At 68.6% G+C, this 44878-nt stretch carries 43 protein-coding genes, 1 tRNA gene and 1 pseudogene; 13 read left to right on the forward strand and 32 right to left on the reverse strand.

The genetic code is table 11. The features are described 5' to 3' along the window. Positions 1-53: 53 nt before the first annotated feature. The 4 genes from ACFTZB_RS09660 to ACFTZB_RS09675 form a co-directional block, all read right to left on the reverse strand. Positions 54-815, reverse strand: a complete 762-nt coding sequence (locus tag ACFTZB_RS09660) for an amino acid ABC transporter ATP-binding protein (protein WP_378431303.1) — start codon at positions 813-815, stop codon at positions 54-56. After that, complete coding sequence (locus ACFTZB_RS09665; RefSeq protein ID WP_378431337.1) at positions 812-1795, reverse strand: amino acid ABC transporter permease; 984 nt, start codon at positions 1793-1795, stop codon at positions 812-814. The genes ACFTZB_RS09660 and ACFTZB_RS09665 overlap by 4 nt, the downstream gene beginning before the upstream one ends. Positions 1796-1815: 20 nt before the next feature. After that, positions 1816-2745 carry an ABC transporter substrate-binding protein gene (locus tag ACFTZB_RS09670; protein ID WP_378431304.1) on the reverse strand — a complete coding sequence of 310 codons (930 nt, stop codon included), beginning with the start codon at positions 2743-2745 and terminating at the stop codon, positions 1816-1818. Between the two features lie 146 nt (positions 2746-2891). Then, on the reverse strand, positions 2892-3989 hold the full coding sequence (locus tag ACFTZB_RS09675; RefSeq protein WP_378431305.1) for an isocitrate/isopropylmalate dehydrogenase family protein: 1098 nt from the start codon (positions 3987-3989) through the stop codon (positions 2892-2894). A gap of 19 nt (positions 3990-4008) precedes the next feature. On the opposite strand from ACFTZB_RS09675, the gene ACFTZB_RS09680 reads away from it, so the two are divergent. The 3 genes from ACFTZB_RS09680 to trxA all read left to right on the forward strand — a co-directional run bounded on the left by ACFTZB_RS09680 (position 4009) and on the right by trxA (position 6285). Continuing rightward, positions 4009-4530, forward strand: a complete 522-nt coding sequence (locus tag ACFTZB_RS09680) for a 2'-5' RNA ligase family protein (protein ID WP_095865283.1) — start codon at positions 4009-4011, stop codon at positions 4528-4530. Positions 4531-4847: 317 nt separating this feature from the next. Continuing rightward, a complete protein-coding gene (locus tag ACFTZB_RS09685; protein WP_378431306.1) occupies positions 4848-5846 on the forward strand; it encodes a helix-turn-helix domain-containing protein in 999 nt (332 codons plus the stop codon). Between the two features lie 70 nt (positions 5847-5916). Beyond that, the gene (gene trxA, locus ACFTZB_RS09690) at positions 5917-6285 is read left to right on the forward strand and encodes a thioredoxin (protein ID WP_005260388.1); all 369 of its coding nucleotides are present in this window, start codon (positions 5917-5919) and stop codon (positions 6283-6285) included. A 45-nt stretch (positions 6286-6330) separates the two neighbouring features. On the opposite strand, the gene polA is transcribed toward trxA, so the two are convergent. After that, entirely contained in the window at positions 6331-9075 is a 2745-nt protein-coding gene (polA, locus tag ACFTZB_RS09695; RefSeq protein ID WP_378431307.1) for a DNA polymerase I, read from the reverse strand. Positions 9076-9300: 225 nt separating this feature from the next. On the opposite strand from polA, the gene ACFTZB_RS09700 reads away from it, so the two are divergent. The 4 genes from ACFTZB_RS09700 to ACFTZB_RS09715 are packed head-to-tail and all read left to right on the forward strand — an operon-like array spanning position 9301 to position 13468. Then, positions 9301-10671 carry a branched-chain amino acid ABC transporter permease gene (locus tag ACFTZB_RS09700; protein WP_378431308.1) on the forward strand — a complete coding sequence of 457 codons (1371 nt, stop codon included), beginning with the start codon at positions 9301-9303 and terminating at the stop codon, positions 10669-10671. Between the two features lie 4 nt (positions 10672-10675). Further along, the gene (locus ACFTZB_RS09705; protein WP_012687967.1) at positions 10676-11665 is read left to right on the forward strand and encodes a branched-chain amino acid ABC transporter permease; all 990 of its coding nucleotides are present in this window, start codon (positions 10676-10678) and stop codon (positions 11663-11665) included. Then, positions 11658-12677 (forward strand): ABC transporter ATP-binding protein, encoded by a 1020-nt coding sequence (locus ACFTZB_RS09710; RefSeq protein ID WP_378431309.1) that lies wholly within the window; start codon positions 11658-11660, stop codon positions 12675-12677. The genes ACFTZB_RS09705 and ACFTZB_RS09710 overlap by 8 nt, the downstream gene beginning before the upstream one ends. Continuing rightward, on the forward strand, positions 12674-13468 hold the full coding sequence (locus ACFTZB_RS09715) for an ABC transporter ATP-binding protein (RefSeq protein WP_378431310.1): 795 nt from the start codon (positions 12674-12676) through the stop codon (positions 13466-13468). The genes ACFTZB_RS09710 and ACFTZB_RS09715 overlap by 4 nt, the downstream gene beginning before the upstream one ends. A gap of 69 nt (positions 13469-13537) precedes the next feature. On the opposite strand, the gene ACFTZB_RS09720 is transcribed toward ACFTZB_RS09715, so the two are convergent. Together ACFTZB_RS09720 and ACFTZB_RS09725 are read right to left on the reverse strand one after the other, a co-directional pair. After that, positions 13538-14860: an ABC transporter substrate-binding protein gene (locus ACFTZB_RS09720; protein WP_378431311.1), complete on the reverse strand. Its 1323-nt coding sequence runs from the start codon at positions 14858-14860 to the stop codon at positions 13538-13540. Positions 14861-15166: 306 nt separating this feature from the next. Beyond that, positions 15167-15796 carry an ANTAR domain-containing response regulator gene (locus ACFTZB_RS09725; RefSeq protein ID WP_378431312.1) on the reverse strand — a complete coding sequence of 210 codons (630 nt, stop codon included), beginning with the start codon at positions 15794-15796 and terminating at the stop codon, positions 15167-15169. A gap of 100 nt (positions 15797-15896) precedes the next feature. On the opposite strand from ACFTZB_RS09725, the gene ACFTZB_RS09730 reads away from it, so the two are divergent. Then, positions 15897-15970, forward strand: a tRNA-Leu gene (locus tag ACFTZB_RS09730). Between the two features lie 83 nt (positions 15971-16053). Here the strand turns inward: ACFTZB_RS09730 and ACFTZB_RS09735 are convergent. Next, positions 16054-16509, reverse strand: a complete 456-nt coding sequence (locus ACFTZB_RS09735) for a carboxymuconolactone decarboxylase family protein (RefSeq protein WP_378431313.1) — start codon at positions 16507-16509, stop codon at positions 16054-16056. Positions 16510-16607: 98 nt separating this feature from the next. Between ACFTZB_RS09735 and ACFTZB_RS09740 the strand changes: the two genes are divergently transcribed. From ACFTZB_RS09740 to ACFTZB_RS09750, 3 genes are all read left to right on the forward strand, one after another. Then, on the forward strand, positions 16608-17483 hold the full coding sequence (locus ACFTZB_RS09740; RefSeq protein WP_378431314.1) for a sigma-70 family RNA polymerase sigma factor: 876 nt from the start codon (positions 16608-16610) through the stop codon (positions 17481-17483). Between the two features lie 104 nt (positions 17484-17587). Continuing rightward, the gene (locus ACFTZB_RS09745; RefSeq protein ID WP_378431315.1) at positions 17588-18091 is read left to right on the forward strand and encodes an SRPBCC family protein; all 504 of its coding nucleotides are present in this window, start codon (positions 17588-17590) and stop codon (positions 18089-18091) included. 43 nt (positions 18092-18134) lie between these two features. Next, positions 18135-19232, forward strand: coding sequence for a DUF4185 domain-containing protein (locus tag ACFTZB_RS09750; protein ID WP_378431316.1), 1098 nt, complete (start codon positions 18135-18137; stop codon positions 19230-19232). Here the strand turns inward: ACFTZB_RS09750 and ACFTZB_RS09755 are convergent. The 13 genes from ACFTZB_RS09755 to ACFTZB_RS09815 form a co-directional block, all read right to left on the reverse strand. Next, positions 19159-20946 (reverse strand): ABC transporter ATP-binding protein/permease, encoded by a 1788-nt coding sequence (locus ACFTZB_RS09755; protein WP_378431317.1) that lies wholly within the window; start codon positions 20944-20946, stop codon positions 19159-19161. The genes ACFTZB_RS09750 and ACFTZB_RS09755 overlap by 74 nt on opposite strands. A gap of 139 nt (positions 20947-21085) precedes the next feature. Next, positions 21086-21334, reverse strand: a complete 249-nt coding sequence (locus ACFTZB_RS09760; RefSeq protein ID WP_378431318.1) for a hypothetical protein — start codon at positions 21332-21334, stop codon at positions 21086-21088. Between the two features lie 105 nt (positions 21335-21439). Beyond that, a complete protein-coding gene (locus ACFTZB_RS09765; RefSeq protein WP_378431319.1) occupies positions 21440-22318 on the reverse strand; it encodes an acyl-CoA thioesterase in 879 nt (292 codons plus the stop codon). Next, positions 22319-23737: a pyruvate kinase gene (gene pyk, locus ACFTZB_RS09770; protein ID WP_074933926.1), complete on the reverse strand. Its 1419-nt coding sequence runs from the start codon at positions 23735-23737 to the stop codon at positions 22319-22321. A 37-nt stretch (positions 23738-23774) separates the two neighbouring features. Further along, positions 23775-25277, reverse strand: a complete 1503-nt coding sequence (locus tag ACFTZB_RS09775; RefSeq protein WP_378431320.1) for a glutamate synthase subunit beta — start codon at positions 25275-25277, stop codon at positions 23775-23777. Beyond that, on the reverse strand, positions 25270-29853 hold the full coding sequence (gltB, locus tag ACFTZB_RS09780; RefSeq protein WP_378431321.1) for a glutamate synthase large subunit: 4584 nt from the start codon (positions 29851-29853) through the stop codon (positions 25270-25272). Before gltB ends, ACFTZB_RS09775 begins: the two co-directional genes overlap by 8 nt. 274 nt (positions 29854-30127) lie before the next feature. Beyond that, entirely contained in the window at positions 30128-30967 is an 840-nt protein-coding gene (locus tag ACFTZB_RS09785) for an NINE protein (RefSeq protein WP_378431322.1), read from the reverse strand. Further along, positions 30960-32015 carry a prolipoprotein diacylglyceryl transferase gene (gene lgt, locus ACFTZB_RS09790; RefSeq protein ID WP_378431323.1) on the reverse strand — a complete coding sequence of 352 codons (1056 nt, stop codon included), beginning with the start codon at positions 32013-32015 and terminating at the stop codon, positions 30960-30962. Before lgt ends, ACFTZB_RS09785 begins: the two co-directional genes overlap by 8 nt. Beyond that, the gene (trpA, locus tag ACFTZB_RS09795) at positions 32012-32815 is read right to left on the reverse strand and encodes a tryptophan synthase subunit alpha (RefSeq protein ID WP_378431324.1); all 804 of its coding nucleotides are present in this window, start codon (positions 32813-32815) and stop codon (positions 32012-32014) included. Before trpA ends, lgt begins: the two co-directional genes overlap by 4 nt. Beyond that, positions 32812-34131, reverse strand: coding sequence for a tryptophan synthase subunit beta (gene trpB / locus ACFTZB_RS09800; protein WP_087556303.1), 1320 nt, complete (start codon positions 34129-34131; stop codon positions 32812-32814). The genes trpA and trpB overlap by 4 nt, the downstream gene beginning before the upstream one ends. A 62-nt stretch (positions 34132-34193) precedes the next feature. Continuing rightward, positions 34194-35003 carry an indole-3-glycerol phosphate synthase TrpC gene (gene trpC, locus ACFTZB_RS09805; protein ID WP_012687986.1) on the reverse strand — a complete coding sequence of 270 codons (810 nt, stop codon included), beginning with the start codon at positions 35001-35003 and terminating at the stop codon, positions 34194-34196. Between the two features lie 86 nt (positions 35004-35089). Beyond that, positions 35090-35794 carry a TIGR02234 family membrane protein gene (locus ACFTZB_RS09810; RefSeq protein ID WP_378431326.1) on the reverse strand — a complete coding sequence of 235 codons (705 nt, stop codon included), beginning with the start codon at positions 35792-35794 and terminating at the stop codon, positions 35090-35092. Next, positions 35791-37377 (reverse strand): anthranilate synthase component I, encoded by a 1587-nt coding sequence (locus ACFTZB_RS09815; RefSeq protein WP_378431327.1) that lies wholly within the window; start codon positions 37375-37377, stop codon positions 35791-35793. The genes ACFTZB_RS09810 and ACFTZB_RS09815 overlap by 4 nt, the downstream gene beginning before the upstream one ends. Positions 37378-37436: 59 nt before the next feature. Here ACFTZB_RS09815 and ACFTZB_RS09820 point away from each other — a divergent pair, with 59 nt between their 5' ends. After that, positions 37437-37901, forward strand: coding sequence for a peroxiredoxin (locus tag ACFTZB_RS09820; protein WP_378431328.1), 465 nt, complete (start codon positions 37437-37439; stop codon positions 37899-37901). Here ACFTZB_RS09820 and ACFTZB_RS09825 read toward each other — a convergent pair. Beyond that, a complete protein-coding gene (locus ACFTZB_RS09825) occupies positions 37889-38668 on the reverse strand; it encodes a dioxygenase (protein ID WP_378431329.1) in 780 nt (259 codons plus the stop codon). The two genes, ACFTZB_RS09820 and ACFTZB_RS09825, sit on opposite strands and share 13 nt — an antisense overlap. 202 nt (positions 38669-38870) lie before the next feature. Between ACFTZB_RS09825 and ACFTZB_RS09830 the strand changes: the two genes are divergently transcribed. Then, the gene (locus ACFTZB_RS09830; RefSeq protein WP_378431330.1) at positions 38871-39380 is read left to right on the forward strand and encodes a MarR family winged helix-turn-helix transcriptional regulator; all 510 of its coding nucleotides are present in this window, start codon (positions 38871-38873) and stop codon (positions 39378-39380) included. A 79-nt stretch (positions 39381-39459) separates the two neighbouring features. Here ACFTZB_RS09830 and ACFTZB_RS09835 read toward each other — a convergent pair whose 3' ends face one another. The 10 genes and pseudogenes from ACFTZB_RS09835 to ACFTZB_RS09880 form a co-directional block, all read right to left on the reverse strand. Then, positions 39460-39639: a 4-oxalocrotonate tautomerase family protein gene (locus tag ACFTZB_RS09835; RefSeq protein WP_378431331.1), complete on the reverse strand. Its 180-nt coding sequence runs from the start codon at positions 39637-39639 to the stop codon at positions 39460-39462. A gap of 50 nt (positions 39640-39689) precedes the next feature. Then, entirely contained in the window at positions 39690-40034 is a 345-nt protein-coding gene (hisI, locus tag ACFTZB_RS09840) for a phosphoribosyl-AMP cyclohydrolase (RefSeq protein WP_378431332.1), read from the reverse strand. Then, positions 40031-40804 (reverse strand): imidazole glycerol phosphate synthase subunit HisF, encoded by a 774-nt coding sequence (gene hisF / locus ACFTZB_RS09845; RefSeq protein ID WP_012687994.1) that lies wholly within the window; start codon positions 40802-40804, stop codon positions 40031-40033. The genes hisI and hisF overlap by 4 nt, the downstream gene beginning before the upstream one ends. Next, positions 40801-41634 (reverse strand): inositol monophosphatase family protein, encoded by an 834-nt coding sequence (locus ACFTZB_RS09850; RefSeq protein WP_378431333.1) that lies wholly within the window; start codon positions 41632-41634, stop codon positions 40801-40803. The genes hisF and ACFTZB_RS09850 overlap by 4 nt, the downstream gene beginning before the upstream one ends. Before the next feature lie 9 nt (positions 41635-41643). Beyond that, positions 41644-42378 carry a bifunctional 1-(5-phosphoribosyl)-5-((5-phosphoribosylamino)methylideneamino)imidazole-4-carboxamide isomerase/phosphoribosylanthranilate isomerase PriA gene (gene priA / locus ACFTZB_RS09855; RefSeq protein ID WP_005247511.1) on the reverse strand — a complete coding sequence of 245 codons (735 nt, stop codon included), beginning with the start codon at positions 42376-42378 and terminating at the stop codon, positions 41644-41646. Positions 42379-42397: 19 nt separating this feature from the next. Beyond that, complete coding sequence (locus ACFTZB_RS09860) at positions 42398-42655, reverse strand: hypothetical protein (RefSeq protein WP_087556294.1); 258 nt, start codon at positions 42653-42655, stop codon at positions 42398-42400. Next, positions 42652-43287, reverse strand: coding sequence for an imidazole glycerol phosphate synthase subunit HisH (gene hisH / locus ACFTZB_RS09865; RefSeq protein WP_378431335.1), 636 nt, complete (start codon positions 43285-43287; stop codon positions 42652-42654). Before hisH ends, ACFTZB_RS09860 begins: the two co-directional genes overlap by 4 nt. A gap of 9 nt (positions 43288-43296) precedes the next feature. After that, complete coding sequence (locus ACFTZB_RS09870; RefSeq protein WP_378431336.1) at positions 43297-44478, reverse strand: MFS transporter; 1182 nt, start codon at positions 44476-44478, stop codon at positions 43297-43299. Continuing rightward, positions 44478-44630, reverse strand: a complete 153-nt coding sequence (locus ACFTZB_RS09875) for a hypothetical protein (protein WP_007297398.1) — start codon at positions 44628-44630, stop codon at positions 44478-44480. Before ACFTZB_RS09875 ends, ACFTZB_RS09870 begins: the two co-directional genes overlap by 1 nt. A gap of 13 nt (positions 44631-44643) precedes the next feature. Next, positions 44644-44878, reverse strand: a pseudogene (locus ACFTZB_RS09880) (imidazoleglycerol-phosphate dehydratase); the annotation flags it as partial.

The following is a 44878-nucleotide window of genomic DNA, read 5'->3' on the forward strand; positions in this document are numbered from 1 at the left end:
GAGTACTTGTTAACCGCCGGCGGTTAACAAGTACTCACGGGACCGGAGGCCGGCTAGAGCAGTTTCGACAAGAACAACTTCGTGCGGTCGTGCTGCGGATTGGCGAGCAGCTCACGGGGATTCCCCGATTCGACGACGACACCGGCATCCATGAACACCAGCTGGTCTGCCACCTCGCGGGCGAAACCCATCTCGTGGGTGACGACGACCATGGTCATGCCGCCCGCCGCGAGATCCTTCATCACGGTGAGCACCTCCCCGACCAACTCCGGATCGAGGGCGGACGTCGGCTCGTCGAAGAGCATCAGCTTGGGGTCCATCGCCAGCGCCCGGGCGATGGCGACCCGCTGCTGCTGACCGCCCGACAACTGCGCGGGGTACGCGTCCGCCTTCTCACTCAGGCCCACCTGGTCGAGGAGATCCCGTGCCCGTTCGAGCGCCTTCTTCCTGCTCAGCTTCTTCACCTGGATGGGCGCCTCGATGATGTTCTCCAGCGCAGTCCGGTGCGGGAACAGATTGAAGTGCTGGAAGACCATCCCGATGTCCCGGCGTTGCTTCGCTGCCGCCCTCGGGTGGAGTTCGTAGAGCTTGCCGCCCCGCTCCGAGTACCCGACGATCTCGCCGTCGACGTACAGCCTGCCGGCGTTCACCTGCTCGAGGTGATTGATGCACCGCAGGAACGTCGACTTCCCCGAGCCGGACGGCCCGACCAGGCACAGCACCTGGCCGGGGTCGATCTCCAGCGACACACCCTTGAGCACCTTCAGCGCCCCGAAGTTCTTGCAGACCCGGTCCGCCTTGACCATCGGCGTCATTTTCGCTCCCCTCCGGGTGTGTCGGGCAGGGTCTCGGGACCGGGTTCGATCACCAGCGGCTTGCCCTGCGCGTCGGCGAGCGCCTGCAGTTGCCGCGGGGTGAGTTTGCGGGACGCACCCTTCGAGTAGTACCGCTCCAGGTAGAACTGGCCGATCATGAGCAGGCTCGTGATGGCGAGGTACCAGGTGGCGGCCACCATCAGCAGCGGGATGGGCTGGAAGTTCGCGCCCGAGATGTCCCTGGCACGTCCGTACAACTCCAGGCTGTACGGCACCGCCGTGACCAGCGAGGTCGTCTTCAGCATGCTGATCAGCTCGTTGCCGGTGGGCGGAATGATCACCCGCATGGCCTGCGGCAGCACCGTGCGGCGCATGGTCTGCGACCACGTCATGCCGAGTGCCACCGACGCCTCGGTCTGCCCCTCGGCGACCGAGTTCACGCCGGCGCGGACGATCTCGGCCATGTACGCGGCCTCGTTCAGTCCCAGCCCGATCACCGCGAACAGGAACGCCGCGTTGATTCCCTGCAGGTCGATGTGCACGAACTGGTGAACGAAGGGGATCCCCAGATCCAACTGCTTGTAGATGGACGGGAACAGTCCCCAGAACACCAACTGCACGTAGACCGGGGTGCCGCGGAAGATCCACAGGTACCCCCACGACGCCGCCTTCAGAACCGGGTTCGGCGACAGCCGCATGACGGCGAGGACGACACCCAGGATGATGGCGATGGCCATCGACAGGATCGTCAGCTGGATGGTGTTCCACGCCGCCGCCGAGATCCGCGCATCGAACAGGTAGCGGGCGTAGATGTCCCAGCGGTACGCCTCGTTGGTGCGCGCACCGTTGACGAACAGCACCAGCAGCAGACCGACGACGATCGCGGCGATCCACCGGCCGGGCCGCCGCAGCGGGATCGCCTTGATCGGTTCCGGTTCCTGGCCCGTCTCGGTGCCGGACCGGTCCGGAGCCTTCTCCACGTCAGACACTCGTCAACCGCTCAGCTCGTGGCGCCGTTGATCTGAGACGTGGTGATGACGCCCGCCTCGACACCCCAGTTCTCCGCGATCGTCCGGTAGGTGCCGTCGTCGATGAGGTGCTGCAGCGCCTGCTGCAGGGTCTGCGCGAGGGGCGAGCCCTTCGCGACGGGCCAGCCGTACGGCGCGGCGTCGAAGACCTCGCCCGCAGCCTCGATCTTGCCCTCGCTCTGCTTGATCGCGTACGCGGTGACGGGCGAGTCGGCGGACATCGCGTCGACCTTGCCGAGAGCGACGGCGTTGGCCGCGTCGTCCTGGCTGTCGAACTTCACGATCTCGATCGGCGGCTTACCGGCGGCGACGCACGCGGCGCTCTTGGCGGGCACCTCCTCGAGATCCTCGATGGTGGTGGTCTGCACGCCCACCCGAAGGCCGCACGCGTTGTTGGGGTCGACGGACTTCCCGGCGGGCTGCGCCCACTGCACTCCGGCGCTGAAGTAGGTGGTGAAGTCGACCGACTGCTCGCGTTCCTTGGTGTCCGTGAACGACGACATTCCCATGTCGTAGCTGCCGGCCTGGATCGACGGGATGATCTTGTCGAAGTCCGCCTCGGTGTACTCCGGTGTCACGCCGAGGACCTTGCTCACGGCGTCCACGAGGTCGACGTCGAAGCCGACGATCTTCCCGCTCGGATCCTTGAACTCGTTGGGCGAGTAGGGAATGTTGACGCCGACGATGATCTTGCCGGACGAAGCGATCTTCTCCGGCAGGGTCGCCGCGATGGCATCCACCTTGTCGACTTCCACGGCGACGGTGTCTTCTCCGGACGGCGAGCCGCCGCCCTCGGTGTTGCTGGCGCAGCCGGCGAGCAGCAGGGCACTGCCACCCGCCAGCGCACAGATGGTGCGGGCCACTCGGCCTCGCGCGAAGACGGATCGACCAGACACTGGCATGTCCTCCAAGAATCGTGGTGCACCGAGCGAGCTACGGCGACGGAGAACTCTCGAACTCCGAATAGTCGAACGGTAGGTCACGACACCCGCAACTGCGGACGTCGTTACCGAACATTAACGGCCTGACCCGGCCCGTGGCGGCGGTTTCAGCGACGCAGTGTCCGGGCGAGGACGGTCTCGGTGAACTCGCTGGTCGACGCGAGTCCACCCAGGTCAGCCGTGGCGACTCCGGAGGCGATCGTCGCACGGACCGCCTCCCGGATACGGTGGGCCGCACCGCCCAGATGCCGGTCGGCGCGGCGGTCCCCGAGCCACTCGAGCATCATCGCGGCCGACAGCATCAGGGCTGTCGGATTGGCCCGGTTGCGGCCCGCGATGTCGGGGGCGGCTCCGTGCGCCGCCTGCGCCATCACCTTGGTCTCGGAACTGTTGATCGACGGCGCCGTGCCGAGCGAGCCCGACAGCTCGCCCGTCAGGTCCGACAGGATGTCGCCGAACATGTTCTCCGTCACCACGACGTCGAAGTCGCGCCCCCTACGGACGAGGTGCGCGGTCATGGCGTCGACGTGCTCGTCGTCGATCCGCACATCCGGGTAGTGGCTCTCCCCCACCTCCCGGCAGACGTCGCGGAACAGTCCGGTGGTCATCGTCAGCACGTTGGCCTTGTGCACGATCGTGACGTGGCGACTCCGCGTACGCGCCAGTGCGAATGCGGTGTGCGCGATGCGCTCACACGCCCGCCTCGTCACGACGCCGACGGCCAGCGCCACGTCGGGAGTCGGCATGAACTCGCCGCTGCCGGCGAACATGTTGCGGTCCGCGTACAAGCCTTCGGTGTTCTCCCGGACGATCACGAGGTCCATGTCCGGCACCGTCGAGGCGACGCCCTCGAGCGAGCGCGCGGGGCGGATGTTGGCGAACAGATCGAAACGCTTGCGCACCACCCCGCCGGGGGTCAGCCTGCCGCGGAACGGCTCCGGGTAGGCGGCGCTGTCGTGCGGACCGAGGATCCAGGCATCGAGTTCGTCGAGCGCGGACAGCGTGGAGTCGGGGATCGGCGTTCCGTGCGACTCGATGGCGCCGAGGCCGAGCGGCAGTTCCACCCAGTCGACGTCGCCGCCTCCCGCCGCGGTGACCGCGGACGAGACCACCCGCCGGGTTGCCGGAACGATCTCGTGACCGATGCCGTCGCCGGGGAGCACCCCGATCCGGGTACCGGAAATGTTTGCCGTAGCACCGCTCATGAGGCCATCATTGCCTACCATGGTCCAGTCGGTGGAACTGCTGTTCGACGAAGCGACCGACGTCGCGGTACGCGCCGAGTGGCAACGCCTGTGGGATGCGGGGATGCCCAGCCGCACCCGGGTTCGCGCCGAATCGAATCGGCCCCACATCACCCTGTTCGTGGCACGCCACATCCCGCCCGAGATCGACGAACTACTGGGCCGCCGGATCGCGACGCCCTCGTTCCACATCCGGCTGGGCGGGCTCGTGATGTTCGGCGGCAGGCACGTCACACTGTCCCGGTTGGTGGTGCCGTCGAAGGCCCTGTTGTCCCTGCACCGCAGCGTGTTCGATCTCGCGGAACACGCCACGGAGGTCACGCCGCACATCCGCCCCGGCGAATGGACGCCGCACGTGACCCTCGCGCGGCGACTGCCTGCGGATCAGATTCCGGAGGCCGCGCGGTTGCTCGACGGCGGCGACATCGTCGGCCGGGCCTCGGTGGTGCGCCGGTGGGACGGGGACGCCAAGCGCGAGTGGGTGGTCACGGCACCCCCGTGATCACGGCGTGTGCGCGGTGAGTGTGGCGGCGGCCTTGCGCGAAGACCGTTGGGTGACAAAGAGGGAACTCGCGGCCCAGGCGAGCGCCGTGCCCGCGTACCGGACCGCCGGGTTTCCTCTCAAAACCGGAAGTTTCCGTGCTGGATGACTTCGTTGTGGGTGTCGGGCGTGCGGCCGGCGAGCGCCAGCGCGTCGAGCGCCAGGAACACGAGGAGTACCACGACCAGGATTGTCATACATTCAGCCTGGTTGCCCCGGCCTCCGAACAAAAGTGGCAGAAACGACATAGTTGATCGTTTTTCTGCCATTATGGATGTGTGCTGAACAAGGTCGTGGTGCCCCTCATGCCGCTCACCGAGGCGTTCGAACTCGGCGTCGCCTGCGAGGTGTTCGGTTTCGACCGATCCGACGACGGCCTGCCCACCTACGACTTCTCCCTCGTCGCCGGCTCGCCGGAACCCATCCGCACCCGTTTCGGATACGGCATCGACGTCCCGTACGACCTCGACCGGCTCGACGACGCCGACCTCATCGTCGTCCCCGCAGGCGGCACCTACGCCGAGGAGGACGGCTCCTACCTGTGCGCGAAGGAGCCCGCCCCGCACATGGATCCCCTCCTCGGCAAACTCCGGGCCGCGGTGGACCGCGGCGCCAAGGTCGCCAGCCTGTGCAGCGGCGCGTTCGTGCTCGGGGCCGCCGGACTGCTGGACGGACGCAAGTGCACCACCCACTGGCGGCACGCCCGGCGGCTCGCCGAACTCCACCCGGCGGCCACCGTCGACCCGAATGTTCTCTACGTCGACGACGATCCGGTCCTCACCAGCGCCGGCACCGCCGCCGGCATCGATCTGTGCCTGCACATCGTGCGCAAGGAACAGGGCAGCAAGGTGGCCAACGTGATCGCCCGGCGCATGGTCGTCCCGCCGCACCGCGACGGCGGCCAGGCCCAGTACGTGGCGATGCCGCTGCCGTCGACGACGATCGACACCCTCGGGCCGCTACTCGACTGGATGACCGAACACCTCGCCCTCGACCTCACGGTGACCGCGGTGGCCGCCAAGGCCAACATGTCGCCCCGGACGTTCGCGCGACGATTCCAGGCCGAGACCGGGACCACCCCGGCCCGCTGGCTCGGCGACCAGCGGGTGCTGGCCGCGCAGCACCTGCTCGAGAACTCGGACCTCTCGGTCGACGTGATCGCCGAACGCGTCGGCTTCGGCGGTGGCGCGGTGCTGCGGCAGCATTTCCTGCGGCTGCGCCACACCACCCCGCAGGCGTACCGCCGCACGTTCCGCGACACGGAGCGCACCGGCTGAGAAACCCGCAGGGAAGAATCGACGGCGACGCGGCGTTGCACAGGCAGACCCACCGATCGAAAGGACCCTCGTGGCCACCAAGACTCTGACTCAGCAGAACTTCGACGAGACCGTGACCGGCAACGACGTCGTTCTGGTCGACTTCTGGGCATCGTGGTGCGGACCGTGCCGCTCGTTCGCCCCCACCTTCGAGGCCTCGTCGGAGCAGCACCCCGACGTCGTGCACGCCAAGGTCGACACCGAGGCGGAGCAGGGCATCGCCGCGGCCGCGAACATCCGCTCGATCCCGACCATCATGGCGTTCCGCGAGGGTGTGCTGGTGTTCAGTCAGCCGGGTGCGCTGCCGCCCGCGGCGCTCGAGGATCTTCTCACGCAGGTCAAGGCCCTCGACATGGACGAGGTGCGCAAGCAGATCGCCGAGCAGGCCCCCGCCGAATAAGGCGGAGGACCGCCGCGGCCGAACCGAGCGGACGACCGCCGCCGCCTAGTGCGCGGCGGCGTCCCAGCTGCGACCGGTGCCGACGGACACGTCGAGCGGCACCGACAGTTCGATGGCCGAGGCCATCTTGTCGCGGACCAGATGTTCCACCCGGTCCCGTTCCGTTTCGACGACCTCGAGCACCAGTTCGTCGTGCACCTGCAACAGCATGCGCGACTTCAGGCCCGCCTCACGCAGTGAGCGCTGCACGTCGATCATCGCGACCTTGATGATGTCGGCGGCCGTGCCCTGGATGGGGGCGTTGAGCGCGGCCCGCTCGGCGACCTCCCGCCGCTGGCGGTTGTCGCTGGTGAGGTCGGGCAGGTAGCGGCGGCGCCCGTACAGCGTCGACGTGTAGCCGTCCTTGCGGGCCTGTTCGACGACCTCGTGCAGGTAGTCACGCACCCCGCCGAACCGGGCGAAGTACGCCTCCATCTGCGATTTGGCCTCTTCCGTCGAGATCTTGAGCTGCGCCGCCAGACCGAACGCGCTGAGCCCGTACGCCAGCCCGTACGACATCGCCTTCACGCGGCGGCGCAGTTCGGGGGTGACCTCCTCGATCGGCACGCCGAACGCGCGCGCGCCGACGAAACTGTGCAGGTCCTCGCCGGTGTTGAACGCCTCGATCAGCCCCTCGTCACCGGACACGTGCGCCATGATCCGCATCTCGATCTGGCTGTAGTCGGCGGTCAGCAGCGAGTCGAAGCCCTCCCCGACGACGAACCCGTCGCGGATCTGACGGCCCGCGTCCGTGCGCACCGGGATGTTCTGCAGGTTGGGCTCGGTGGACGACAGCCGGCCGGTGGCGGCGACCGTCTGGTTGAACGTCGTGTGGATCCGCCCGTCCTCGGCGACCGTCTTCAGCAGACCGTCGACGGTCACCTTCAGCCGCGTCGCGTCGCGGTGCGCGAGAAGGTGCTCGAGGAACGGGTGCGACGTCTTCTCGAACAGGTTCTGCAGCGCCTCGGCGTCCGTCGTGTAGCCGGTCTTCGTCTTCTTCGTCTTGGGCATCTCCAGCTCGTCGAACAGCACGACCTGCAGCTGCTTGGGTGACCCGAGGTTGATCTGCTTGCCGATGACCCCGTAGGCCGCCTCCGCCGCCTCGGACACCTCGCCCGCGAACCGGCTCTGCAGGTCGTCCAGATGGTCGCCGTCGACGGCGATACCGGACGCCTCGATGTCGGCCAGCACCGCCAGCAGAGGCAGCTCCATCTCGGACAGCAGGGCCGTCGACTCGATGTTCTCGAGTTCCGTGTCGAGCGCCGCCGCGAGGTCGAGGACGGCGCGGGCACTGAGGATCTCGGCCTCGGCGGCTTCGGCGTCGACCTGATCCGCGTCGTCGAGCAGCGACAGCTGCTCCTGCCCGGTCTCCTCCACTCGCAGTTCCCTGCGCAGGTAGCGCAGCGACAGGTCGTCGAGGTTGAACGTCCGCTGGCCCGGGCGCACCAGGTACGCCGCCAGCGCGGTGTCGCTGGTGAGACCGCCGAGCACCCAGCCGCGTCCGCGCAGCGCGTGCATCGCCCACTTGGCCTCGTGCAGGGCCTTCGGCTGGGTCGCGTCCGCGAGCCAGTCGCCGAGCGCCTTCTCGTCCTCCGGGGTGGCGGACGCGGTGGCGATGTACGCGCCCTCGCCGTCGGCGGACGCGATCGCGATCGCCGTCACGTCACCGCCGTACGGGGTGCGGGTGCCGACCACCGACACACCGGACCGCTCGCCCGCCGACGCGTGCGCCGACAGCCAGTCCCCGACTGCGCCGGGGTCGAGCGCGCTGCCGCGCACCTCGAAGCCTTCCTCCGCCTCGGCTTCGACCGGGGCGAGCGTGGCGAACAGCCGGTCGCGCAGCACCTTGAACTCGAGGTCGTCGAACAGCGCGTGGATCTTCTCCCGATCCCACTGCGCGAGCATCAGCTGGTCCGGGGTGTACGGCAACGGGACGTCCCGCACCATCTCGGTGAGCTCCCGGTTGAGCAGGACGTTCGGCAGATTCTCCCGCAACGCGTCGCCGACCTTCCCGCGAACCTTGTCGACGTTGTCGACCAGGCCGACGAGGTCGCCGTATTCCTTGATCCACTTGGTGGCGGTCTTCTCCCCCACCCCGGGGATGCCCGGCAGGTTGTCGCTCGGGTCGCCGCGCAGGGCCGCGAAGTCGGGGTACTGCGCAGGTGTGAGCCCGTACTTCTCCTCGACCGCCGCGGGCGTGAACCGGGTGAGGTCCGAGACGCCCTTCTTCGGGTAGAGCACCGTCACCCCGTCGGTGACCAGCTGGAGCGAGTCCCGGTCACCGGTCACCACGAGAACGCGGTACCCGAGCACCTCCGCCTGGGTGGTGAGCGTGGCGATGATGTCGTCGGCCTCGAAGCCCTCCTCGGCCATCACCGGGATGCCCAGGGCACCGAGGACGTCCTTGGTGATCTCGACCTGCCCCTTGAACTCGTCCGGAGCCTTGCTGCGATTGGCCTTGTACTCGGGGAACTTCTCGGCCCGGAACGTCTGCCGGGACACGTCGAACGCCGCCGCCACATGGGTGGGCTGTTCGTCGCGCAACAGGTTGATCAACATCGACGTGAACCCGTAGACCGCGTTGGTGACCTGACCGCTGTGCGTCTTGAAGTTCTCAGCGGGCAGGGCGTAGAACGCGCGGAAGGCCAGCGAATGGCCGTCGAGCAGCATCAGGGTGGGGCGATCGTCGGACGGCGCGGCTGCGCCGGACGCGGGGGACGTGGTGGACCGGGGGGTGGTTGCAGGGCTCACGGTTGCCCAGTCTAGGGAGCGGATCCGACACCGATCAGCCGGATGGTTCGATACCCAACCGAAACGTGCCGGAAATCCGAGAACCCCATTTCGCGCGACCGGAGCCGTTAGAGTCCGGAAATTGCGGCACGGGCGGTAGCCCTGCCCGTCGCCGCACGTTCCTGACCGACTACACGTCCCCGGAGGACCTGCGTGGCCCCAACCGTGAGGAAGCGACTCCCAGCAGTGAGGACGCGACCGACATCCGCGAGGAAACACACGAGACGAGGTCCGGTCACCCGGCGACTCGGCCGTGCGTTCGTCCTCGTCCTGCTCGGCCTCGTCGCGGCGATCGCCTTCGGCGGTCCCGCGGCGGCGCAGGAACCCACGCCACCACCCCCACCGACCGCGACCAGTGCGCAACCGGCGCCACCGGCCGACGCGGTGCGGGTCAGCGGCAACCTCAACAACGCCGGAGAACGGCTCGCGGACGTCGAGGTGCGCGCCCTCGACGCCTCGGGCACCGAGGTGGCGAAGGCGACGTCGGAGTCGAACGGCCGCTGGGAACTCCAGGTCGCGCCCGGCACGTACACGTTCGAGATCGTCGCGGACTCCCTGCCCGACGACGTCAGCGTGCAGGGCACGGTGGAGCGTGAAGTGGTGGCCGGCCGCGCCAACACGGTGATCTTCTCGTTCGGTGAGGCCCGGACCGGTTCCGGGGTCCCGTTCTACGAGAAGCTGATTCGGCAGACCATCGACGGGCTGCGGTTCGGTCTCGTCATCGCCATCGCCGGCGTCGGGCTCAGCCTGATCTACGGCACCACCGGCCTGACGAACTTCGCGCACGGCGAACTCGTCACCCTCGGCGCGGTCGCGGCGTGGGTGATCAACGTGACGCTCGGTGTGCAGCTGATCCCGGCCACCGTCCTCGCGGTGTTCGTGGGGATCCTGATCGGCCTGCTGAACAATGCCGCGATCTGGAAACCGCTGCGAAAACGCAAGACCGGTCTGATAGCCCAGCTGGTGGTGTCGATCGGGCTCGCGATCTCCCTGCGCTACCTGATCCTGATCTTCTTCTCCGATCGCGCGGAGCCGTTCGTCGACTACCAGGCCCAGGTGGAGCGGCACTGGGGGCCGATCGCGATCACCGACGCCAACCTCGTGTGCATCGGCATCAGCCTCGTCGTCCTCGTCGGAGTGGCCCTGCTGCTGCAGAAGACGCGCATCGGCAAGGCCATGCGCGCCGTGTCCGACAACCGCGACCTGGCGGCGTCCTCCGGCATCGACGTCGAACGGGTGATCCGCTTCGTGTGGGGGCTCGGCGGCGGCCTGGCCGCGCTCGGCGGCGTCCTGTTCGGCATCTCCGAACTCGGCGGCCGCGTGCAGTGGGAGATGGGTTTCAAACTCCTGCTGCTGATGTTCGCCGGCATCACGCTCGGCGGGCTCGGCACCGCCTACGGCGCGCTGCTCGGCTGCGTGATCGTCGGCCTGCTCGTCCAGCTGTCGACGCTGGTGATCAACCCCGACCTCAAGTACATCGGAGGACTGCTCATCTTGATCGTCATCCTGGTCGTCCGGCCTCAGGGCATTCTCGGCAGCCGGCAAAGGATCGGGTGAGGGCATGGACATCACAGGAGCACTCCAGGTCTCGCTCGCCCAGCTGATCGGCCCGTCGGCGATCTTCTACGCACTGCTGGCGATCGGCCTCAACCTGCACTTCGGCTACGCCGGGCTGCTGAACTTCGGTCAGATCGGTTTCGCACTCCTCGGCGGCTACGGCGTCGGGATCATGACCGTCACCTACCAGCAGCCACTGTGGGTCGGCATCCTCGTCGGTCTCGCCGCCGCCGGACTGCTCGCCGTCGTCCTCGGTATCCCGACGCTCCGATTGCGCGCGGACTACCTCGCCATCGTCACGATCGCCGCGTCCGAGATCCTGCGGCTGATATTCCGCTCCACCGCTTCGGATTCGATCACCGGCTCCACCAACGGCCTGTTCGGCTTCGCCGATCCGTTCACCACGCTCAGCCCGTTCGACTCCGGCAAGCAGTACAACTTCCTCGGCGTGAAGTTCTACGGCGACGACCTGTGGTCGATGGTCGTCGGCTGGACTCTCGTCCTGGTGCTGTGCGGGTTCGTGTACCTCCTCACGCACAGCCCGTGGGGCCGCGTCCTCAAGGCCGTCCGCGAGGACGAGGACGCCGCGCGCGCCCTCGGCAAGAACGTTTTCGTCTACAAGATGCAGGCCCTCGTCCTCGGCGGCATGATCGGCGGGCTCGGCGGTGTGTTCAACGCACTGCAGACCAAGTCGATCAACCCCGACTTCTACTCCACCGCCCAGACGTTCTTCGCGTTCGGCGCCCTCATCCTCGGCGGCGCGGCCACCGTCTTCGGACCGGTGGTCGGCGCGATGCTGTTCTGGTTCCTGCTGGCCATCCCGGACGCCTTGCTGCGCCAGGCCATCTCCGGTCCGGAGCCGCTGCTGCCGCTGACGGAACAGCAGGTCGGGGCCATGCGGTTCGTCCTGCTCGGCATCATGATCGCGGTACTCATGATCTTCCGGCCGCAGGGCATACTGGGCAACAAGCGGGAGGTGCAGCTCAATGCCTGACCACAGACTGCCGGATCATCTGCAGACCGACACCGTGCTCACCACCGAGCAACGGGCGTCGATCTTCACCGACGTCCCGCACTCCCCCGGCGCCTCCAAACCCGACCCGATCCTCCTCGTCGACAACGTGTCCCGGACGTTCGGCGGTCTCAAGGCCGTCGACGTGGCGCATCTGGAGATCCAGCGCGGCTGCATCACCGGACTGATCGGCCCGAACGGCGCCGGGAAGACCACCCTGTTCAACCTGCTCACCGGCTTCGACAGGCCGGACAGCGGCACGTGGTCCATGGACGGCCAATCGCTCGGCCGGATGTATCCGCACCAGGTGGCCCGTCGCGGCGTCGTCCGCACGTTCCAGCTGACGAAGGCGCTGTCGAAGCTGACGGTGCTCGACAACGTGCGGCTCGGCGCCACCGGGCAACGCGGCGAGAGGATCGTCAACACTCTGCTGCCGTGGACGTGGAAGGCGCAGGAACGCGCCGTCACCGAACGGGCGAACGAACTGCTCGCGCGGTTCAAGCTCGACACCAAATCCGACGATCTCGCCGGTTCGCTGTCCGGCGGTCAGCGCAAACTGCTCGAGATGGCGCGGGCGCTGATGACCGAGCCGACCGTGGTGATGCTGGACGAGCCGATGGCCGGCGTCAACCCGGCGCTCACCCAGAGCCTGCTCGGCCACATCAAATCGCTACGGGACGAGGGCATGACCGTCGTGTTCGTCGAACACGACATGGACGTCATCCGCGACATCAGCGACTGGGTGGTGGTGATGGCGCAGGGCAGTGTGATCGCCGAGTCCACCCCGGAACACCTCTCGTCCAACACCGCGGTCGTCGACGCGTACCTCGGGAGCCACCACGATCAGGCACTCGAATTCGACGACGAGGGGAATCCGGTGGGCGCGACCGCCGTCCTCGCCGAGGCACTCGAGAGCGCCGAGGCCGAAACCCTCGAGACCGGCGGCGACCTCTCCGAACCCGACATCACCGAGCTGAGGCGTGAGACCCCATGACCGAACCGACCCCAGCAGAATTCGCGGCCACACCCGAGGAGCACGCCCGGCTCGCCGAGGGTGCCCTCGTCCGCGCGGACGGCGTGGTGGCCGGCTACATCCCCGGCGTCAACATCCTCCGCGAATGCAACTTCTTCCTGCGCGAGGGTGAGATCGTCGGCATCATCGGCCCCAACGGCGCCGGGAAGTCCACGCTTCTGAAGTCACTGTTCGGGTTGATCCCCGTGCGTGAGGGCTCGGTGACCCTGCGCGGTGAGGACATCACGTCCCAACCCGCCCACGTCCTGGTGCAGAAGGGCGTCGGCTACGTCCCGCAGACGCAGAACGTCTTTCCCTCGCTCACCATCGAGGAAAACCTCGAGATGGGGATGTATCTGCGCCCCAAGCTCTTCGCGGAGAGGTTCGCGTTCGTCGGCGACCTGTTCCCGCTGCTCGTCGAGCGGAAGAAGGTGAAGGCGGGCGCCCTGTCCGGCGGTGAGCGGCAGATGGTCGCCATGGGTCGGGCACTGATGATGGATCCGTCCGTGCTGCTGCTCGACGAGCCGTCCGCCGGGCTCTCCCCGATGTTCCAGGACGAGGTGTTCATCCGCTGCAAGCGGATCAACGCGGCGGGTGTCTCGGTGATCATGGTGGAACAGAACGCCCGGCGGTGCCTGCAGATCTGCGACCGCGGCTACGTCCTCGACCAGGGCCGCAACGCCTACACCGACTCGGGGCCCAACCTGATGCACGACCCGAAGGTGATCGAGTTGTACCTCGGCACCCTCGCGGGCAGCCAGGAGAAGAAGTAGTCACAGCACCTCCGGACACGACTGTGGGCCAGGTCTCCCTGGCCCACAGTGCGTTTCAGGCGAGTGCCATCATCCGCCGACGACGATGTACCCGTCCGTCGTCAGCTTGTTGTCGGCACCGAACTTCAGCTTGCCGTACGAACCGATGGACGGCTCACCGGCGGCGGCGAAGTCGAGTTTGCCGGTGATGCCGTTGTAGTCGATGTCCGTTCCGGCCTGCACGAGCGGCAGGCATTCCTGGTACGACGTGCACGGCGTGCCGCCCTCGGTGACATTGTTGATGTTCGCGGCGATGTCGCGACCCGCCGTCGACTTCGCGGCTTCCGCGGCGAGCGAGGCAACGACCACGGCGTCGTAGGACTCGCCGGCGTAGTTGAAGTCGATCAGCCCCGGGTTGATGCCCTTGAGACGATCCTGGAAGGCCGGGCCGACATCGGTGAGCGGAGTCGTGCCCTGCATGCCGTCGAGCAGCGGCGCCGCCACCGACTCGCCGAGCGCGTTACCCATGTTGCCGTCCACGCCGTAGACCTTCATGCCGTCGGACGGGCCGATGCCGACCTCGTGCATCCGGGTGATGATCTTGGCCGACTCCTCGAATCCCACCACCGCGACGGCGTCGGGCGCGAAATCCTTGACCTGGTCGACCTCGGAGTTGAACGACTGCGCGTTGGGGTCGTAGATGATCTTCTGGATCTGGTCCTCGGGGATGCCCGCGTCGACGAGGTTCTTCTGGATGTTGTCGGCGAGCCCGGTGCCGTACGGGTCGTTGAGGGCCAGGATGGACACGCGCTGACCGCCGTCGTCCGAGATGAGTTGCGACACAGCCTGAGCCTGCAGGACGTCGGTGGGGGCGGTGCGGAAGTACTGCCCCTTGTCCGGGTAGCAGACGAACTGGTCGGACGTGTTGGCCGGGGAGAACATCACGACGCCGGCGCTGGACACCTTGTCGATGACCTTCAGCGACACCGACGACGACGCCGCACCGATGATCACCTGGGTGCCCGCGGCCAGTTCCCGGTCCACGGTGGTGTTCGCCGTGTCGGTGGTGGTGTCGCCCGAATCGCCGGGAATCAGCTGGACGGGCTGGCCGAGAACCCCGCCCGCCGCGTTGACGTCGTTGACGCCGAGCTGGGTGCCCGCCACCATCGGCGGTCCGAGGAAGGAGAGGCTTCCCGTGTCGGGGAGCAGGGTACCGATCTTCAGCGGCGCCGTGGACGGGGCACCCGCTGCCGCCGCTTCTTCGGGGGTGCAGTCGGTGGAAACCGTGGTGGCCGAGGCAGAGCTGTCACTCCCGCTCGCGGAGTCGTCGCCACTGTCCGAACTACAACCTGCCAGTGCGAGAGATGCCGCGCCGAGAACCGCGGCCGCCCGCACGAGGGTCCGTTTAGCCATCCAAACTCTCCTTAGATCACCTGTGTGCGGGCGCCACCCGAGTCGGCGTCCGCTATGGGATCAGACGCTAGCGGTCCGGCGGCTTTCGCGATCGGTCCGGAAAGGCTCGTGACCTTACTGTGATCTGAATACGACGAGTGTTTACGCAGCCGTAGCGTGGCGAGCGTCAAGCGCCCACAACCTCTACGGACGGACACCGACGGCACCCAGCCGATCGGACGCGGCCCGAGCCGCCGGCGACCGACCCGCCACCAACGGATGCCGGCCCGGGCGAAAACGCGTCGGCTGCCGCCGATCTCGCCGAAGTCAGCTGGTGGGGGCTTCCCCGCCGAGGGTCTCGAGCACCACCTGCGCGACCGCCTTCATCGTCGACCGGCGGTCCATCGCGGCCCGCTGGATCCACTTGAACGCCTCGGGCTCGGTCAAGGACTGCTTGTCCATCAGCACACCCTTGGCCCGCTCGACGATCTTGCGGGTCTCCAGCCGCTCGGACAGATCGGAGATCTCCCGCTCGAGCGCGGTCACCTCCTTGAACCGGCTGGCTGCCAACTCGACCGCGGGCACCAGGTCGGCCGTGGAGAACGGCTTGACGAGATAGGCCATCGCCCCGGCGTCGCGCGCCCGCTCCACCAGCTCGCGCTGACTGAACGCTGTGAGAATGACCACGGGCGCAATACGTTTCGCCGCGATCTCGGAGGCCGCGTCGATGCCGTCGCGGCGGGGCATCTTCACGTCCATGATCACGAGGTCGGGTTTCAGCTCCACCGCCAGATCGACGGCGGCCTGCCCGTCGCCCGCCTCACCGACCACGTCGTAGCCCTCTTCCCGCAGCATCTCGACCAGATCGAGCCTGATCAGCGCCTCGTCCTCGGCCACCACGACACGTCGCGGCCGCGACGGCACACCGTGCTGCTGGGGAGCGTTCATGGCCACCATTCTCCTCTGCTCGGACGACCCCGGCGCGGGGAGCGAACGTTAGAAGGGTACCGGTGGTTGACTCCCGACGGCGATCTTCTACAGTGGTACAGCGCAACACGCCCTCGTATCCCAATTGGCAGAGGAAACGGATTCAAAACCCGTCCAGTGTGAGTTCGAGTCTCACCGAGGGCACCGCCGGGATCATCCCGCGAATCGCAGGTCAGATGCATTCTCCGACCTGCGATTCGTATGTCAACCCTGTTGCGGCACCCCTGTCACCACTGTTCGCCCGCGACCTGCCGGGTGGCGGCGTTGATGCGGTTCCACAGGTTCACGCCGGCGATCGACAGCACCAGCGACGCGAGTTGTTCCTCGTCGTAGTGCCGGGCGGCCTCGTCCCACACCTCGTCGGGCACCGGGTCCGGTCGATCGCTCAACCGGGTCATCGACTCGGCCAGCGCGAGGGCCGCACGTTCGGCGTCGCTGAAGTACGGGGCCTCCCGCCACGCCGCCACCGCGAAGATCCGCTGGTTCGTCTCCCCTTCCTTCTCCAGCTCACGCGCGTGCATGTCCACGCACACACTGCAGCCGTTGATCTGACTCGACCGCAGATGGACGAGGGCGTGGGTCACCGGCGGCACGTTCGCCTTCGCCGTGGCCTTCCCCAGTGCCAGCAGAGACTTCATGGCGTCGGGAACGATCATCGCGGGGTTGGTCATCCGGGCTTTCATGATTGCCTGCCTCCAAAGGTATTCGGGTGGTGAGATGTCACACCGGCTTGTTTTCGTTGGTCACTGACATGACGAACCGCGACGGGAGAATGTGACAGATGGACGCAGAAGAAGTTCTGGCGCACCGCTTCGAGGAGAACCGGACGCATCTGTCGGCGGTCGCCTACCGGATGCTCGGCTCGATCAGCGAGTCGGAGGACGCCGTACAGGAGGGCTGGCTGCGATTCAGTCGCGCCGAGACGTCCGAGGTGCAGAACCTGCGCGGTTGGCTGACGACGGTCGTGGGGCGGGTCTGCCTCGACATGCTCCGATCCCGCACGGCTCGGCGCGAGGATCCCCTGGAGGTCCATGTTCCGGATCCGATCGTGCGCGACGTGGACGGGACCGATCCCGAGCACGAGGCGGTGCTGGGCGACTCCGTCGGCCTGGCACTGCTGGTGGTTCTGGACACGCTGACGCCCGCCGAGCGGCTCGCCTTCGTGCTGCACGACATGTTCGCCCTTCCCTTCGACGAGATCGCCCCGATCGCCGACCGCACGCCCGCCGCGACCCGGCAACTCGCGAGCCGGGCGCGCCGGCGAGTCCAGGGATCGGGGCCCGCCCCGGAGACCGACCCGACCCGGCAGCGCGAGGTGGTCGCGGCGTTCATGACCGCCTCGCGGGGCGGCAGGTTCGACGACCTCCTCGCGCTGCTCGACCCGGACATCGTCCTGCGGGCCGATCGCGGCATCGACGGGTCCGACGTGCTGCGCGGAGCCCGCGCAGTCGGCGAGCAGGCCCTCACGTTCTCGCGTTTCGCTCCGTTCGCCCGGCTCGCCCTGGTGAACGGCTCGCCCGGGGTCGTGACCGCACCCGGAGGGAGGACGTTCTCGGTGATGGCGTTCACCGTCGCGGGCGGGAAGATCGTCCGGATCGACATCCTGGCCGACCCGGTCCGCCTGCAGCGTCTGGGCATCTCCCCCGGCGATGCCTGACGACCCGCAGGTAGCGGCGGTTTTTTGTGCCCGATCCTCGGGATCTGCGCTGTCCTGCCAGTACCATGGTGGAACAGGTACGCCCTCGAGCACGGAGGTCACCCATGGAGCTCGGCACCGTCACTTTCACCTACGACGGGCGGGTAGCCCTTCGATTCCAGCAAGCGCTCTCGCACTCGCCGGAGAAGGTGTGGCGTGTTCTCACCGACCCGCAGTACCTGAAGGCCTGGTTTCCCGCCGACGTCGACTTCGACCTCACCCCGGGCGCCGAACTCGTCTTCCGGGTGACACCGGAACAGGTGCGCCGATTCGGACTGCCCGCAGATCAGACCACTACCGGTACCGTCATCTCGGTGCATCCCGCGCACATCCTCGAATACCTGTGGGACGCCGAGACGCTGCACTGGGAACTCGTCCCGGACGGCAGCGGCGGCTGCTGGCTGACGCTCACCCACACCGTGGAGGAAGAAGAATCCGCGTACGCGCACGCCGCCGGCTGGCACGCGGGGCTCGAGGTCGTCGAAGCGCAACTGGACGGCCGCGAAGTCGACTGGTCGCTGTGGGACCGGGCCGACGAACTGGCCGAGTCCTACCGCAAGACGTCCTGACCACTCGAATTCACCGACCACCCGAATTCCCCGACGGTAGGGAGTGCGTATCCCGGGCAGCACCACGACACCGGCAGCGACCTTCGTGAAGGAGGTCACCGGCGAGGCGACGCGGCGATGGGGTGTGTACGGCACCGACCTCGGCTGTCCGGTGCGCCTGGCCGACGGCCGGGTCGCGTTCTTCTTCGGCGACACGTTCAGCTCCCGCGGCCGGAGCAGCAGAGGGTGGCGCAGTCCCGTGATGTTGCGCTCCGCCACAACCGATCTCCGCGCCGGCATCGAATTCGACTCCGCGGCAGGCGGCCGGACGGCGAGGGAGATCCTCCCGAACGCGCACGACGTCGGCGAATCACCCCACCGGGAGTCGGCGGGCAGCGAGTTCACCGTGGTTCCCGCGGACGCCGTCACGATCGGCGACCGGACCTACCTGTCCGTCGTCAGTGTGCATTCGTGGGCGTCGCACGCGTGGCCGACGAACTTCACGTATCTCGCCTGGTCCGACGACGGCGGCGAGCACTGGCACCGGACACGCGCCCGGTGGGACAACCGCGGCGGGTCGGTCGACCAACTGTGGACCATGGAACGGCACGACGGCTACGTCTACGTCGTCTCGAGCGCATTCGACCGCACCAATCCGGGGGGAATGATCCTGCGCCGGGTCCCCGAGGCGCGGATCCTCGAACCGGGAGCCTACGAACACTGGGGCTGGGATCGTGGCACGGGGTGGGCGTGGGGACAGCCCGCGACCCCGATCCTGCCGGGACCCGTCGGGGAGATGTGCCTGCGGCGGATCGACGGCACCTGGGTCCTCGCCTACTTCGACCCCACCGCCTACGCGATCGTCACCCGCACGGCGCAGCGCATCGACGGACTGTGGTCGGAACCGACGGTGCAGGTCGCCGGCGGCGACTGGGGAGCCACGGACGGCACGTGGGCACAGATCTACGGCGGATACATCCACCCGGCGTCCACGGTGGACGAACTGCACCTTCTTGTGTCGCAATGGAACACGACGACCGGGGACCCGTACCGGGTGCTGCAGTTCACCACCCGGCTGGACGCGCCCGTCACCCCACGAGCTCCGACTCCGTCCACCGACCTTCCCCTTCGAGTTCCACACCACGGGAATGGAATTGGTTGAGGGTGCTGCGGTGTCCCACGCTCACCACGATGCTGTCCGGGAGTTCGGCCCTGAGCAGGGTGTAGAGCGTGTGTTCGAGGCCCTCGTCGATCGCCGACGTGGCCTCGTCGAGGAAGATCACCGCGGGACGGGCGATCAGCACCCGTGCGAATGCGAGGCGTTGCTGCTCGCCCGGCGACAGGATGCGCGTCCAGTCCGCGGTCTCGTCGAGACGATCACCCAGATTGCCCAGAGACACCCTCGACAGCGCACCACGCACGACGTCGTCGGACGCCGTCGGCTCCTTCGGGTAGGCCAGCGCGGTGCGCAGCGACCCGAGCGGCAGGTACGGCCGCTGGGACAGGAAGATGGCCTCCCCCGAGGGCCGCGACACCGTGCCGTCGGCGTACGGCCACAGGTCCGCGAGGGTGCGGAGCAACGTGGTCTTGCCCGAGCCGGACGGCCCCTTGACCAGTAGCGACTGCCCCGGCGTCACGGTGAGCGCGAGGCCTTCGATGAGGGTCTCTCCCGTCGGGATGCGCACGTCCAGATTCTCGACCTGCAGATCGTCGCCCGACTTGCCGGTCTCGAGGACCGGAAGTTCTGCAGCGTGCTGGTTGTCGTTGGCCAGACCGTTGAGGCGGATGAGGGTCGCGCGGAAACTGGCGAAGTCGGCGTACGACTCACGGAAGAAGGACAGCGAGTCGTGGACCTGACCGAAGGCCTGCGACGTCTGCATCACGTCACCGAGCGAGACCTGGCCGGTGAACAGCCGCGGCCCCTGCACGAGGAACGGGAAGATGACGGCCGTCTGGTTGACGGCGAGGTTCCAGCCACTGAACTTCAACGTCCGGAAGACGATCTGCCACATGTTCCGGATGACGTCCGCGAACCGTCCGGCGAGGGTGCGACGCTCGACGTTCTCGCCGCGATAGAACGCGATGCTCTCGCCGTACTCCCGCACCCGGATCAGCGCGTAGCGGAAGTTGGCGCCGAGTTTCTCGTTGAGGAAGTTCAGCTTGATGAGGGGCTTGCCGATCCAGAACGCCACCACCGTGGTCACCAGCACGTAGATGTAGACGAGGAAGATCATCGCCCGGGAGATCTCGACGCCGAACACGGTCATCGGGCCGGACAGATCCCACAGGATTCCCGTGAACGACACGATCGACAGCACCGCGGTCACCGCGCCCATCGACAGCGAGCGGGACGTGGTCACGAAGTTGGTGATGTCGGCCTGGATGCGCTGATCCGGGTTGTCGATCGCGTCGCCGAGGAACCGGTCGCGGTAGTAGGCGCGGCTGTCGAGCCAGTCGTCGACGAGATGGTGGTTGAGCCAGGTCCGCCAGTCGATGTCGAGGGTCTGCCCGATCAGGTACTCGACGAGGGCCCGCACCACGTGGACCGTCGCGAGGATGGCGAACACACGGAGGAAGTGCCAGAACGCCGACTGGTCCAGATTCTGGATCGAATCGTAGAAGTCGTTGTACCAGTAAGAGAACAGGACCGTCATGCGCACCGCGAAGACCGTCGACAGCAGCAGCACCGCCAGGATGATCAACGGCTTGAGGCTGCGCCGCGGATTGAAGTACGGCGCGGCGAAACGCCAGAACTGCCTACCCCATTTGGTGAACCGCGCGAGCAGTATCACCACGACGACGAACGCGACGACAGTCATGACGTATGCCTTGAGCAGCCACATCGAGCTGTCCCATACGACGTTGTTCCAGTCCACGACCCATATCCCCGATCACGAGGTGAAACTCACCAGAAAAGATGGCGAAGTCTAACCCCGGACGCCGGTGATGGGCGAGAGATCCGCGCAGGACACGCGCCGGGGCGGAGACGCAGCCCCCGGAGAGGCGACGGGGATGCTACGAGTCCTTCTCGGATTCAGGCTCTTTCAGATTGCCGTCGTCGTCGACGTAGTCGTCGAAGGCGGTGCCCGACACGGTGCCGTCGGAGCCGGGCAGGACGACCGTCTCGCGGGCGCCCGGCTCGTAGCGGGCGTCGATCTCCTCCACCTTCTTCCTGGCTTCGGCGAGCGCCTCGTCGTCGGGCACGGGAACTTCGCTCTCGGCCTGGCGGTCGGTCTTCTTCTGCTCGGGTTCGTCTGCGCTCATGGTGCACGTCCGTTCCGTCTCGGAGATTCCAGACCGACCATACGCCGCGGCCACCGGTTGAACTACCGTTCAAAGCCGTTCGGTGGCAACGGAATGGCAGCGCCGCTATTGCTTCGGCGGGAAGTGCCGGATGAGGCCCTCCTGGACCACGGTGGCCAGCAACTCCCCCTCGAGGGAGAAGAAGCGCCCGGTCGCGAGACCGCGGGACCCCGCCGCGACCGGCGACTCGGTGGCGTACAACGTCCAGTCGTCGAAGCGGAACGGCCGGTGGAACCAGATGGAATGGTTCACGGTGGCCGCGACGATCCGGTCCAGCCCCCACGACAGTCCGTGGGTGGTGATGATGGAGTCCAGGACCGTGGTGTCCGACGAGTAGCCCATGACGGCCACGTGAATGAGTGGGTCGTCCGGAAGGTCGCCGTCCGATTTCATCCAGACCCGGTTGTGGGTGAGTTTCTCCCCCGTGCCCTTCATGATCCACGACGGGTCGTTCGCGTAGCGCATGTCGATCGGCTTGAGCGCGTCGACGAACATCTTCAACCGGTCTTCGTAACCCTGGAAGTGGTCGCCGAGCGGCGGCAGCGTGTCCGGGAACGGGACGTCGGGCACCTCGACCGCATGCTCGAGACCCTTGCCCCAGTCCTGGAACGCCGCCAGCATGACGAACAGTTCCTGACCATTCTGCAGGGCCGTGACCTGTCGGTTTGCGAATGCCCGACCGTCGCGGTGCCGCTCGACGCGGTACTCGATGGGTTCCTTGACGTTTCCGCCGCGGATGAAGTGGGCGTTGACCGCGTGCACGGCGCGCTCGCCGCTGACGGTGCGGCCGGCGGCGACCAGTGCCTGGGAGATCAACTGGCCGCCGAACGTCCGGCTCCCCACCTGCGCGGGATGCCGACCTCGGTACGTGTCCTCCCCGGTCCTCTCGAGATCGAGAAGTTCGAGCAGGGTCTGGAGATCGGTCTTCGCCGCGACTTCGCTCACCTAGTGGTCCTCTTCGCCGATTCTGTGGACGTGGATCAGGTTGGTCGAGCCTACGGTGCCGGGCGGCGACCCCGCCACGATCACCACCAACTCACCCTTCTGGTACCGGCCCAACCCCAGCAACGCGTTGTCGACCTGCCGCACCATCGCATCCGTACTGTCCACCGGATCGACGATGAACGTCTCCGTCCCCCACGTCAACGACAACTGCGACCGCACCTCCGGCAACGGCGTGAACGCCAGCAACGGCAACGGCGTGTGCAACCGCGCCAACCGCCGCACCGTATCCCCCGACTGCGTGAACGCCACCAACGCCTTCGCATCCAACCGCTCCCCGATGTCGCGGGCCGCGTACGAGATCACCCCCCGCTTGGTCCGCGGCACATGCGTCAGCGGCGGTACCTGCGTCGACTCGTTCTCCACCGCCTCCACGATCCGCGCCATCGTGCGCACCGTCTCCATCACGTACTTACCCACCGACGTCTCACCGGACAGCATCACCGCATCGGCACCGTCGAGGACCGCGTTCGCGACATCCGACGCCTCCGCCCGGGTCGGCCGCGAATTCTCGATCATCGACTCCAGCATCTGCGTCGCCACGATCACCGGCTTCGCGTTCTCCCGGGCGATTTGAATCGCCCGCTTCTGCACCAGCGGCACCTGCTCGAGCGGCAACTCCACCCCCAGATCACCACGCGCGACCATCACCGCATCGAACGCCAGCACGATCGCCTCGAGATTGTCGATCGCCTCCGGCTTCTCCAGCTTCGCGATCACCGGAATCCGGCGGCCCACCCGGTCCATCACCGCGTGCACCAACTCCACATCGGCCGGGGACCGCACGAACGACAACGCGATGAAATCGACACCCAACCCGAGCGCGAACTCCAGGTCGGCGATGTCCTTCTCCGACAACGCCGGAACCGACACGTTCATCCCCGGCAGCGACACACCCTTGTTATTCGACACCGGGCCGCCCTCGGTGACCCGGCAGATCACATCGTTGCCCTCCACCCCGGAGACGACGAGACCGACCTTGCCGTCGTCGACCAGCAACCGGTCACCGGGCTTGGCGTCCTCCGCCAACTGCTTGTACGTGGTCGAGACCCGGTCATGGGTGCCCTCGCACTCGTCGACGGTGATCCGCACCTCCTCACCGTTGGCCCACGTGGTGCGCCCCTCCGCGAACCGGCCCAGCCGGATCTTCGGGCCCTGCAGATCGGCCAGGACACCGACCGCCTTGCCCGTCGCGTCCGAGGCCGCCCGGACACGTTTGTAGTTCTCCTCGTGGTCGGCGTGCTCGCCGTGGCTGAAATTCAGCCGCGCCACGTCCATACCGCTTTCGACGAGCTCGCGAATACGGTCACCGGTGGCGGTAGCAGGTCCAAGTGTGCATACGATCTTCGTGCGTCGGTTCACGGCCTCGAGCCTAGTCGCCCCGCGCGCCCTTCTCCATTTAGACGACTGCCAGCGGAAGCGCCGTCGGATGCACCGGCGACGGCAGGTCGGACGCCCCGGTCAGGTACACGTCGACGGCGTGCGCCGCGGACCGGCCCTCCGCGATCGCCCACACCACGAGCGACGCGCCGCGATGCGCGTCCCCGCAGACGAAGACCCCGGGTGCGGTGGTCTGCCAGTCCGGGCCGCAGGAGAGCGCACCCCGCCGGGTCGGCGACAACCCGTAGTCGTCGAGCAGCGGACCGAGATCGACGCCCTCGAAGCCGATCGCGAAAAGCGCCAGTTCGCACGGCAATTCGATCTCCTCACCGACCGGTGTGATGATGCGTTTGCCGTCCTCTCGGGTGACTTCGACCTCGGCGAGCACCATGGACCGGACGTTCCCGTTCGCGTCGCCGAGGAACCGCTGCACCGCGACCTGGTACCGGCGGACACCGCCCTCCGCGTGCGCGGGCGACGTCCGGAGCACCATCGGCCACGCCGGCCACGGCGTCGCGGCCTCGTCCCGCTCCGTCGGCAACTCCGGGTTGTAGTCCAGTTGGGTCACCGACAGCGCACCCTGACGGTGCGCCGTCCCGAGGCAGTCGGCGCCGGTGTCGCCGCCGCCGATGATGACGACGTGCTTGCCCTTGGCGGTGATGGCCGCGGGACCGTCGCCCTCGCATTCCTTGTTCGAGGTGACGAGATGTTCCATCGCGAGATGGATCCCGTTCAGCTCCCGGCCCTCGACGGTGGTGTTGTCGCGGGCCCGCAGCGCACCGATCGCGAGCACGACCGCGTCGAAGTTCGCGCTCATCTGCTCCACCGTGAGGTCGACGCCGACCTCGCAGTCGGTGACGAAGTGGGTTCCCTCGGCGCGCATCTGCATCAGACGCTGATCGAGAATTGCCTTCTCCATCTTGAATTCCGGGATGCCGTACCGCAGCAGTCCCCCGAGCCGGTCGTCGCGCTCGTACACGGTGACGTCGTGCCCCGCCCGGGTCAGCTGCTGAGCCGCCGCCAGACCGGCCGGGCCGGAACCGACCACCGCGACCTTCCGCCCCGTGGAGATCATCGGCGGTGTGGGCACCACCGTGCCCGACTCCCACGCGACGTCCGCGATGGCCTGCTCGATCCGCTTGATCGTGACACTGCCCGTCGTGTGCGTGTCGGCGAGCGAGAGCACACACGCCGACTCGCACGGCGCCGGACACACCCGGCCCGTGAACTCCGGGAAGTTGTTGGTGGCGTGCAGCCGCTCGCTCGCCGCCGACCAGCGGCCGCGTCGCACGAGGTCGTTCCACTCCGGGATCAGGTTGCCCAGCGGGCAGCCCGCACTTCCCGAGTGGCAGAACGGGATTCCGCAGTCCATGCACCGTGCGGCCTGCTCGGACACTTCGGCGGCCCGCTCCGCGGAACTCTGCGGCGCGTACACCTCGTTCCAGTCGTGTATCCGCTCCGCGACCGGGCGCTTGCGCGCCTCCTTCTTCACGATGTGCAGAAAGCCCTGGGGATCAGCCACGTGCCGCCTCCATGATCGCAGTGTCGACGTCGAGTCCCTCCGCCTTCGCCATCCGGGTCGCGTCCAGCACCCGCTGGTAGTCCACCGGCATCACCTTGGTGAACAGCGTGGACCGGCGGGGCCAGTCGGCGAGCACCGACGCGGCCACCGCGGAACCGGTCCACCGGTGGTGCCGGGTGACGGCGCCGCGCAACCAGTCCAGGTCGTCCGGGTCTGGTTGCATCAACTTCACCATCGCCGGGTTCACGTCCTCCGGGTCCAGGTCGAGGACGTACGCGATGCCGCCGGACATCCCGGCCGCCATGTTCCGTCCGGTCGGCCCCAGGATCACGACCCGCCCGCCCGTCATGTACTCGCAGGCGTGGTCGCCGACACCCTCCACGACGGCCGACGCACCGGAATTGCGCACCGAGAAGCGTTCACCGACGCGTCCCCGCAGATAGACCTCCCCCGAAGTGGCGCCGTAGAGCAGGGTGTTGCCCGCGATGACCTGCGTCTCCGGGACGAACAGGACGTCGTCGGCGGGACGGACCACGATCCGCCCACCCGACAATCCCTTCCCGACGTAGTCGTTGGCGTCCCCGGTCAGGTCGACGGTGATGCCCGGCGGCAGGAACGCGCCGAGCGACTGCCCGGCCGAACCGGTGAACGTGAGACGGATCGTGTCGTCCGGCAGTCCGGCGGCGCCGTAGCGGCGGGTGACCTCCGCGCCGAGCAGCGTGCCGACGGTCCGGTTGACGTTGCGCACCGGCATCTCGATCTCCACGGCGTGGGCGTCCTCGAGGGCACCCTCCGCCAGTTGGATCAGCGTGCGGTCCAGCGCCCGGTCCAGTCCGTGGTCCTGGTCGCGGTCCCGGCGCCGCTGCGACAGCGGCTCCCCGTCCGGCCCGGTGGGCACGGCGAAGATCGGGGTGAGGTCGAGGCCGCGGTTCTTCCAGTGGGCGATCCCCTGCGCGGTCTCGAGGACGTCGGCGTGACCGACGGCCTCGTCGATGCTGCGGAACCCGAGGTCCGCCAGGTACCGGCGCACGTCCTCGGCGACGAACCGGAAGAACTCCTCCACGAATTCCGGTTTGCCGGTGTACCGCTTGCGCAGTTCCGGGTTCTGGGTGGCGACGCCGACCGGGCAGGTGTCGAGGTGGCACACCCGCATCATGATGCAGCCCGCCACGATCAGCGGGGCCGTGGAGAATCCGAACTCCTCCGCACCCAGCAGCGCCGCGACCACGACGTCCCGTCCGGTGCGCATCCCGCCGTCGCACTGGACCGTGATGCGGTCGCGGAGCCCGTTGAGCACGAGTGTCTGCTGGGCGTCGGCCAGCCCGATCTCCCACGGCGCCCCCGCATGCTTCATCGACGTCAGCGGGGTGGCCCCGGTACCGCCGTCGTTGCCGGAGATGAGGACCACGTCGGCGTGCGCCTTGCTGACGCCGGCGGCGACGGTTCCCACCCCCACCGAGCTGACCAGCTTCACGTGGACCCGGGCCCGATCGTTGGCGTTCTTCAGATCGTGGATCAGCTGCGCGAGATCCTCGATCGAGTAGATGTCGTGGTGCGGCGGCGGGGAGATCAGCCCGACCCCCGGCGTCGAGTGCCGGGTCTCCGCGACCCACGGGTACACCTTGTACGCCGGCAACTGGCCGCCCTCGCCGGGTTTGGCGCCCTGCGCCATCTTGATCTGGATGTCGCTGGCGTTGATCAGGTAGTCGCTGGTGACGCCGAACCGCCCGCTCGCCACCTGCTTGACGGCGCTGCGCCGTGACGGATCGTAGAGCCGGTCGACGTTCTCGCCGCCCTCCCCGGAGTTGGAGCGTCCGCCAAGATTGTTCATCGCGACGGCCATCGTCTCGTGGGCCTCGGCGGAGATGGAGCCGTAGCTCATCGCGCCCGTGTTGAACCGGGTGACGATCCGCTCGACCGGTTCCACCTCGTCCAGCGGCACCGGCGGCCGCACCCCCGCGCGGAACGTGAACAGGCCGCGCAGGGCGCCACCGGCCTCGGCGAGACGATTCACCTCGTCGCTGTATTTGGCGAACACCTCGTGCCGACCGGTGCGGGTGGCGTGCTGCAGCAGGAACACCGTCTCCGGGGTGAACAGGTGCAGTTCGCCGTCGCGGCGGAACTGGTACTCGCCGCCGTCCTCGAGGCGCCGGTGGGCGAACTCGGCCGGGTTGTCCGGGTACGCCTGCCGGTGGCGGACGGTGACCTCGCGGGCGATCTCGTCGAGACCGGCGCCGCCCAGCTTGCTGACCGTGCCCGTGAAGTACTCCTGGACGAGGTCGCGGTCCAGGCCGATCGCCTCGAACACCTGCGCCGCGGTGTACGAGCCGACGGTGGAGATGCCCATCTTCGACATCACCTTGAGCACACCCTTGCCGAGCGCGGTGAGGTAGTTCCGGACGGCGATCGTGTGCTCGACGCCGGTGAGTTCGCCCTCGGACACGAGGTCCTCGATCGACTCCATCGCGAGGTAGGGGTTGACGGCGGCGGCGCCGTACCCGATGAGCAACGCCAGGTGGTGGACCTCGCGGGCGTCACCGGATTCGACGACCAGCGCCACCTTGGTGCGTTCCTTGGTCCGCACCAGGTGGTGGTGCACCGCGGCCACCGCGAGCAGTGACGGGATCGGCGCCCGCGTGTGGTCGGAGTCGCGGTCCGAGATCACCAGCGTCCGGTAGCCGTCCGCGATGGCGGCGCTCGCCTGCGCCCGCAACTCCTCGATCGCCTCGGCCATCCCCGCACCGCCGCGCTCCACGTCGTACAGCGCGCGCAGCACCGCCGCGGCGAGACCGGGATGGTTGCCGTCCGCGTTCACGTGGATGATCTTGTTCAGCTCTTCGTTGTCGAGCACCGGCCACGGCAGCACGATCTGCCTGCACGACGCGGCGGTCGGCTCGAGCAGATTCTGCTCCGGACCCATGACCCGCGACAGCGACGTGACGATCTCCTCGCGGATCGCGTCGAGCGGCGGATTCGTGACCTGCGCGAACAGTTCGACGAAGTAGTCGTAGAGCAGCCGCGACCGCTGCGACATGACGGCGATCGGCGTGTCCGTCCCCATCGAACCGAGGGGCTCGCCGCCGGACGTGGCCATCGGGGCGAGCAGGATGCGCAGATCCTCCTCGGTGTACCCGAACGCCACCTGCCGCCGCACCACCGACTCGTGGTTGTGCTGTGCGTGCGGGCGATCCGGCAGCGTCTTCAGTTCGAGCAGCCCGGCGTACAGCCACTCGGCGTACGGCCGCTCCGCCGCGAGCCGCATCTTGATCTCCTCGTCGGGCACGATGCGGCCCTCCGACGTGTCGACCAGGAACATCTGCCCCGGCTCGAGGCGGCCCTTGGCCACCACCTCCGACTGCGGGACGTCGAGGACACCGCTCTCGCTCGCGAGGACCACCCGCCCGTCGACGGTCTGCCACCAGCGTCCCGGGCGCAGGCCGTTGCGGTCCAGCACGGCGCCGACGACGGTCCCGTCGGTGAACGTCACACACGCGGGTCCGTCCCACGCCTCCATCAGCGACGCGTGGAACTGGTAGAACGCCCGCCGGTCCGGGCACATCGACGTGTCGTTCTCCCACGCCTCCGGCACCATCATCATCACCGCGTGCGCCACGCTGCGGCCGGCGAGGTGCAGCAATTCGAGCACCTCGTCGAACGACGCCGAATCCGACGCGTCGGGGGTGCAGATCGGATACAGCCTACGCAGGTCGCCCGGGATCACCGCACTCGACAGCAACGCCTCGCGGGCGCGCATGCGGTTCCGGTTGCCGCGGACCGTGTTGATCTCCCCGTTGTGCGCGACGAACCGGAACGGGTGCGCGAGCGGCCAGGACGGGAACGTGTTGGTAGAGAACCGGCTGTGCACGATCGCGATCGCGCTCGCCATCCGCGGGTCGCGCAGGTCCGGGAAGTACCGCGCCAACTGGGACGTGGTGAGCATTCCCTTGTAGACGATCGTCCGGCTCGACAGCGACGGGAAGTACACGCCGCTGCCCTCCGCCTCGATGTCGTCGGTGACCTGCTCGGCCCGCTTGCGCAGCGGGTAGACGAGGCGGTCGAGGTCGAGCCCGCCGGGCCGGATCCCGCCGACGGCGGGTGCGGCGACGAACAACTGGCTCATGTGCGGGGCGCACGCGCGGGCCGTGGAGCCGACGTCCGCGCCGTCCGGATCGACGGGCACCGGACGCCAGCCGAGGATCTGGAGACCCTCCTCGTCCGCGAGGTCGGACACGCGTCGTTGCGCGGCCGCCCGTGCCTGCGGGTCCTGTGGGAGGAAGCAGATGCCCGCCGCGTACGTGCTGCTGCCGTCGTCCAGGGGCGCCGGGAGGTCGAACGGGGCGAGAGCCCCGAAGAACTCGGTGGGGAGTTGGAGCAGGATGCCGGCGCCGTCGCCGCTGTTCGGTTCGGATCCCGCCGCGCCGCGGTGCTCGAGATTCTCGAGAGCGAGGAGGCCGTCGGAGACGATGGAGTGGGAGCGGCGGCCGTGCACGTCCGCGACCATGGCGACACCGCAGGAATCGGCTTCCTGGTCCGGGTCGTACAAGCCCTGGGGACCGGGCAACTGAGAGAACAGCACCGATATACCTCCACATCGGCCGGGAAGACCACCAGTGTGTGCGCTCCGCACGTGCTGTCGGCGGCCTCCGCTAGCGGGGTCGCCACGACGGGCGCTAACTGCTTTTCGGGGGTCTACCGGGACAGCATCGGCCCGTGAAGGTTGTTACCGGACATGCATCCGGCGCGCTCAGCTTACCAGGACCGATACCCGGCAAGATATGCCGAATCGGGCCCGCAACGGGCGGTGGCCCGTGTCGCATCAGCAACACGGGCCACACGGTGTCCGGGGATCGTCACTGGTCCCGCAGGGGCCGTCCGTACTGGTCCTTCACACTCCCGGTCAGCATCATGATGCCGTCGACCAGCGGCCAGATGCCGCCGATTCCACAGGTCAGCCACGTCACGGCGATCTGCGCCACGGCGATGCCGGGCTGGTTGAGGTAGAACCGCCCGACGCCGAACGCGCCGAGGAAGATCTGCAGCAGCCCTGCGGTCAACTTGGACTTGTCGGAGTACGGCTCACCCGTCAGCGGATGCCTGCCGAACGGCGCCGACGGATCGGCGTACGCGTTGTAGCCGGGGGCGTACCCGGGCGGCGGGTACCCCTGCTGGGGGTAACCCTGCTGCTGTCCGTACCCCGGCTGCTGGTACCCGGGCTGCTGGTAGTCCTGCGGCGATTGCGGAGCCGCCCCGTACTGCGCGCCGTAATTCGGATCCGGCGCCCCGTACGTCGGACCGTCCGGCCGCTGGGGCTTCTGGTACCCGGAGTACGGCGCGGTCGGCGACGTCGACTCGCCCACGTTCGGGAACGGGGCCGTCGGCTCGGTTCCGCCCGGCGACGGGTAGGTGGGCGTCGACCCCCAGCCCGGGCCGTTACCGACACCCGAATAGGTGTCCCAGCCCGGTCCCGTTCCGGACGACCCCGGTGACGGCGTCGCGTCGGACGTGGCGGGCGGCTGGGACAGCGAGGCCTCGGCGGTGGCGTCGTAGTCGAAGGGCGAGCCGAATTCCGGCGGCAGGCTCGAGTCGCTGGTGCTCTCGGTGCCGTCGCTGCTCTTCCCCAGGTCGACCTTGTGTGCGTCCTCGGATGCACCCGTGCCGGAATCGTCGGATGCTTTCCCCGGTTCACTCATTCGCGTCATCCTTCTTGCTGTCGATGGTCTTCGTGCCCGCGTCGCCGCCGGCACTCGCAGTACTCGCGGCCTTGTCGTCCGATACCGACTCCGGTGCAGACGCCTTCCCGTCCTCGTCCCTGCCCTCGACCTTCTTCTCCCCCACCGGTGTGGGCTCGTCCGCGACCGGTTCGCCGTCGGCTGGCCGCAGGTCCGCCGGATCCTCGCGCCCCTTCGTGGCGGCGAAGAAATACACCACGGCCGCGACGAACACCAGGGCGGAGGTGAACGAGTTCACGCGGACACCGGCGATGAGGCTCGCGTGGTCGCTGCGCATCAGTTCGATCCAGAAGCGCCCGGCGCAGTACCCGGCCACGTACAGGGCGAAGAGGCGGCCGTGCCCGATGCGGAACCGGCGATCGACCCACACGAGCAGGATCACGATCAGCACGTTCCACAACGCCTCGTACAGGAACGTCGGATGCACCACGAACGCGACCTCGCCGGTGGACACCCCGTCGATCAGCTGCGGCGACACCTGTCCGACGTCGTTGCGGCGGTCGAATATCTCGAGCCCCCACGGAACCTCGGTCTCGCGACCGTAGAGTTCCTGGTTGAAGTAGTTTCCGAGCCGCCCGATCGCTTGCGCGAGCAGGATCGCCGGCGCGACCGCGTCGCCCAGCGCCGGCAGGGGGATGCCGCGGCGACGGCACCCGATCCAGGCGCCGACACCGCCGAGCGCCACGGCGCCCCAGATGCCGAGGCCGCCCTGCCACACCTTCAGGGCGTCGACGGGATCGCCGCCCTCCCCGAAATACGTCGGCCAGTCGGTCATCACGTGGTAGAGGCGGCCGCCGATCAGGCCGAACGGCACCGCCCAGATGGCGATGTCGAGGACGGTGCCCTTCTCGCCGCCGCGGGCGACCCAGCGACGGTCGCCCCACACGATCGCGACGACGATCCCGACGATGATGAACAGCGCGTACGCGCGCAGGGCCACCGGTCCGACATACCAGACACCTTGGGGCGGACTCGGAATGTAGGCCAGTACGTCCACAGTGGAAGTCACGACGCCACGGTAGCGGAGCGAACGCCCTCGGCGAGTTCCTCCGTCAGCGAGCGCACCGCGTCCAGACCACTCTCCGCGGCGGTGACCAGCGCGGATCCGACGATGACCGCGTCTGCGTAGGCGGCGATCTCGGCTGCCTGTGCACCGGAGCGGACACCCAGTCCGACACCTACCGGAATGTCCGAGTGGGCGCGGATGCGGGCCGTCAGTTCGGGTGCCATCGACGACACGGCGTCACGGGCGCCGGTGACGCCCATCGTGGACGCGGCATAGACGAACCCGCTGCTGGCGTCGAGGGTGATCGCGAGACGCTCCTCCGTCGACGACGGCGCGACGAGGAAGATCCGGTCGAGGTCGTGTTCCTTCGACGCGGCGATCCACTCACCCGCTTCCTCGGGGATGAGGTTGGGGGTGATCAGGCCGAGACCGCCTGCGCCGGCCAGATCGCGGGCGAACTTGTCGACGCCGTACTGCAGAACCGGATTCCAGTACGTCATCACGACGGCCTTGCCGCCGACGGAGGCGATCGCCTCGACGACCGTGAACACGTCACGCACCCGGACACCGTTCTGCAGCGCCGTCTCCGCCGCCGCCTGAATCGTGGGTCCGTCCATCACCGGGTCGGAGTAGGCGATGCCGACCTCGACGATGTCGCAACCGGATTCGACCATCGCCGTGAACACGTCGATGGATTCCTGCACGGTGGGGAACCCGGCCGGGAGGTACCCGACGAGCGCGGCGCGCTTCTCCTCGCGGCACTGCGCGAACGTCGGGGCGAGGCGCGAGAGTCGTTCGCTCACTTGGCCGAACCTTCCTTGTCAGTCGTGGTGGTCTCGGTCGAGTCGTCCGGATCGAACAGCCCGAACCACTTGGCCGCCGTGTCCATGTCCTTGTCGCCGCGCCCGGACAGGCTGACGACGATGATCGCGCCCTCCCCCAGTTCGCGGCCCAGTCGCAGTGCACCGGCGACGGCGTGGGCGGACTCGATGGCCGGGATGATGCCCTCACGCTCGGACAGCAGACGAAGCGCGTCCATGGCCTCCGAGTCGGTGACCGGCTCGTAGGTGGCGCGGCCGATGTCCTTGAGGAGCGCATGTTCCGGGCCGACCCCGGGGTAGTCGAGTCCCGCGGAGATGGAGTGTGACTCGATGGTCTGGCCGTCCTCGTCCTGCAGCAGGTACGAGTACGCGCCCTGGAACGCGCCCGGGGTGCCTCCCGCGAACGTGGCGGCGTGCCTTCCGGTCTCGACGCCGTCACCGGCGGCCTCGTATCCGACCAGCCGCACGGACGGGTCGTCGAGGAAGGCGTGGAAGATGCCGATGGCGTTGGAACCGCCGCCGACGCATGCGGTCACGGCGTCGGGCAGCCTGCCCGTCAGCGCCTGCACCTGGACCCGAGTCTCCAGACCGACGACGCGCTGGAAGTCGCGGACGATGGTCGGGAACGGGTGCGGTCCGGCGGCGGTGCCGAAGCAGTAGTAGGTGTTGTGGGCGTTGGTGACCCAGTCGCGCAGCGCCTCGTTGATCGCGTCCTTCAGGGTCCTCGACCCCGACTCGACGGACACCACGGCCGATCCGAGCAGCCGCATGCGGGCGACGTTCAGTGCCTGCCGCTCGGTGTCGACGGCGCCCATGTAGATGATGCATTCCAGACCGAGGAGCGCGCAGGCGGTGGCGGTGGCCACGCCGTGCTGGCCGGCACCGGTCTCCGCGATGATGCGGGTCTTGCCCATGCGCTTGGCGAGCAGCACCTGCCCGAGCACGTTGTTGATCTTGTGCGAGCCGGTGTGGTTGAGATCTTCGCGCTTGAGGATCAGCCGCGCCCCGCCGGCGAATTCGCTCATCCGCGTCGCCTCGAAGATCGGGGACGGACGGCCGGTGTAGTCGCGCTGGAGGCGGTCGAGTTCGTTCAGGAACGATTCGTCGCCGCGCGCCTTCTCGTACTCGGCGGTGACCTCCTCGATCACCGCCATCAGGGCCTCCGGCACGTGCCGTCCGCCGTACACGCCGAAGTGCCCTCCGGCATCGGGGTCGTGCGTGGTGCGCTCGGCGATTCCGGCGCTGGCAGTCGGCAGATTGCCACCCTTGAAGACGGTTTCCTGATTACGTGAAGTCACAGGTCCAGTCTGCCTCGAGGCCGGGTTCCGCCGCCGTCCGGGTCAGGTCCGCCGGGGCTGCCTCAGCGCGACGGCTTGGGGCAGGACGGGTGCGCGCCTGCGTTGACCAGATCGGCCACCGCCTTGCGCGGATCACCGCTGGTGACGAGGCCTTCGCCGACCAGTACCGCGTCGGCTCCCGCACCGGCGTAGGCCAGCAGGTCGGCCGTGCCGCGCACCCCGGACTCCGCGATCTTGATGATCTCGGTGGGGAGCCCGGGAGCGATCTCGCCGAACGTGTTCTTGTCGACCTCGAGCGTCTTGAGGTTGCGCGCGTTGACACCGATGACCTTGGCGCCCGCCTCGATCGCCCGGTTCGCTTCTTCCTCGGTGTGGACCTCGACGAGGGCCGTCATGCCCAGCGATTCCGTCCGGTCGATCAGCGACGCGAGCGCGTCCTGCTCGAGGGCGGCGACGATGAGCAGCACCATGTCGGCGCCGTGCGCGCGGGCCTCGTGGATCTGGTACGGCCCGACGATGAAGTCCTTGCGGAGGATCGGGATGCTCACCGCGCGGCGGACGGCGTCGAGGTCCGCGAGGGACCCCTGGAACCGGCGCTCCTCGGTGAGCACGCTGATCACGCGGGCGCCCCCGGCCTGGTAGGCGGCGGCCAGTTCGGCGGGATCGGCGATGTCGGCGAGCGCACCCTTCGAGGGGCTGGCGCGCTTGACCTCGGCGATGACTCCGATGCCCGGCTCGAGCAGGGCGGCCGCGGCATCCAGGGCCGGCGGTGCGGCGGCGGCAGCAGCCTTGACTGCGGCGAAGTCAAGGACGGCTTCGCGGGCGGCGACGTCGGCGCGCACCCCGTCGAGAATCGAGTCGAGAACGGTCATCGTGGCCCGAGTCCTTTCTGGGCAGAAACCCGATGTGAGGAACATCATCAGGGGTGAAGCCAGCCTAGATGGCACTCTGATTGTGTTTACGTCCGGGTACCCGGGTCCTCGTCCGAACCGTCAACTTGGTCGACAGGTTCGGCCCTCTTGTCGTCCACCGTGGGGTCCTCCCCCGCGTCCAGGGCGTCCCAGAGCATGCGCTGGGTGACGGGACCGTCGGCCGAATCGGCACCGGCCTTCTTCGCCGCCTCACGTCGCGCACCGGGGCTGTCGTACTTGGAGGACAGCCCCGCCCGCACCCGCGGCCTGCGGACCAGTTCCACCGCGGCGGCGAGCGCCGCCAGGGCCCCCACCAGCACGAGAACCGCCGGTCCGGCGTGCACCGACACCGACTGGACCTCGGCCCGGCCCGGCAACTCGGCCAGCCGCGCCGCCTCGTCGTCGGAGGCGCCGGACACGAGCAACCCCACCGCCGGGACCGCGGCCGCGACGGCCACCACCGCGACGAGCACACCCAGCACGCGCAGGGCCCAGCCCTTCACGGCGAACGACGCGGCGATCGCGGCGACCAGGGTCAGCGCCAGCGGCGTGAGCGCCGCCGCCCACGTGCCGCCCACGAGCACCGACGTGCGCTCCTCGCCGAGCCCGTCGGAGGAGGTGACCTCCACCCACGCCATCCGTGAGGCGCCCCACAGGCTGACTGCGTCGGCCGCGAGGAGCAGCACCGCGAACATCGATCGGCGACGCCCCGCCCGCGCGGGGTCCCGGGCCGGCTCCGACGAGTCGCTCACTGCGTGTCGCCTCCCAGGGTCTTCAGCGTGTGCGCCGCCGCGATCGCGCTGAGCACCGCCATCGCCTTGTTCCGCGCCTCGGTGTCCTCGTATTCGGGGTTCGAGTCGGCGACGACGCCCGCGCCCGCCTGGACGTACCCGATGCCGTCCTTGATCAGGGCGGTGCGGATCGCGATGGCCGTGTCGGCGTCACCGGCGAAGTCGAGGTACCCGATGATGCCGCCGTAGATGCCGCGGCGGGTGGGTTCGAGTTCCTCGATCAGCTGCATCGCCCGGACCTTCGGCGCGCCCGACAGGGTGCCGGCCGGGAAACAGGCGGTGACGGCGTCGAGGGCCTGCTTGCCGTCCGCGAGGTGACCGGTGACCGTGGAGACGAGATGCATCACGTGGCTGTACCGCTCGATGTGGCGGTAGTCGTGGACCTTCACCGTGCCCGGTTCGCAGACGCGGCCGAGGTCGTTGCGGCCCAGATCCACGAGCATCAGGTGCTCCGCGTTCTCCTTCTCGTCGGCGAGGAGGTCCTTCTCGAGCAGGATGTCCTCCTCCTCGGTGTGCCCGCGCCACCGGGTGCCCGCGATCGGGTGCGTGGTGGCCACACCTTCCGATACGGTCACCAGCGCCTCCGGGCTCGATCCGACGATCGAGAACGCGGTCTCGTCGTCGCCGTTCGGCACGTTGAGGAGGTACATGTACGGGCTGGGGTTGGAGGCGCGCAGCATCCGGTAGACGTCGATCGGGTCGGCGGTGCAGTCGATCTCGAAGCGCTGCGACAGCACCACCTGGAAGGCCTCGCCCGCCTCGATGTCGCCGACGAGTTTCTGCACGTCGGCGCCGAACCCCTCGGTGGTGCGCTGACGGCGGTAGTCGGGGGCGGGTTTCGCGAACGTGGAGACGGTCGACGACGCCGGGGCCGACAGGGCGCGCGTCATCCGGTCCAGCCGCTCCACCGCGGAGTCGTAGGCCTCGTCGACGCGTTCGTCCGTGCCGTCCCAGTTGACGGCGTTGGCGATCAGGGTGATGGCGCCCTCATGGTGGTCGACGGCCGCGAGATCCGTCGCCAGCAGCATCACCATCTCGGGGATCTGCAGGTCGTCGGTGGCGTGCTCGCCGATGCGCTCGATGCGCCGCACCGCGTCGTATCCGAGGAAGCCGACCATGCCGCCGGTCAGCGGCGGCAGGTCGGGCAACCGCTCGCTGCGCAGCAGTTCGAGGGTCTGGCCGAGCGCGGCGATCGGATCGCCGCCGGACGGCGCGCCTGCGGGAACGTTGCCGTACCAGGCGGCTTCACCGTCGACGACGGTCAGCGCGGCGGGGCTGCCCGCGCCGATGAACGACCATCGGGACCACGATCGGCCGTTCTCCGCCGACTCGAGCAGGAAGGTGCCGGGCCGGTTCGCCGCCAGTTTGGTGTAGGCGGACAGCGGTGTTTCCGCGTCTGCCAGCACCTTGCGCGTCACCGGAACGACCCGGTGTTCGGCGGCGAGAGCGTGGAACTGCTCACGTGTGGTGGTCGAGTCGGACCCGCCGTCGGCCGGGGCGGCGGCGGACTCGGGTGCGGGAATCGTGGTGGGCTCGCCGTGCATGCCGACCATCATCCCAGGCGCACTCGGACCACCTGCGTGCGCGGGTAGCCTCGGCACCCATGAAGCCAGGTCAGCTCGCACCGGAATTCACCCTGCCCGATCAGGACGGCATCGCACGATCGCTGTCGAGCCTCCTCGAGGACGGCCCCCTGGTGCTGTTCTTCTACCCGGCGGCGTCGACGCCCGTCTGCACCGCCGAGGCCTGCCACTTCCGGGACCTCGGAACGGAGTTCTCCGCCGTGGGAGCGTCGCGTGCCGGAATCAGCACCGATGCGGTGGCGAAGCAGGCGACGTTCGCGCAGGCGCAGTCCTTCGACTACCCGCTGCTGTCGGACGCCGACGGAGCCGTCGCGGAGCAGTTCGGCGTGCGCCGCGGACTGCTCGGCAAACTCGCCCCCGTCAAGCGGTCGACGTTCGTCATCGACACCGACCGCACCGTGCTCGAGGTCATCTCGAGCGAGTTCCGCGCCAACACGCACGGAGATCAGGCACTGGCCTTCCTCCGGACGCGTCAGGCCACCTGAATCGACCGCTTGGCCAGCCCCATCCAGAAACCGTCGATCACCTGCCGGGGAATCTGCTCGGGGTCGCTCGACGCGCCGAGCGTGACGAAGAGCGGCGCGAAGTGCTCGATCGTCGGGTGTGCGTACGGCATGCCCGGCGCGAGCGCGCGGAAATCGATCAGCGAATCCACGTCGCCTGCGGCGAGCCGCTCATCCGCCCAGGCGTCGAACTCCGAGGACCAGCCCGGTGCCTTCGCGTCGGGTGACGGGTCGCGCAGGAACGGCAGTCCGTGGGTGGTGAATCCGGAGCCGACGATCAGCACGCCTTGCTCGCGCAGGGGACGCAGCCGCTCTCCGAGGTGCAGCAGTCGTTGCGGGTCGAGCGTCGGTAGCGAGATCTGGAGGACCGGGATGTCGGCGTCGGGGTACATGACCGTCAACGGCACGTAGGCGCCGTGGTCGAGGCCGCGATGCGGCTGGTGCGACACGGTCTCGTCGTCCGGCATCAGGGACACGACCTGCGCCGCGAGTTCGGGGGCGCCGGGCGACTCGTACGTGGTCCGGTAGAACCGTTCGGGAAAGCCCCCGAAGTCGTAGACGAGGGGGGTGCCGGTGGTCGTGGATCCGATGGTGAGCGGCGCCGATTCCCAATGCGCCGACACCATGAGAATGGCCTTGGGCCGCGGCAGGTCGCCCGCCCACTTCGCCAGCTGCGACACCCACAGGTCGCTGTCCACCAGCGGCGGCGCACCATGGCTGAGGAACAGGGCGGGCATGGGGTTGATCATCGCGACTCCTTCGGATCGAGGTCCCGCATCGACGAAGAAGCGAACTCGTCACCCGCCGCAATGTTGAACCTTCAAGTTATTATAGGAGTCAACATGCGGGCGCGGCAACTATTCCCCGGGCACGAATCGGCCCCGCGGCGTGCTAACTATGGAGGACACGCTGCACACGCGTGGATCGACGTACGGACGGAGGACACCACCGATGAGTGGTAACGACGAGGGCAAGCCGGACCAGCCCGGCACCCGATGGCTCGACGCAGAGCAGCAGGAGGCCTGGCTCACCCTCATCGCACTGGTCACCCGGCTCCCCGCAGCACTGGACACCCAGCTTCAACGCGACTCGGCACTCACCCACTTCGAGTACTTCGTCCTCGCCTCACTGTCCGGCGAAGCGAACCGGCGCCTGCAGCTGTCCCTGCTCGCCCAGCGCGCCAACGCGTCGCTGTCCCGGCTGTCCCACGTCGTCACAAAGATGGAAAAAGCCGGCTGGGTGCGCCGCGAAAGCATCCGCGGCAGCCGCGGCTCCGACGCCGTCCTCACCGACGAAGGCATGGCCAAGGTCGTCGAAGCCGCGCCGCCGCACGTCGAATCCGTCCGGTCACTGATCTTCGACGGCCTCTCGCCCGACCAGGTCCGTCAACTGTCCGAACTGTCCGGCGCCATGCTCACCCAACTCGACAAGAGCATCGCCTCGGGAACCGGCAAAGCCTGACCACCACTCACCCCAGCGGCATCCCGCCAGCTCACCCCAGCGGCATCCCGCCAGCTCACCCCAGCGGCGTCCCGACAGCTCACCCCAGCGGCGTCCCGCCGACACCCCAGCTGTCGCGCGGCACCTCGGTGATCGTCACCCACACCGACGCCGCATTCTTCCCCGTCGCGTCGGTGTACGCCTTCGTGACGGCCTCGATCGTGGCGCGCTTCTGCTCCGCCGTGAGCCCCGGCGTCTGACTGATCTGAATAAGTGGCATGCGGACATCCTGCCCGAGGGCAAACGAACATCCCGCCGAGGGCCGCCGCGTCAGTCGGCGGCGAGCAGGACGTCCGAGTCGAAGCAGGTGTGCGTGCCCGTGTGGCACGCCGCCCCCTCCTGGTCGACGACGAGCAGCACCGTGTCGCCGTCGCAGTCGAGCCGCGCCTCGTGGACGTACTGCGTGTGACCGGACGTCTCGCCCTTCACCCAGTACTGCTGACGGGAGCGGGAATAGTACGTGCCCTTACGGGTCTCGAGGGTGCGCGCGAGGGCCTCGTCGTCCATCCACGCCACCATCAGGACGTCGCCCGTCGACCGCTCCTGCGCGACGGCACTGAACAGTCCCGCCTCGTTGCGCTTGAGCCGTGACGCGATGGCCGGGTCGAGACTCATCGGACGGTGATCCCTTCTGCACGCATGGACTTCTTGACGTCGCCGATCGTCATGTCGCCGAAGTGGAAGACGCTGGCGGCGAGGACGGCGTCCGCGCCGGCCCCGACGGCGGGCGCGAAGTGCTCGACGGCGCCCGCTCCCCCGCTGGCGATCACCGGCACGTGCACGGCAGCGCGGACCGCGCGGATCATCGGCAGGTCGAAACCGGCCTTCGTGCCGTCCGCGTCCATCGAGTTGAGCAGGATCTCCCCGACGCCCAGTTCGGCGCCGCGGACCGCCCACTCGACCGCGTCGATGCCGGTGCCGCGCTTGCCGCCGTGGGTCGTGACCTCCCACCCCGACGGAGTGTCCGGTTGGCCCTGCGGCACGGTGCGCGCGTCCACCGACAGCACGATGCACTGGGAGCCGAAGCGTTCGCTCAGTTCGCGGAGCAACTCGGGCCGCGCGATCGCGGCGGTGTTGACGCTCACCTTGTCGGCGCCGGCACGCAGCAACCGGTCGACGTCCTCGACGGTGCGGACACCGCCGCCGACCGTGAGCGGGATGAACACCTGTTCCGCCGTCCGGCTGACCACGTCGAGCATGGTGCCCCGGTCCGCGGTCGACGCGGTGACGTCGAGGAACGTGAGCTCGTCGGCGCCCTGGGCGTCGTACGCGGCCGCCAGTTCGACGGGGTCGCCCGCGTCCCGCAGGTTCTCGAAGTTGACGCCCTTGACGACGCGTCCGGCATCGACGTCCAGACACGGGATCACTCGAACCGCCAGAGTCATTGCGTACGCCCTCCTGAAGGCTCGGAACGGGGATCACCCAGTGATCCGAGGATATCGAGAATTTCGCCGTGCACCCCGGGCGCTCCGGCAAGCACCGAATCGGACGTCACCGTCCAGGGCTTGCCGCCCAGATCGGTCACCACACCGCCCGCGGCGCGCACCAGCGCCACACCGGCCGCGTTGTCCCACGCATTGTGGCCGAACACCACCGCACCACCGAGTATTCCGGCCGCGGTGAACGCGAGGTCGACGCCGGTGGATCCGTGGATCCGGATCCGCGAGGACACCCGGCTGAGCTGCGCGAGGACCTGCAACCGGTACGCGCCGGGGATACGCCCGCGACTGTCGATGTTCAGCGCCCCCAAGCCCACGATCGACGACGCCAGCGACGTGCGGCCGAGCCTCGGCAGCGGCTGACCGCCCTCGAGCAGCGGGCCGTCCGCGACGGCCGCGTAGCGCCGCCCGACGAGCGGCAGCCACGTGAGGCCGAGAACGGGAACCCCGTCGTCGAGGAGCGCGAGCAGCGTGCCCGCGGTGGGCAGACCCGCCGAATAGTTGAAGGTGCCGTCGATGGGGTCGAGCACCCAGACGGGTCCGCTGTCGAGGTCGGGTCCGCCGAACTCCTCGCCGTGGACGTCGATGCCGGTCCGGTCACGCAGTTCGCCTGTCAACCGCTTCTCGAGCTCGAGGTCGACGGCGGTCGCGAAATCGTCGGGGCCCTTGTGGACGGCGCTGGGCGCACCCACCCCGGAGACGAACCGGTCGTGCACTCCGTCGAGCAGCTCACTGGCGACGGCGAGGAGTTCCCGGGGATCGCGGGACAGGACCATGGCGCGAACTCAGCCCGAGACCGCGGCGAGCGCCTCGGGGAGGGTGAACCGCCCCGCGTACAGCGCCTTGCCGACGATGGATCCCTCGACGCCCTGGTCAACGAGTCCGGCGATCGCCCGGAGGTCGTCGATGGTGGACACACCACCCGACGCGACGACGGGCGCGTCGGTGGCCGCGCAGACCTGCGCGAGGAGTTCGAGATTGGGGCCGGTCAGGGTGCCGTCCTTGCTCACGTCGGTGACGACGTAGCGGGAGCAACCGTCCTTGTCGAGCCGGGCGAGGGTCTCCCACAGGTTCCCGCCCTCGGTGACCCAGCCGCGGCCGCGAAGCTGGTATTCGCCGTCGACGAGGCGCACGTCGAGACCGACGGCGATCTTCTCGCCGTACTTGGCGATGGCGCGCGCACACCACTCGGGGTTCTCGATGGCGGCGGTGCCGAGGTTGACGCGACCGCAGCCGGTGGCCAGTGCGGCCTCGAGCGACGCGTCGTCGCGGATTCCGCCGGACAGTTCCACCTGGACGTCGAGTTCCCCCACCACGTCCGCGAGGAGTTCGCGGTTCGAGCCGCGACCGAAGGCGGCGTCGAGGTCGACGATGTGGACCCACTCGGCACCGTCGTTCTGCCATGCGAGGGCGGCATCACGAGGCGAGCCGTATCCGGTCTCGCTTCCTGCCTCCCCCTGGACGAGGCGAACAGCTTCACCGTTGACGACATCTACAGCAGGCAAAAGGACCAGGCTCACGTGCGACAACCCTAGTCGCTCAGCGGTCGGAACCCGGCTTCGGGTCCTCGGGGTCGCGGCCGTAGGCGTTGCGGGTCATGCGTTTCGACACGTAACCCATGGCGGCGATCGCACCGGCGACGCCGAGCAACCCGACGATCAGCCCGAGGACGGGGCCCGGTTTCAGCACCAGAATGATCGCGGTCGCGAGGACCAGGACCACGGTGGCGGCACCCATCGCGTACACGGCGAGCCTGCCGATCGACAGGTCGCCGCGGCCGTCCCCGGGTTCGGTCACAGACTGCGAACCCAGTTGCGGAGCAGTTCCGCGCCCGCGTCGCCGGACTTCTCGGGGTGGAACTGGGTGGCGGACAGCGCGCCGTTCTCGACGGCGGCGAGGAACTTGCCGCCGTGATCGGCCCAGGTCAGGGCGGGCGGCGCGAGCCGCTCCGGCGTCGGCAGTTCCCAGGTCTGGGCAGCGTACGAGTGGACGAAGTAGAACCGGGTGTCGGGATCGATACCGGCGAACAGCGTGCTGTCGGCCGGTGCCTCGACGGTGTTCCACCCCATGTGCGGCAGCACGTCGGCCTGGAGCCGTTCGACGGTGCCGGGCCATTCGCCGCAGCCTTCCGCCTCGACGCCGAACTCGACGCCGCGTTCGAAGAGGATCTGCATGCCGACGCAGATCCCGAGGACCGGCCGCCCGCCGGCCAGACGCTGACCGATGATCCGCTCCCCCCGCACCGCGCGGAGCCCCTCCATACACGCCGCGAAGGCGCCGACGCCGGGGACGACGAGACCGTCGGCCGCGAGTGCGACCTTGTGATCGGACGTGACCTCGACGCGCGCGCCGGTCCGGGCCAGAGCGCGGGTGGCCGAATGCAGGTTGCCGGAGCCGTAGTCGAGGACGGCAATCGTGGAGACGGTCATGACACAACCTTATCCGGCGGCCGAACGACGCCGGAGGGCGCGGCCGACGACCGTTCCGGCGGCCGGGACCACCGCGACCGCCGTCGCCGCGACCCCGAACACCCAGGAATACCCGGCCACCGACGCGACGGCGCCGAGCGCGAGGGAACCGAACCCCGTGCCGGCGTCGAACCCGATGTTCCATCCGGCGCTCGCCGAGCCGAATCGGGCCGGTCCCGCGGCGGTGAAGATCATGACGAGCGACTCGTTCTGCACCGCGCCGAACCCGAATCCGAATGCCAGCGCCGCGCACACCAGGACAGGCACGGGCGCCGCTGTCGCCGCGGCGACGGCGAACAGGACCAGACCGAGGCACACGAACGTCAGGGCGGGAATCAGGGCACGACCCACCCCGAGCCGGTCGGAGAACGATCCCGCGGCGTACCGCCCGATCAGCGTCGCCCCGCTCGACACGGCGAGGATCACCCCGGCGAGCGACGCCCGCTCCGAGATCGCGATCGGCAGCAGGCTGGACAGACCGCCGAACGCGGCCGCCACGATCGCGATCGACAGCCACGGGGTCAGCACGGCGGCGAGCGGGATGCGATCGTGCGACGCGCGGTCCGCGGGGGCGCGGATCGCGGGGAGTCGCGTGACCGCGACGACCGCGAGCGCGGGAATGAGAGCGCCGATCACGAAGACGGGGGTCGCGGACCAGTGCGCCATGATCGCGAGCCCCGCCGGCAGCCCGACCATCTGCGCGGCGGCCACCGCGATTCCCTGCGCACCCGTTGCGCGGCCGAGCATCTGCCGCGGAACGAGTTCCGCGACCAGCGCACTGCTCGCGACGGTGAGCATGCCGAAGCCCGACCCGCGGACCGCCGATACCGCCAGCACCGGAATCGCCTCGGTGGAGAGCAGGAGGAGAAGCGACGGCGGCCCCAGCAGCATGCAGCCGGCGGCGAGCACCCAGCGGTGCCCCCACCGGCGCAGGAGCCGGGGCACGCCGAGTTGGGTGGCGACGGTCGCGGCCATGAACACGGCCGTCACGCTGCCGGCGAGCGTGTCCGAGCCGCCGGACAGCGAGACGATCAGCGGAACGACGGGCAGGAGCACCGCCCAGCCGCCGAACGCCGCGGCGCCCATCAGCATCGCGGTGGGCAGACCGCGGGTGCGGAGCAGGCCGCGGCGCTCCCCCACTGCGACCGGCACTACATCAACCTGAGAACGCCCGCCACGGCTGCCAGCACCGCCAGTGCCAGCAGCACGCCCGAGGCCAGTTTGTTGAACTTCCACATGGAGTACGCGCCGCCCGCCGCGATACCCGCGGCGATGAACAGGACGTAGACGAGGACGACGCTCACGAATGCGTCCGGTTCACAGGCTGCCCTTGGTGGACGGCACGCCCGTGACGCGGGGATCGGGTTCGACGGCCTCACGCAGTGCACGGGCGACGGCCTTGAACTCGGCCTCGGTGATGTGGTGCTGATCGCGCCCGTAGAGCACGCGCACGTGCTGGGCGATGCGCGCGTTGAGCGCGATCGACTCGAACACGTGCCGGTTGATCACGGTCGCGTACGGCACCCCCGGGTATCCGCCGATGACGGCGTGC

Source organism: Rhodococcus sp. NPDC057014 (assembly GCF_042673295.1).
GTDB lineage: Bacteria > Actinomycetota > Actinomycetes > Mycobacteriales > Mycobacteriaceae > Rhodococcus_F.

Bases quoted from the DNA above. Each gene is read 5' to 3' on its own strand.
- ACFTZB_RS09720 (WP_378431311.1), bottom strand. From the start codon at position 14,860: ATGGCTAAACGGACCCTCGTGCGGGCGGCCGCGGTTCTCGGCGCGGCA.
- ACFTZB_RS09820 (WP_378431328.1), top strand. From the start codon at position 37,437: ATGAAGCCAGGTCAGCTCGCACCGGAATTCACCCTGCCCGATCAGGAC.
- hisI (WP_378431332.1), bottom strand. From the start codon at position 40,034: ATGAGTCTCGACCCGGCCATCGCGTCACGGCTCAAGCGCAACGAGGCG.
- ACFTZB_RS09675 (WP_378431305.1), bottom strand. From the start codon at position 3,989: ATGAGCGGTGCTACGGCAAACATTTCCGGTACCCGGATCGGGGTGCTC.
- ACFTZB_RS09850 (WP_378431333.1), bottom strand. From the start codon at position 41,634: ATGGTCCTGTCCCGCGATCCCCGGGAACTCCTCGCCGTCGCCAGTGAG.
- ACFTZB_RS09740 (WP_378431314.1), top strand. From the start codon at position 16,608: ATGGACGCAGAAGAAGTTCTGGCGCACCGCTTCGAGGAGAACCGGACG.
- ACFTZB_RS09745 (WP_378431315.1), top strand. From the start codon at position 17,588: ATGGAGCTCGGCACCGTCACTTTCACCTACGACGGGCGGGTAGCCCTT.
- ACFTZB_RS09725 (WP_378431312.1), bottom strand. From the start codon at position 15,796: ATGGTGGCCATGAACGCTCCCCAGCAGCACGGTGTGCCGTCGCGGCCG.
- ACFTZB_RS09815 (WP_378431327.1), bottom strand. From the start codon at position 37,377: ATGCACGGCGAGCCCACCACGATTCCCGCACCCGAGTCCGCCGCCGCC.
- ACFTZB_RS09660 (WP_378431303.1), bottom strand. From the start codon at position 815: ATGACGCCGATGGTCAAGGCGGACCGGGTCTGCAAGAACTTCGGGGCG.
- ACFTZB_RS09835 (WP_378431331.1), bottom strand. From the start codon at position 39,639: ATGCCACTTATTCAGATCAGTCAGACGCCGGGGCTCACGGCGGAGCAG.
- ACFTZB_RS09715 (WP_378431310.1), top strand. From the start codon at position 12,674: ATGACCGAACCGACCCCAGCAGAATTCGCGGCCACACCCGAGGAGCAC.
- ACFTZB_RS09760 (WP_378431318.1), bottom strand. From the start codon at position 21,334: ATGAGCGCAGACGAACCCGAGCAGAAGAAGACCGACCGCCAGGCCGAG.
- trpC (WP_012687986.1), bottom strand. From the start codon at position 35,003: ATGACCGTTCTCGACTCGATTCTCGACGGGGTGCGCGCCGACGTCGCC.
- ACFTZB_RS09825 (WP_378431329.1), bottom strand. From the start codon at position 38,668: ATGATCAACCCCATGCCCGCCCTGTTCCTCAGCCATGGTGCGCCGCCG.
- ACFTZB_RS09705 (WP_012687967.1), top strand. From the start codon at position 10,676: ATGGACATCACAGGAGCACTCCAGGTCTCGCTCGCCCAGCTGATCGGC.
- ACFTZB_RS09785 (WP_378431322.1), bottom strand. From the start codon at position 30,967: ATGAGTGAACCGGGGAAAGCATCCGACGATTCCGGCACGGGTGCATCC.
- ACFTZB_RS09670 (WP_378431304.1), bottom strand. From the start codon at position 2,745: ATGCCAGTGTCTGGTCGATCCGTCTTCGCGCGAGGCCGAGTGGCCCGC.
- ACFTZB_RS09830 (WP_378431330.1), top strand. From the start codon at position 38,871: ATGAGTGGTAACGACGAGGGCAAGCCGGACCAGCCCGGCACCCGATGG.
- ACFTZB_RS09710 (WP_378431309.1), top strand. From the start codon at position 11,658: ATGCCTGACCACAGACTGCCGGATCATCTGCAGACCGACACCGTGCTC.
- ACFTZB_RS09680 (WP_095865283.1), top strand. From the start codon at position 4,009: ATGGTCCAGTCGGTGGAACTGCTGTTCGACGAAGCGACCGACGTCGCG.
- hisF (WP_012687994.1), bottom strand. From the start codon at position 40,804: ATGACTCTGGCGGTTCGAGTGATCCCGTGTCTGGACGTCGATGCCGGA.
- hisH (WP_378431335.1), bottom strand. From the start codon at position 43,287: ATGACCGTCTCCACGATTGCCGTCCTCGACTACGGCTCCGGCAACCTG.
- ACFTZB_RS09735 (WP_378431313.1), bottom strand. From the start codon at position 16,509: ATGAAAGCCCGGATGACCAACCCCGCGATGATCGTTCCCGACGCCATG.